This window comes from Nocardia sp. NPDC051030 (genome assembly GCF_040683015.1).
GTDB lineage: Bacteria > Actinomycetota > Actinomycetes > Mycobacteriales > Mycobacteriaceae > Nocardia.
In genome coordinates, this window is sequence record NZ_JBFBCD010000003.1 from 505,427 (window position 1) to 560,185 (window position 54,759).

60 protein-coding genes and 1 pseudogene (1 of these 61 running past the window's edge) are annotated in these 54,759 nt (G+C 65.6%); 31 read left to right on the forward strand and 30 right to left on the reverse strand.

Annotated features, from left to right (window positions below):
• Positions 1–90: 90 nt before the first annotated feature.
• The 3 genes from AB0N05_RS11590 (at position 91) to AB0N05_RS11600 (ending at position 3,618) form a co-directional block, all read left to right on the forward strand.
• On the forward strand, positions 91–1,368 hold the full coding sequence (locus tag AB0N05_RS11590) for an MFS transporter (protein ID WP_364691072.1): 1,278 nt from the start codon (positions 91–93) through the stop codon (positions 1,366–1,368).
• A gap of 88 nt (positions 1,369–1,456) precedes the next feature.
• A complete protein-coding gene (locus tag AB0N05_RS11595; RefSeq protein ID WP_364691075.1) occupies positions 1,457–2,131 on the forward strand; it encodes a hypothetical protein in 675 nt (224 codons plus the stop codon).
• A 257-nt stretch (positions 2,132–2,388) separates the two neighbouring features.
• Positions 2,389–3,618 (forward strand): Fic family protein, encoded by a 1,230-nt coding sequence (locus AB0N05_RS11600; protein WP_364691078.1) that lies wholly within the window; start codon positions 2,389–2,391, stop codon positions 3,616–3,618.
• Positions 3,619–3,733: 115 nt separating this feature from the next.
• Here AB0N05_RS11600 and AB0N05_RS11605 read toward each other — a convergent pair whose 3' ends face one another.
• Both AB0N05_RS11605 and AB0N05_RS11610 read right to left on the reverse strand, forming a co-directional pair.
• On the reverse strand, positions 3,734–4,954 hold the full coding sequence (locus tag AB0N05_RS11605) for an alpha-hydroxy acid oxidase (RefSeq protein ID WP_364691081.1): 1,221 nt from the start codon (positions 4,952–4,954) through the stop codon (positions 3,734–3,736).
• Positions 4,951–5,712 (reverse strand): SDR family oxidoreductase, encoded by a 762-nt coding sequence (locus AB0N05_RS11610; RefSeq protein WP_364691084.1) that lies wholly within the window; start codon positions 5,710–5,712, stop codon positions 4,951–4,953. Before AB0N05_RS11610 ends, AB0N05_RS11605 begins: the two co-directional genes overlap by 4 nt.
• 185 nt (positions 5,713–5,897) lie before the next feature.
• Here AB0N05_RS11610 and AB0N05_RS11615 point away from each other — a divergent pair, with 185 nt between their 5' ends.
• The 6 genes from AB0N05_RS11615 to AB0N05_RS11640 are packed head-to-tail and all read left to right on the forward strand — an operon-like array spanning position 5,898 to position 12,137.
• On the forward strand, positions 5,898–7,238 hold the full coding sequence (locus AB0N05_RS11615; RefSeq protein WP_364691087.1) for an enolase C-terminal domain-like protein: 1,341 nt from the start codon (positions 5,898–5,900) through the stop codon (positions 7,236–7,238).
• Positions 7,235–8,344 (forward strand): sugar ABC transporter substrate-binding protein, encoded by a 1,110-nt coding sequence (locus AB0N05_RS11620; RefSeq protein WP_364691090.1) that lies wholly within the window; start codon positions 7,235–7,237, stop codon positions 8,342–8,344. Before AB0N05_RS11615 ends, AB0N05_RS11620 begins: the two co-directional genes overlap by 4 nt.
• A complete protein-coding gene (locus tag AB0N05_RS11625) occupies positions 8,344–9,864 on the forward strand; it encodes a sugar ABC transporter ATP-binding protein (protein WP_364691093.1) in 1,521 nt (506 codons plus the stop codon). The genes AB0N05_RS11620 and AB0N05_RS11625 overlap by 1 nt, the downstream gene beginning before the upstream one ends.
• The gene (locus tag AB0N05_RS11630; protein WP_364691096.1) at positions 9,861–10,910 is read left to right on the forward strand and encodes an ABC transporter permease; all 1,050 of its coding nucleotides are present in this window, start codon (positions 9,861–9,863) and stop codon (positions 10,908–10,910) included. Before AB0N05_RS11625 ends, AB0N05_RS11630 begins: the two co-directional genes overlap by 4 nt.
• Before the next feature lie 4 nt (positions 10,911–10,914).
• Complete coding sequence (locus tag AB0N05_RS11635; RefSeq protein WP_364691099.1) at positions 10,915–11,226, forward strand: L-rhamnose mutarotase; 312 nt, start codon at positions 10,915–10,917, stop codon at positions 11,224–11,226.
• Positions 11,223–12,137, forward strand: a complete 915-nt coding sequence (locus AB0N05_RS11640) for an aldo/keto reductase (protein WP_364691102.1) — start codon at positions 11,223–11,225, stop codon at positions 12,135–12,137. Before AB0N05_RS11635 ends, AB0N05_RS11640 begins: the two co-directional genes overlap by 4 nt.
• 20 nt (positions 12,138–12,157) lie before the next feature.
• Here the strand turns inward: AB0N05_RS11640 and AB0N05_RS11645 are convergent, their stop codons facing one another.
• On the reverse strand, positions 12,158–12,829 hold the full coding sequence (locus AB0N05_RS11645) for a FadR/GntR family transcriptional regulator (protein WP_364691105.1): 672 nt from the start codon (positions 12,827–12,829) through the stop codon (positions 12,158–12,160).
• A gap of 38 nt (positions 12,830–12,867) precedes the next feature.
• Here AB0N05_RS11645 and AB0N05_RS11650 point away from each other — a divergent pair, with 38 nt between their 5' ends.
• The 3 genes from AB0N05_RS11650 (at position 12,868) to AB0N05_RS11660 (ending at position 15,017) form a co-directional block, all read left to right on the forward strand.
• Positions 12,868–13,746 (forward strand): amidohydrolase family protein, encoded by an 879-nt coding sequence (locus AB0N05_RS11650; protein WP_364691108.1) that lies wholly within the window; start codon positions 12,868–12,870, stop codon positions 13,744–13,746.
• Positions 13,743–14,588, forward strand: coding sequence for a fumarylacetoacetate hydrolase family protein (locus AB0N05_RS11655; RefSeq protein WP_364691111.1), 846 nt, complete (start codon positions 13,743–13,745; stop codon positions 14,586–14,588). Before AB0N05_RS11650 ends, AB0N05_RS11655 begins: the two co-directional genes overlap by 4 nt.
• Before the next feature lie 72 nt (positions 14,589–14,660).
• On the forward strand, positions 14,661–15,017 hold the full coding sequence (locus AB0N05_RS11660; protein ID WP_364691114.1) for a hypothetical protein: 357 nt from the start codon (positions 14,661–14,663) through the stop codon (positions 15,015–15,017).
• Between the two features lie 36 nt (positions 15,018–15,053).
• On the opposite strand, the gene AB0N05_RS11665 is transcribed toward AB0N05_RS11660, so the two are convergent.
• The 5 genes from AB0N05_RS11665 to AB0N05_RS11685 all read right to left on the reverse strand — a co-directional run bounded on the left by AB0N05_RS11665 (position 15,054) and on the right by AB0N05_RS11685 (position 18,104).
• Entirely contained in the window at positions 15,054–15,863 is an 810-nt protein-coding gene (locus AB0N05_RS11665; protein WP_364691117.1) for a response regulator transcription factor, read from the reverse strand.
• A 14-nt stretch (positions 15,864–15,877) separates the two neighbouring features.
• Positions 15,878–17,197: a preprotein translocase subunit SecY gene (secY, locus tag AB0N05_RS11670; RefSeq protein ID WP_364691120.1), complete on the reverse strand. Its 1,320-nt coding sequence runs from the start codon at positions 17,195–17,197 to the stop codon at positions 15,878–15,880.
• A 131-nt stretch (positions 17,198–17,328) separates the two neighbouring features.
• A complete protein-coding gene (locus tag AB0N05_RS11675; RefSeq protein ID WP_364691123.1) occupies positions 17,329–17,670 on the reverse strand; it encodes a hypothetical protein in 342 nt (113 codons plus the stop codon).
• A gap of 2 nt (positions 17,671–17,672) precedes the next feature.
• Entirely contained in the window at positions 17,673–17,924 is a 252-nt protein-coding gene (locus AB0N05_RS11680) for a helix-turn-helix domain-containing protein (RefSeq protein ID WP_364691126.1), read from the reverse strand.
• A gap of 3 nt (positions 17,925–17,927) precedes the next feature.
• Positions 17,928–18,104, reverse strand: a complete 177-nt coding sequence (locus AB0N05_RS11685; protein WP_364691129.1) for a hypothetical protein — start codon at positions 18,102–18,104, stop codon at positions 17,928–17,930.
• 214 nt (positions 18,105–18,318) lie between these two features.
• On the opposite strand from AB0N05_RS11685, the gene AB0N05_RS11690 reads away from it, so the two are divergent.
• Positions 18,319–19,686, forward strand: coding sequence for a hypothetical protein (locus tag AB0N05_RS11690; protein WP_364691132.1), 1,368 nt, complete (start codon positions 18,319–18,321; stop codon positions 19,684–19,686).
• On the opposite strand, the gene AB0N05_RS11695 is transcribed toward AB0N05_RS11690, so the two are convergent.
• Complete coding sequence (locus AB0N05_RS11695) at positions 19,670–20,209, reverse strand: NUDIX hydrolase (protein ID WP_364691135.1); 540 nt, start codon at positions 20,207–20,209, stop codon at positions 19,670–19,672. The genes AB0N05_RS11690 and AB0N05_RS11695 overlap by 17 nt on opposite strands.
• Positions 20,210–20,298: 89 nt before the next feature.
• Between AB0N05_RS11695 and AB0N05_RS11700 the strand changes: the two genes are divergently transcribed.
• From AB0N05_RS11700 to mdlC, 4 genes are all read left to right on the forward strand, one after another.
• Positions 20,299–20,526, forward strand: a complete 228-nt coding sequence (locus tag AB0N05_RS11700) for a hypothetical protein (protein WP_364691138.1) — start codon at positions 20,299–20,301, stop codon at positions 20,524–20,526.
• 18 nt (positions 20,527–20,544) lie between these two features.
• On the forward strand, positions 20,545–21,174 hold the full coding sequence (locus AB0N05_RS11705; RefSeq protein ID WP_364691141.1) for a TetR/AcrR family transcriptional regulator: 630 nt from the start codon (positions 20,545–20,547) through the stop codon (positions 21,172–21,174).
• A gap of 177 nt (positions 21,175–21,351) precedes the next feature.
• Positions 21,352–21,819, forward strand: a complete 468-nt coding sequence (locus AB0N05_RS11710) for an ester cyclase (protein WP_364691144.1) — start codon at positions 21,352–21,354, stop codon at positions 21,817–21,819.
• Positions 21,816–23,411, forward strand: coding sequence for a benzoylformate decarboxylase (gene mdlC, locus AB0N05_RS11715; protein WP_364691147.1), 1,596 nt, complete (start codon positions 21,816–21,818; stop codon positions 23,409–23,411). The genes AB0N05_RS11710 and mdlC overlap by 4 nt, the downstream gene beginning before the upstream one ends.
• Here mdlC and AB0N05_RS11720 read toward each other — a convergent pair.
• Entirely contained in the window at positions 23,408–24,844 is a 1,437-nt protein-coding gene (locus AB0N05_RS11720; protein ID WP_364691150.1) for a carotenoid oxygenase family protein, read from the reverse strand. The two genes, mdlC and AB0N05_RS11720, sit on opposite strands and share 4 nt — an antisense overlap.
• A 256-nt stretch (positions 24,845–25,100) precedes the next feature.
• Here AB0N05_RS11720 and AB0N05_RS11725 point away from each other — a divergent pair, with 256 nt between their 5' ends.
• From AB0N05_RS11725 to AB0N05_RS11735, 3 genes are all read left to right on the forward strand, one after another.
• A complete protein-coding gene (locus AB0N05_RS11725; RefSeq protein WP_364691153.1) occupies positions 25,101–25,769 on the forward strand; it encodes an arsenate reductase ArsC in 669 nt (222 codons plus the stop codon).
• A gap of 38 nt (positions 25,770–25,807) precedes the next feature.
• Complete coding sequence (locus AB0N05_RS11730) at positions 25,808–25,975, forward strand: hypothetical protein (protein ID WP_364691156.1); 168 nt, start codon at positions 25,808–25,810, stop codon at positions 25,973–25,975.
• A gap of 192 nt (positions 25,976–26,167) precedes the next feature.
• The gene (locus AB0N05_RS11735) at positions 26,168–27,448 is read left to right on the forward strand and encodes a glycosyltransferase 87 family protein (protein ID WP_364691159.1); all 1,281 of its coding nucleotides are present in this window, start codon (positions 26,168–26,170) and stop codon (positions 27,446–27,448) included.
• A 99-nt stretch (positions 27,449–27,547) separates the two neighbouring features.
• On the opposite strand, the gene AB0N05_RS11740 is transcribed toward AB0N05_RS11735, so the two are convergent.
• Together AB0N05_RS11740 and AB0N05_RS11745 are read right to left on the reverse strand one after the other, a co-directional pair.
• Positions 27,548–28,402 carry an NAD(P)H-binding protein gene (locus AB0N05_RS11740; RefSeq protein WP_364691162.1) on the reverse strand — a complete coding sequence of 285 codons (855 nt, stop codon included), beginning with the start codon at positions 28,400–28,402 and terminating at the stop codon, positions 27,548–27,550.
• Entirely contained in the window at positions 28,399–28,920 is a 522-nt protein-coding gene (locus tag AB0N05_RS11745; protein WP_364691165.1) for a hypothetical protein, read from the reverse strand. The genes AB0N05_RS11740 and AB0N05_RS11745 overlap by 4 nt, the downstream gene beginning before the upstream one ends.
• Positions 28,921–28,978: 58 nt before the next feature.
• Between AB0N05_RS11745 and AB0N05_RS11750 the strand changes: the two genes are divergently transcribed.
• Positions 28,979–29,884: a LysR family transcriptional regulator gene (locus AB0N05_RS11750; protein WP_364691168.1), complete on the forward strand. Its 906-nt coding sequence runs from the start codon at positions 28,979–28,981 to the stop codon at positions 29,882–29,884.
• Between the two features lie 69 nt (positions 29,885–29,953).
• On the opposite strand, the gene AB0N05_RS11755 is transcribed toward AB0N05_RS11750, so the two are convergent.
• Positions 29,954–30,745: an SAM-dependent methyltransferase gene (locus AB0N05_RS11755; RefSeq protein ID WP_364691171.1), complete on the reverse strand. Its 792-nt coding sequence runs from the start codon at positions 30,743–30,745 to the stop codon at positions 29,954–29,956.
• Between the two features lie 283 nt (positions 30,746–31,028).
• On the opposite strand from AB0N05_RS11755, the gene AB0N05_RS11760 reads away from it, so the two are divergent.
• Positions 31,029–31,532, forward strand: coding sequence for a hypothetical protein (locus tag AB0N05_RS11760; RefSeq protein WP_364691174.1), 504 nt, complete (start codon positions 31,029–31,031; stop codon positions 31,530–31,532).
• Between the two features lie 2 nt (positions 31,533–31,534).
• On the opposite strand, the gene ilvD is transcribed toward AB0N05_RS11760, so the two are convergent.
• The gene (gene ilvD / locus AB0N05_RS11765) at positions 31,535–33,385 is read right to left on the reverse strand and encodes a dihydroxy-acid dehydratase (RefSeq protein ID WP_364691177.1); all 1,851 of its coding nucleotides are present in this window, start codon (positions 33,383–33,385) and stop codon (positions 31,535–31,537) included.
• 114 nt (positions 33,386–33,499) lie between these two features.
• Here ilvD and AB0N05_RS11770 point away from each other — a divergent pair, with 114 nt between their 5' ends.
• A complete protein-coding gene (locus tag AB0N05_RS11770; protein ID WP_364691180.1) occupies positions 33,500–34,093 on the forward strand; it encodes a TetR family transcriptional regulator in 594 nt (197 codons plus the stop codon).
• An 11-nt stretch (positions 34,094–34,104) separates the two neighbouring features.
• Here AB0N05_RS11770 and AB0N05_RS11775 read toward each other — a convergent pair whose 3' ends face one another.
• The 11 genes from AB0N05_RS11775 to AB0N05_RS11825 are packed head-to-tail and all read right to left on the reverse strand — an operon-like array spanning position 34,105 to position 44,754.
• A complete protein-coding gene (locus AB0N05_RS11775; RefSeq protein ID WP_364691183.1) occupies positions 34,105–35,199 on the reverse strand; it encodes an alcohol dehydrogenase catalytic domain-containing protein in 1,095 nt (364 codons plus the stop codon).
• An 11-nt stretch (positions 35,200–35,210) separates the two neighbouring features.
• Positions 35,211–36,224, reverse strand: coding sequence for an ROK family protein (locus tag AB0N05_RS11780; protein WP_364691186.1), 1,014 nt, complete (start codon positions 36,222–36,224; stop codon positions 35,211–35,213).
• A complete protein-coding gene (locus AB0N05_RS11785) occupies positions 36,221–36,880 on the reverse strand; it encodes an HAD-IA family hydrolase (protein ID WP_364691189.1) in 660 nt (219 codons plus the stop codon). The genes AB0N05_RS11780 and AB0N05_RS11785 overlap by 4 nt, the downstream gene beginning before the upstream one ends.
• The gene (locus AB0N05_RS11790; RefSeq protein ID WP_364691192.1) at positions 36,877–37,749 is read right to left on the reverse strand and encodes a TIGR03619 family F420-dependent LLM class oxidoreductase; all 873 of its coding nucleotides are present in this window, start codon (positions 37,747–37,749) and stop codon (positions 36,877–36,879) included. The genes AB0N05_RS11785 and AB0N05_RS11790 overlap by 4 nt, the downstream gene beginning before the upstream one ends.
• Entirely contained in the window at positions 37,746–38,561 is an 816-nt protein-coding gene (locus AB0N05_RS11795; protein ID WP_364691195.1) for a VOC family protein, read from the reverse strand. Before AB0N05_RS11795 ends, AB0N05_RS11790 begins: the two co-directional genes overlap by 4 nt.
• Positions 38,558–39,457, reverse strand: a complete 900-nt coding sequence (locus AB0N05_RS11800) for an NADP-dependent oxidoreductase (RefSeq protein WP_364691198.1) — start codon at positions 39,455–39,457, stop codon at positions 38,558–38,560. Before AB0N05_RS11800 ends, AB0N05_RS11795 begins: the two co-directional genes overlap by 4 nt.
• Complete coding sequence (locus AB0N05_RS11805; RefSeq protein ID WP_364691201.1) at positions 39,454–40,287, reverse strand: SDR family oxidoreductase; 834 nt, start codon at positions 40,285–40,287, stop codon at positions 39,454–39,456. Before AB0N05_RS11805 ends, AB0N05_RS11800 begins: the two co-directional genes overlap by 4 nt.
• Positions 40,280–41,284 carry an alcohol dehydrogenase catalytic domain-containing protein gene (locus tag AB0N05_RS11810; RefSeq protein ID WP_364691204.1) on the reverse strand — a complete coding sequence of 335 codons (1,005 nt, stop codon included), beginning with the start codon at positions 41,282–41,284 and terminating at the stop codon, positions 40,280–40,282. The genes AB0N05_RS11805 and AB0N05_RS11810 overlap by 8 nt, the downstream gene beginning before the upstream one ends.
• Positions 41,281–42,513, reverse strand: coding sequence for an MFS transporter (locus AB0N05_RS11815; protein ID WP_364691207.1), 1,233 nt, complete (start codon positions 42,511–42,513; stop codon positions 41,281–41,283). Before AB0N05_RS11815 ends, AB0N05_RS11810 begins: the two co-directional genes overlap by 4 nt.
• Positions 42,503–43,552, reverse strand: coding sequence for a ketoacyl-ACP synthase III family protein (locus AB0N05_RS11820; RefSeq protein WP_364691210.1), 1,050 nt, complete (start codon positions 43,550–43,552; stop codon positions 42,503–42,505). Before AB0N05_RS11820 ends, AB0N05_RS11815 begins: the two co-directional genes overlap by 11 nt.
• On the reverse strand, positions 43,549–44,754 hold the full coding sequence (locus AB0N05_RS11825; protein ID WP_364691213.1) for a sedoheptulose 7-phosphate cyclase: 1,206 nt from the start codon (positions 44,752–44,754) through the stop codon (positions 43,549–43,551). Before AB0N05_RS11825 ends, AB0N05_RS11820 begins: the two co-directional genes overlap by 4 nt.
• Positions 44,755–44,984: 230 nt before the next feature.
• Here AB0N05_RS11825 and AB0N05_RS11830 point away from each other — a divergent pair, with 230 nt between their 5' ends.
• Entirely contained in the window at positions 44,985–45,638 is a 654-nt protein-coding gene (locus tag AB0N05_RS11830; protein ID WP_364691215.1) for a TetR/AcrR family transcriptional regulator, read from the forward strand.
• 11 nt (positions 45,639–45,649) lie between these two features.
• Here AB0N05_RS11830 and AB0N05_RS11835 read toward each other — a convergent pair whose 3' ends face one another.
• Positions 45,650–46,969 carry a family 1 glycosylhydrolase gene (locus AB0N05_RS11835; protein ID WP_364691217.1) on the reverse strand — a complete coding sequence of 440 codons (1,320 nt, stop codon included), beginning with the start codon at positions 46,967–46,969 and terminating at the stop codon, positions 45,650–45,652.
• 153 nt (positions 46,970–47,122) lie between these two features.
• On the opposite strand from AB0N05_RS11835, the gene AB0N05_RS11840 reads away from it, so the two are divergent.
• On the forward strand, positions 47,123–47,770 hold the full coding sequence (locus AB0N05_RS11840; RefSeq protein WP_364691220.1) for a CoA pyrophosphatase: 648 nt from the start codon (positions 47,123–47,125) through the stop codon (positions 47,768–47,770).
• Positions 47,771–47,817: 47 nt separating this feature from the next.
• Here AB0N05_RS11840 and AB0N05_RS11845 read toward each other — a convergent pair whose 3' ends face one another.
• Together AB0N05_RS11845 and AB0N05_RS11850 are read right to left on the reverse strand one after the other, a co-directional pair.
• The gene (locus tag AB0N05_RS11845) at positions 47,818–48,783 is read right to left on the reverse strand and encodes a DUF1152 domain-containing protein (protein WP_364691222.1); all 966 of its coding nucleotides are present in this window, start codon (positions 48,781–48,783) and stop codon (positions 47,818–47,820) included.
• 74 nt (positions 48,784–48,857) lie between these two features.
• Positions 48,858–49,580, reverse strand: coding sequence for a carboxymuconolactone decarboxylase family protein (locus AB0N05_RS11850; RefSeq protein ID WP_364691225.1), 723 nt, complete (start codon positions 49,578–49,580; stop codon positions 48,858–48,860).
• Between the two features lie 91 nt (positions 49,581–49,671).
• Between AB0N05_RS11850 and AB0N05_RS11855 the strand changes: the two genes are divergently transcribed.
• The 5 genes and pseudogenes from AB0N05_RS11855 (at position 49,672) to AB0N05_RS11875 (ending at position 53,265) form a co-directional block, all read left to right on the forward strand.
• Positions 49,672–50,295 (forward strand): TetR/AcrR family transcriptional regulator, encoded by a 624-nt coding sequence (locus AB0N05_RS11855; protein WP_364691228.1) that lies wholly within the window; start codon positions 49,672–49,674, stop codon positions 50,293–50,295.
• Positions 50,296–50,356: 61 nt separating this feature from the next.
• Complete coding sequence (locus AB0N05_RS11860) at positions 50,357–50,893, forward strand: hypothetical protein (protein ID WP_364691231.1); 537 nt, start codon at positions 50,357–50,359, stop codon at positions 50,891–50,893.
• A 232-nt stretch (positions 50,894–51,125) separates the two neighbouring features.
• On the forward strand, positions 51,126–52,187 hold the full coding sequence (locus tag AB0N05_RS11865) for a hypothetical protein (protein WP_364691234.1): 1,062 nt from the start codon (positions 51,126–51,128) through the stop codon (positions 52,185–52,187).
• 85 nt (positions 52,188–52,272) lie between these two features.
• Positions 52,273–52,446 (forward strand): annotated as a pseudogene (locus AB0N05_RS11870) (DUF4383 domain-containing protein); the annotation flags it as partial.
• 273 nt (positions 52,447–52,719) lie between these two features.
• Complete coding sequence (locus AB0N05_RS11875) at positions 52,720–53,265, forward strand: hemerythrin domain-containing protein (RefSeq protein ID WP_364692305.1); 546 nt, start codon at positions 52,720–52,722, stop codon at positions 53,263–53,265.
• A gap of 61 nt (positions 53,266–53,326) precedes the next feature.
• Here AB0N05_RS11875 and AB0N05_RS11880 read toward each other — a convergent pair whose 3' ends face one another.
• The gene (locus AB0N05_RS11880; RefSeq protein WP_364691236.1) at positions 53,327–53,803 is read right to left on the reverse strand and encodes a DNA starvation/stationary phase protection protein; all 477 of its coding nucleotides are present in this window, start codon (positions 53,801–53,803) and stop codon (positions 53,327–53,329) included.
• A 142-nt stretch (positions 53,804–53,945) separates the two neighbouring features.
• On the opposite strand from AB0N05_RS11880, the gene AB0N05_RS11885 reads away from it, so the two are divergent.
• Positions 53,946–54,407, forward strand: coding sequence for an SRPBCC family protein (locus tag AB0N05_RS11885; protein ID WP_364691239.1), 462 nt, complete (start codon positions 53,946–53,948; stop codon positions 54,405–54,407).
• 338 nt (positions 54,408–54,745) lie between these two features.
• On the opposite strand, the gene AB0N05_RS11890 is transcribed toward AB0N05_RS11885, so the two are convergent.
• A protein-coding gene (locus tag AB0N05_RS11890; protein WP_364691242.1) for a nicotinamide-nucleotide amidohydrolase family protein crosses the window boundary here: on the reverse strand, positions 54,746–54,759 show its final stretch. The gene runs 490 nt beyond the window's last position; 14 of the gene's 504 nt are visible here — the last part of the coding sequence; the start codon falls outside the window, past its right edge; its stop codon occupies positions 54,746–54,748.

A 54,759-nucleotide genomic window follows, 5' to 3' on the forward strand; every position in this document is an offset into this window, starting at 1 on the left:
GGTTGGTAGGAGCGCCGCTCAGCGGCTGGTCAAAATCGTTGTGATTCAAAGCAGTTCGGGTCAATGGCTCGATCGCTAGTGTTCGGCCGCATGGGGACGGGAAATCTCGAAGGAACCGAATCGATTATTGCCGTGGAGTCGTTGACGACCAGCGCTCCCACCCGCCCCGCGATGACTCGAAGGTCCAACGCGTGGCTGTTCATTCTGTCCGATGTGATCACGCAATTCGGCGCGGGCATGGTGATTTCGGCCAGCGCGTGGTTCGTCTTCGATAAAACTCACAGCAGTAGTCTGGTTGCCGGAGTCGCGTCCGCGAACACTCTCGGTGGCGTGCTCGTCTCATTGGCGGCCGGAGCGCTCATAGACCGGTTTCGGCCGAAGAGTATCGCGCTCGCCTCGCACGCGATACGCGTGACGTTCATGACGGTCCCGCTGATTCTGTTTGCCACCTTCGGATTCCATCCGGCGTTCGCCTTCATCCTGGCTCTCGACAATGGCATCGGCTGGAACCTGTATTTTCCCGCATCGAAGGCCATCGTGCAGCGGCTGTCCGGCGACGGCGGAACGGCCGGAATGAATTCGCTGGCGGAAGTGTCGATGCAGGTCGGGCTTTTCTCCGCGGGAGCAATCGCGGGAGTCGTCTATCGCGGGGTCGGGTTCTATCCGATACTCGCGGCGAGCGCTGCGGCGATGTGTGTGGGAATCATAATCCTCAGCCGTGTGGATGTACCCGAACCGCCGGAAGAGCCTCAGGCGGACAACGAATCTCGTGCACGCTCATTCCGATCCGGCTTCACTTACCTCCGGCAGCGCCCGAGGGTTCTGGTCCTGTCCCTGGTGCTGTGCTCGCCGTTCATCGTCGCGACGATTGGCGCGACCGCCCTGCCCGGCTACGCGAATGTCGATCTCGGTGTCAGTTCGGTCGGCTATGGACTGATCGCGACGTCGTGGGGAGCCGGAGCCTGCATCGCGGGGCTCACGCTGGGCCGTATCGGCGAACACCTCCGGCGCACAGCCGTGGTCATCAGTGGACTGTGCCTGCTGGCGGCATATGGCGGCGTCATGGCCCTCAACACTCATCTCCCGCTCGCCGTCATCGCCACGGTGATCGCGGGCCTGGCTGCGGCGGCAACGCGCATAGCTCTCTACACGGAAATCATGGCAACGGTGCCGAGCCGCTTCCTCGGGCGCGTACTCGCCTTGGGGAACCTCGCGAGCCTGCTTCTACAAACCTTGCTGGCCCAGTCGGCCGGTGTGCTGATGGACAACACCGCGCCACGGTACGGCTATTTATTGGTCGTCCTCGTCGCCGGTACGTTCGCCATCGTTTTCGTCACGACCCGTGCCCCGGCCTCGTCGACCGATTGAACAAAATACCGGTCGACAACTGCATATTCGACTGGCCCAGTGGTCATTTCAATGCCCGTCCGACCGCGGGCTGGATAAGATCGACGCCATGCGTTTGGGAGGAATTGTCATCGGGGCGGTGGCCGCGGTGTCGTTGGTCGCGGGGTGTGGTGGGTCGGGAGGGAATCAGTCTGTGCCCCAACCAAAACCGAGCACGCCGCGCGCGGAGCTGCTGTTGACGGCATCGGATTTCCCGGCGGGGACCAAGACGGAAGTCATCCCGCCCGACAAGACAGATAAGACCGCTGAGACCGCTGAGCCATCGAACTCGGGTCAGATACCTGTGACCTCTATCGGGTGCAGTACAGGCACGGGGAGTGAGTCGGACAAGGACAGCTCGGCAATACTGGCCAGCAACGATGATCATGACCTGGTGTACATGGAGCGCGTGGCCGATGCTGCCATGAATATCGGGAAGATCAAGGATGCGATCCTCCGAGAGTGCGCCGACAAGACGTTTCATACCAGCGCGGGTGACGTCCACAGGAAGACGGCGGTGATATCCCTTCCAGACGGTCTGCATGCGGACGAGGCCATCGAATACCGCAGCGACATAACCGCGCCCCGAGACGAGATGAATATGGAAACCATCGCCGCCTTCGCTATCGTGCGTGGCATGACAGTGACGCTCGACGCCACATTGCTCGGCTCCGCCGTGCTCGACAAGGCAGTGTTCGACCGACTCTTCGTGGCTGCCGTCGAAAAGGTCGTTTCCGCAAAGTAGCCAGCCGCGTCGGGGTCACAGCGGCGCGGCTCTTGGCCGCTACCCGCTGACAGAGAACGGAAGATTCGGCAGCTTGGCCATTTGTTGTCCGGGTTGCAGAATTACGGACCTGCCATGGCAATCATCGGTCTCCCAGAATGTCTGTGGGCCGCTGCTGCTGTTCGCGGCAGATGCGGCCTTGCCGGCCGGGCTGTCACGGGAGAAGCAGCCCGCACGCTGATCCGTAAGGCGCTCGCCGGGACAAGGGAATACCCAGCATGAATCGCGGCCTGAGCCGCAACCGCCCGTTCAGTCCCGGCGGGCTGCGCAACATGGTTGACGTAATGATTATGTCACCCTATTGTTGTGTCATGCTGTTCCCGACGCCCGCGCTGACCACCGCTGATGCTCGCGTCCTCTCCGACGTGGACCGGATGCGCGGCGAACTGCGACTCGAGATTCAGGCCAAACCTGGCAAATGGGCAGGTGGCCTGCATAAGTTCCTCACCGCGGATGCTGTCGCCGCGTCCAACTCCATCGAAGGGTTCAAAGTCTCCACCGTCGACGTGGAAGATCTGATCGCGGGTGAACGGGACGTCGACGTTTCCGAAGAGAACAAGGCCGAGACCCTTGCCTACGAGCAGATGATGACCTACATACAAACACTGCACGCTGTAGACGATTTCGCCTACAGCAAGGGTTTCCTCAACGCGCTGCATTGGATGCTGCAAGGGCATCGGCACACCGAACGCCGCCCGGCCGGGCAGTGGCGACCCGGCCCCGTGTACGTGACCGACGCTCGGGATCCGAGCATCGCCGCCTACACCGCCCCCGACGCCGATCGCGTCCCGGCATTGATGGAGGAGCTCGTCGACTGGCTCAACGCCGACGACGACACGCATCCACTCGTGCGGGCGGCAATGGCACACCTGCACCTGGTATCCATCCACCCCTGGGCCGACGGCAATGGACGCCTGTCGCGGTCACTGCAGACACTGATGATCGCAAGGGAAGGTGTACTCGCACCGGAGTTTTCGTCGATCGAGGCGTGGCTCGGCAGACCCGGGAATACGTGGGAGTACTACCAGGTACTCGGCCGTCGGGGCAGTACCTTTCGGCCGGATCAGGATGTGTCCGAATGGATTCAGTTCAACCTGACTGCCTACCACCAGCAGGCACAAACGGTGCACGCCCGTTGGGTTCGGTCCGGCACCGTATGGGCGATGCTCGAGGAATACGTCGCGGGTATCCGCCTGGACGAACGAGTCATCAGCGCGTTGCATGATGTTGCTTTGTCCGGCAGGGTCCGCCGGACCCGCTATGAACAAGCCGAAGGTCTAAGTCTGCAACAAGCGCAACGCGATCTACGCGACCTCGTCGCATTAGGGGTCCTCGAGTCGGTCGGCCGTACCCGCGCGCGCTTCTACACTGCCGGAACAGGTTTCCCGGAAGATGTGTTGGAAGCCGCCAGCACTCCGACCACGCTCGACAACCCCTACGAGCGCTAGGCGCGACCTGACGGCTCCCCGGAACCGGTCAGCGACCACCTCACCGACTTCCTGGTCGAACATACGACCGGAACCTGGCAGCCGACCGTATCGAGATCGGCTAGGGGGCATGGGATCAGTGGTGGTTCAGGAGATGGACGTGGTGTGGGGTGAGTTCGGCGAGGGTGGTGACGCCGAGGAGCTTCATTGTGCGTTCGATTTGGGTTTGGAGGATGGTGATGGCGCGGTCTACGCCGGGTTCGCCGCCTGCCATCAGGCCGTAGAGGTAGGCGCGGCCGATTAGGGTGAAATGTGCGCCGAGGGCTAGGGCGGCGACGATGTCGGCGCCGTGCATGATGCCGGTGTCGAGGTGGATTTCGAGGTCGTTGCCGACTTCTCGGGCTACTTCGGGTAAGAGGTGTAGGGGGACGGGGGCGCGATCTAGTTGGCGTCCACCGTGATTGGACAGCACTATGCCGTTCACGCCGTGGTCGGCCAAGCGTTTGGCGTCTTCGACGGTTTGTACGCCCTTCACCAGGATGGAGCCGGGCCAGTGGGCGCGGATCCAGGTCAGGTCGTCGAAGGTGACGGTGGGGTCGAACATTGTGTCGAGTAGTTCTGCGACGGTGCCGGACCAGCGGTCCAGAGAGGCGAAGGCGAGGGGTTCGGTGGTGAGGAAGTCCCACCACCACCATGGTCGGCGTAGGGCATCGAGTGCGCCCGCCGCGGTGATCGAGGGTGGCACGGTCATGCCATTGCGCACGTCGCGCAGTCGTGCGCCTGCGGCGGGGACGTCGACGGTGACCACGAGTGTGTCGAAACCGGCGCGGGCGGCGCGGTCGACCAGGGCGAGGGATCGGTCGCGGTCGGTCCACATGTAGAGCTGGAACCAGTTGCGGGCGGTCGGGCCGGTAGCGGCGGCCACGTCCTCGATGGCGGTGGTGCCCATGGTGGACAGGGTGAATGGGATTCCGGCGCGTTCGGCGGCACGAGCTCCCGCGAGTTCACCCGCGGTGTGCATCATTCGGGTGAATCCGGTGGGCGCGATACCGAAGGGAAGCGCGGTCGTCTTGCCGAGAACTGTTGTACCGGTGTGTGTTTTGGAGACATCGCGCAGGATGGCGGGGCGGAACTCCAGATCGGTGAATGCCTGCCGGGCTCGGTTCAGGCTGATTTCGGCGTCGGCCGCGCCGTCGGTGTAGTCGAAGGCGACCTTGGGTGTGCGTTTGCGCGCCATCTCGCGCAGATCCCAGATAGTTTGGGCGCGTTGTAGTTTGCGGCCCACACCAAGGAACGGGCGTTCGAAGCGCAGGAGTGGTGCGAGTTCGCGCGGGCGGGGGATGCGGCGGGCGGTCATCGAGACACCTCCGCCGCGGCGCGCAGCCGGAGCGAATGCATTCCGGCATCCACTTCGAGCATGGTTCCGGTGGTGGAGGCGGCGGCAGGTGAGGCCAGATAGGTGACGGCGGCGGCCACTTCGGCGGCGGTGATCAATCTGCCGTGCGGTTGACGTGCCTGCAGCGCAGCGAGTTCCGCGTCCGGGTCGGGAGCAGAGGCGAGGAGCCGCTGGACCCACGGCGTATCGACGGTGCCCGGGTTCACGCAGTTCACGCGGATGCCCTCAGCGAGGTGGTCCGCGGCCATCGCGCGCGTGAGGGAGAGCACCGCCCCTTTGCTGGCGCTGTAGATGGCGCGATTGGGCAGGCCGGTGGTGGCGGCAATCGAGCAAATGTTCACGATGGACGCGGCGGGGGAGTGGCGCAGGCGGGGCAATGCGGCCCGGCTGACACGGACCAGGCCGAATACGTTGACCTCGAATACCTTTCGCCACTCGGCGTCGGTGTGGTCGGCAATGGTGCCCTGCGCGCCGATGCCCGCGCAATTGACCACGATGTCGAGTCCGCGCATGGCCTCGGCGGCCGCGGCGACGGCGGTCTGGACCTGGCTGTCGTCGGTGACATCGCACTGCCAGAACGGCCCGGAGGCCGGCTTTTCGAGATCGAGCACCGCGACTCGCGCACCTGCGGCGCTGAGGGATTCAGTGACTGCCTGCCCTATGCCGGACGCCCCGCCGGTCACGATCGCGGCCAGTCCGTCGAGTATCCATGGCGACATATCGACAGAGCCCTCTTCCTTCGATAGATCCGATGTCTGCGGACGTGACATTAGCAGTTGCGGCCCTTGCAGGCGGTGAAATGTGGCTATTGGACGGATATTTCGATGATCGCGAACCTCTTGCGTGCATAGACATCCGATGTATAGTCGTGATCCAGATCACTTCCTGCGATAGGGCGAACTAGATGCCAACCATCACCCAGCTGGACACGCTCGACGTCCGGTTCCCGACGTCGCGCGAACTGGACGGCTCGGATGCGATGAATCCAGATCCGGACTATTCGGCGGCCTATGTCGTCCTGCGCACCGATGACCCGGGCGGCCCCGAAGGGCACGGCTTCGCCTTCACCATCGGCAGGGGAAACGACGTGCAGCGCGCGGCCATTCAGTCGCTCGAGCACCTCGTGGTGGGGCGATCGGTCACCGAGATCATCGGAGCTCTCGGTGACTTCGCCCGCACACTGACCGATGACTCCCAGCTGCGCTGGCTGGGCCCGGAGAAGGGCGTGGTCCACATGGCCGCGGGCGCGGTCATCAACGCGGCCTGGGACTTGGCGGCCAAGTACGCCGGAAAGCCGGTGTGGCAGCTGGTTTCGGAGATGTCGCCGGAGCAGATCGTGGATCTGGTCGATTTCCGGTACCTGACCGACGCGCTCACTCGCGACGACGCGCTACGGATCCTGCGCGACGCGCTTCCGGGCCGGGCCGAGCGCACCGAAAGACTCCTTGCCGACGGATATCCCGCCTATACGACCTCCGCAGGCTGGCTCGGTTACTCCGACGAAAAGCTCGCGCGACTGGCACAACATGCCGTGGCCGAGGGATTCCGCACGATCAAGATCAAGGTCGGCCGGGATGTCGAGGAGGATGTCCGGCGGGTCAAGATAGCCAGGGACGCAATCGGTCCCGATATCGGGCTGGCCGTCGACGCCAATCAGCGCTGGGATGTGGACACTGCGGTCGACTGGATCCACCGGCTGGCCCTCGCGGGACTGGCCTGGGTCGAGGAACCGACCAGTCCGGACGACATTCTCGGCCACGCCGAGATTCGCCGTCGCGTGGCCCCGGTGCCCATATCCACCGGCGAGCATGGACAGAACCGAATCCTGTTCAAACAGCTCTTGCAGGCGGGTGCGGTGGACATCGTGCAGATCGACGCGGCACGCGTGGCCGGAGTCAATGAGAACCTGGCGATCCTCCTGCTGGCGGCCAAGTTCGGCGTCCCGGTGGTGCCGCACGCGGGTGGAGTCGGGCTCTGCGAACTGGTGCAGCATCTGGCGATGATCGACTACATCGCGGTGTCGGGCACATCGACCGGCCGCGCCATCGAGTACGTCGATCACCTACACGAACACTTCCGCGATCCGGTCGTGGTGTCGGGCGGTCGATACCGGGCCCCCCGCGCGCCGGGCTTCAGCGCCGAGATGTTGCCGCAGTCCCTGGCCACCTACACCTATCCGACCGGTGCCGCGTGGCGCACCCCCGCGACCGGCGAATCCTCGAAGAAGGAGTACGAGAACTCATGAAAACCGCTTCATCCCTGTTCAGTTATAGATTTCTCGCCGCGGCGTGCGGCGTCGCACTGGTCGTCGCGGGCGCGGGCTGCTCCCGGGAGTCGACCGGTACCGGTGGTGGGCCGGTCGCGAATGTCGGCTCGGGCGCGGAGAATGGCGTGCTGGTCGGAGCGGACCAGCCACGCTCGGACTCCGACTTCTGGAGCGCCTACGCCGGTTACCTCGGTCCGAAATCCGCCGCCGCCGGGGTGAAATTGGAGAACACCTCCTCCGACAATGACGCGAATCGGCTCAAGTCCAATGTGGACACACTGCTGTCGAAGGACGTCAAGGCCATCATCATGGCCCCGCAAGACACCGCCGCGGCCAAGCCCGCCATCTCGGCGGCGACCGCGAAGAAGGTGCCCGTCGTCAGCGTGGACACCCGGCCGGACAGCGGCGGTGCCTACATGGTGGTGCGCGCCGACAACCGCGCCTATGGCACCAACTCGTGCATCTACCTCGGCGAAACCCTCAAGGGCGCAGGCAAAGTCGTGGAATTCCAGGGCGATCTGAGCTCGATCAACGGCCGCGACCGCTCGCAGGCGTTCGCCGACTGCATGCGCACCCGTTACCCGGGAATCAAAGTGATCGAGATCCCCACCGACTGGAAGGGCGATCGCGCCGCCTCGGGCCTACAGGACAAGCTGCTCACCGACCCCGACATCAATGGCATCTACATGCAGGCGGGCGGCGTATTCCTGCAACCGACGCTGGCATTGCTCAAGCGCAGCGGCAAACTCGTGAAAGCCGGTGAGCAGGGCCATATTACGATCGTCTCCAACGACGGCATCAAGGCCGAACTCGACGCCATTACCTCCGGCGATATCGATGCGACCATCTCCCAGCCCGCCGACCTCTACGCCCAGTACGCCGCCGTGTACGCGAAGGCCGCCACCGAGGGCCGCACATTCACCGCCGGACCGACCGATCACGGGTCGATCATTATCGACACCGGTGTCGGCGGCATGCTCGAGGACCAACTGCCCGCCCCGGTCGTCACTCGCACCGGTGGCAAAGTAGGGGAGCTGGACACGCTGCCTCCGACCGCACCGGGACTGTGGGGGCACGGCAACTGATGGCGCCGCCCACCGAATCCGAACTCGCCGAACAGGTTCCGATCGCCGAGGCAGTCGGTGTCACCAAACGATTCGGCCGTAATACCGCTCTCGACCGAGTCGGCTTGCGGGTGACGCCGGGCCGCACGCATGCGCTGGTCGGCCGGAACGGTGCCGGGAAATCCACTCTGGTTTCGGTTCTCACCGGACTCGCACCTCCCGATGAGGGGGAGGTGCGCTTCCACGGTGAGCCATCGCCCGCACCCGCCGACCGCGATGGCTGGCGGGCGCGAGTGGCGTGCGTATATCAGCGGTCGACCATCATCCCGGATCTGTCCGTGGCCGAGAACCTCTTTCTGGGCAGACAGGGCTTCGGGAAGCGAATCGTGCACTGGCGCAAGCTCCGTGCGAGCGCGCGTGAACTGCTGGACACCTGGCAGGTACCCGTGGACGTGGACATGCTGGCCCGCGACCTGTCGGTCGAACATCGTCAGCTGGTGGAGATCGCGCGATCTCTGTCCTACGGGGCGCGATTCATCATCCTCGATGAACCGACCGCACAGCTGGACGGGCCCGCGATCAAGAGGCTCTTCGCCCGGATTCGCGATCTGCAGGCGCAGGGTGTCACCTTTCTCTTCATCTCCCACCACCTGGACGAAGCCTACGAAATCTGCCTGGACATCACGGTTTTCCGGGATGCCCGGCATGTACTCACCGCACCGGCCGCGGAACTCGGCAAGCCGGAGCTGATCGCGGCCATGACCGGTGACACCGTTGCGCAGGATTCCCAGGTGGTGCGGCACACGCCCACCCCCGCGACCCGACCGGCACTCGAGGTCGAAGGGCTCACGCGGCCAGGCGAATTCGAGGACCTCGGATTCGCCGTGCGACCCGGGGAAATCGTGGGACTTGCCGGTGGCGGCAGCAGCGGGCGCACCGAGGTGGCCGAAACCATCGTCGGATTACGCAAGGCCGCAGCCGGTTCGGTGAGCGTGGGCGGAGTCCCCTTGCGCCGCAGTGGTGTGGTGCCTGCCCTGCGTGCCGGAATCGGATTCGTGCCGCGCGACCGGCACGACGAGGGGCTGGTACCGGAGATGAGCATCGGAGACAATGCCACGCTGACCGTGCCGCACCAGCTGGGAAGGTTCGGTCTGCTATCGGGCAGAACCCGGAACATGCTAGCGGGCAAGGCTATTCGGGATCTCGATATCAAGGCCGAGGGGCCGGGCCAGAGCGTCTCCGAGCTGTCCGGCGGCAATCAGCAGAAGGTTGTCTACGCCCGCGCCTTGGCCACCGATCCGGCGGTGCTGGTGCTGATCAGCCCGACCGCCGGAGTCGACGTCCGCTCCAAGGACACCCTGCGTGGCGTGCTGCGAACCGCCGCCGCGGGCGGCACCGCCGTGCTGGTGGTGACCGATGAGCTCGACGATCTGCGTGACTGCGATCGAGTCCTGGTATTACGCCACGGCCGGTTCGCCGCGGAATACGAACAGGGCTGGGACGACCGGGAACTCGTCGCCGCCATGGAAGGACTGTCATGACCCAGACGACCGGGACATCGTCGGAGCAGACGACGTCGACCGCCGGTGCGCCCGCCGCGACCCGTCGTGGTGGCGGCCTGACCGCGGTGCGCTGGGGTGCGCTGCGGGACTTCCTTCTGGTGCCGCCCATTCTGCTGGTGCTGGTGGTCGGCTACTTCATCAACCACAACTTCGTCTCACTGACCAATCTCACCAATGTCCTCACCACGATGAGCGGGATATCCCTGCTGGTGCTGGCCGAGGTGCTGGTATTGATCGTGGGCCGGATGGACCTCTCGCTCGAATCCACCTTCGGACTGGCGCCCGGCCTTGCCATTTGGGCGACCATGGGCACCGCGAAGGTCGGCGCGTTCAGCGGAACTTCACCATGGATGGCCATTCCGCTCGCACTACTGGTCGGCCTGGCGGTAGGGGCGGTCAATGGACTGCTCATCGTGAAGTTCGGGCTCAACGGCTTCATCGTCACCCTTGCCATGCTCATCGCTCTGCGCGGACTACTGACCTTCCTCACCGAGGGATTCACGCTGACCAAGATTCCGGATTCCATCGACTGGCTGGGCAATGCCCGAGTGCTCGGAATACCGGCGAATGTCATTGTGTGCCTGGGACTCTTCGCGCTCGGATATCTTGTGCTCACCTATACAACCGCCGGGCGTGCGCTCTACGCCGTCGGCGGAAATGAAGCCGCGGCGCGGGCGGCGGGCATCCGCACGGACACCGTGGTCTGGAGTGTGCTCATCGTCGCGGGCGGACTGGCCGCGATCGGCGGGCTCATCTACAGCGGACAGTTCGCCAGCGTGCAGGTCAGCCAGGGCGACGGGATGATCTTCCAGGTCTTCGCGGCCTGTGTGATCGGCGGCGTGGCATTGAACGGTGGCCGCGGTTCGGTACTCGGCGCGTTCTTCGGAATCCTGATTCTGACGCTCATCCAGAAGCTGCTCTCCTATGGCGGGGTCAGCGCCGACTCGCTCAAGTTCATCAATGGCGCGCTGATCCTGGTCGCGCTGGTGATCACCCGCATCGCCAGCGGGCGCAGGCAGGAGTGACTCGATGCGAATCGCTTTGCACACCAAGCTGAAGCCGGGAGCCGAGGAAGACTACGAGGCGGCACATCGACAGGTGCCCGAGGAATTGGTGGACGCCATCCGCGCGGCCGGTGCGACCTCGTGGACGATCTGGCGCAGCGGGACCGACCTATTCCATGTGATCGACTGTGCGGATTACGATGCGCTGCTCGCGCGGCTGGTCTCTCTGCCGGTGAATATCGCCTGGCAGGAGCGGATGGACGGTTATCTGGAAGCGGCACACGACTATTCGGCCGACGGTGCGGCCGCGGTCCTCCCCGTGATGTGGCAGTTATGACCGACTTATCGCAGCTCGTGCTGGGCGGAGCCGGATACGCGGGATTGTTCCGGGCGGTTGACCCGTTCTCGGCGCAGGCGACGCTGGATGCCGCGTGGACGGCCGGAATTCGATCCTTCGACACGGCACCGCATTACGGGGCGGGCTCGAGTGAGGAACGACTGGGCCGGTTCTTGCGCGGCCGGTCCGGTTTCACGGTCTCGACCAAGGTGGGGCGGTTGCTGTTCGACGATCCCACCGCCGCCGAGGGAGCGGAGGGGTTCTACGGGACGCCGAAACGGTCTCGGCGACGCGACTACTCGGCCGCCGGGACACGAATGTCGGTGGCCGACTCGCTGGCTCGATCGGGGCTGGACCGCTTCGACACCCTGCTCGTGCACGACCCGGACGATCACATGGAGCAGGCACTCGCCGAGACCGTGCCGGAACTCGCGCGTCTGCGGTCCGAGGGGCGGTGTGTCCGCATCGGTATCGGGGTCAACCGCGTCGATGTGGCGCTGCGGTTCGTGCGAGAAGCACCGATCGACGTGGTACTGATCGCCGGGCGCTTCACACTGCTGGATCGGCAGGCGGAGACAGAACTGCTGCCGGAATGCGCACGACGCGGTATTCGGGTACTGGCGGCCGGGGTGTTGAACAGCGGCATCCTGGCGGATCCGGACCGGTTGTCTACCTTCGATTACCGCCTTGCCGCCGACGAGGTCATCATGCGGGCGCAAGCGATGGCGAAGGTGTGCGCGAAGTACGAGGTGCCATTGCGAGCCGCGGCACTACAGTTCCCGGGTCGCCATCCGATGATCGGCGGAACCGTTATCGGTGCGAGCAGCGCCGCCGAGGTCGCCGACACTATCGCGATGCTGAAAGTGGCCGTGCCGGAAGAGCTCTGGGAGGAATTGGACCGGTGCCTCTGACCCACGACACCGGGCAACGCTCAGCCCGCGGCCTTGCGCAGCCACTCCATGACCCCGCCGACATGGGCAAGAGCACGCGCATGCGCGAGCTCCGGATCATGTGCCGCGATGGCATCGCAGATTCCGCGGTGCTCGGCGACGGTGCGCTCGAAGGCACCCTCCTCGGTGACGCCGCGCCAGATGCGGGCCCGGGTGGTCGGCATGGAGAGCGAATCCAGCAGCGAGGCAAGGACTTTATTGCCGGAGGCCGCGGCGATCGCGGCGTGGAAGCTCAGATCCAAGGCCACCAGGTCGGTGATCGCGCCGCTCTGCGGGGGTTCGACCAGGGTGTGCAGGTGCGCGATCTGCTCGTCCGTCATCTGCTGGGCGGCCAGCGCAGTGGCCGCCGGTTCCAGGATGCGACGCACCCCGAGAATGTCGAGCACCGAATCGTCCTGGTGGAAGTCGAGCAGGAAGCTCATGGCGTCCAGCAGCGAATTCGGTTCCAGGCTGGCCACATACGTGCCGTCACCCTGCCGCACGTCCAGGATCTGCACCAGCGACAGCGCGCGCACCGCCTCCCGCAGCGAATTGCGCGACACTCCGAGTTCGGCCGCCAGATCCGCCTCGCGCGGCAGCCGCGAACCCGGCTTCAGATCGCCCGAGACGATCATCGCCTTGATCTTCGCTATCGCATCATCGGTGACCGACACGTGGTTCCTTCTCTCCAGGATGTGACGCAATGCCTCCGATGACTGTAGACGCTCATGTCCATGTGTGGACGATAGGCGGTGGTGAGTACCGGGTCGAATACGATTGGCTCACCGAAACATCGGATGTTTTGTACCGAACATACACCCTGAACGATGCCGAAACGGAGTTCGCCGAACACGGTATCGACGCCGCAGTGCTGGTGCAGGCGTCGGATTCGCTCGCCGAGAATCAGGCACTGCTGGCCGCCGCCGCTGCGGCGAAACGGCCCACCGCGGTGGTCGGCTGGCTGCCCTTGCACCGGCCCGCGCTGACCACGGCCGCGCTACCGGAACTGTTGGCTCGTCCCGAGTTCGTGGGAGTGCGTCACATGATCCACCGCGATCCCGATCCCGAATGGCTGATGCGGACCGAGGTTTCGGAATCGCTGAGCCAATTGGCCAGTGCTGGACTGGTATTCGAGGCCGTCGCGGAACGCCCCGACCTGCTGGCGCAAGTTCCGGTCATCGCCCGTGCCCATCCCGAGCTGACCGTGGTTCTCGATCATCTCGGCAAGCCTCCCATCGCGAGCGCGCACTGGCAGCCCTGGGCGGATCTGCTCGCCGCGGCAGCCGCCGAACCCAATATCGTCGCCAAGATCTCCGGACTGGCCACCGTGTCCGGCGAGGAGATCAGCGCATCGTCCTGGCAGCCCTATGTGGACCATGCGCTGGCGGTATTCGGCCCGAATCGACTCATGCTCGGCGGAGACTGGCCATTCACCCTCACCGCGGCGTCCTACGACACGGTGTGGCGCACCACCCTCGAAACGCTCGCCGCGCTCACCGCCGGTGAGCGCGCCTTGATCCTGGGCGAGGTAGCCGACCGAACCTACAACCTGCGTCGCCTGGGAGCGATGCCGGAAGGAGTCTCCGAATGATGTTGCAACGCATAGGCGAAGCGGGCAGCGAGCGTCCGATCCTGGTGAACGGGGGACGGGCCTACGACTTGAGCCCGCTCACCCGCGATATCGACGGCGAGTTCCTCGCAGCGGGTGGAATCGCCGATGCGACAGCCGCATTCGCTGCCGGTCGACTGGACGAGGTCGATATCTCCGGTCAACGCATAGGCGCGCCGGTGGCACGGCCGCAAGCGATCTGGTGCGTAGGCCTCAACTACGCCGCGCACGCCGAGGAATCCGGCGCACCGGTCCCCGAGTTCCCGGTGATCTTCTTCAAGACCCCCAACACCGTGATCGGCCCATACGACGATGTCCTCATCCCACGCGGTTCCGAGAAGACCGACTGGGAGGTGGAACTCGCGGTGATCATCGGAGCCCGCGCCCGCTACCTCGAATCGCCGGACGAGGCAGTGAAATACATAGCCGGGTACACCATCTCCAATGATGTCTCCGAGCGCCGATTCCAGCTCGAGGAATCCGGCGGCCAATGGTCCAAGGGCAAATGCTGCGAAACCTTCAACCCCCTCGGCCCCGCCCTCATCCCCGCCGCCGAGCTCGACCCGAAAGACCTGCGCCTGCGCTCGTTCGTCAATGGTGAACCCCGCCAGGATTCCTCCACCGCCGACCTGATCTTCGACATCCCCTACCTGATCTGGCATCTGTCCCAGTACGCCGTCCTGGAACCCGGCGACATCATCAACACCGGAACCCCTGAAGGTGTAGCCCTCTCCGGCCGCTACCCGTACCTCCGTCCCGGCGACGTGGTCGACCTCGAGATCGAAGGCATCGGCAGCATGCGTCAGCACCTCCGCTCCGCGTAACTCCGATCCAGCCCAAATCAGTTGATGCGCAGAGGGGTTCATCAGAGGGTATTGGTTCGATAGGTTGTCCGCATGGGGACCAAACGCCTGATGCTGGAACTGTCCGATGTCGTCGAGGCACCCGCGGCGCGCGTGATCGATGTAGCCGCGCGCCGCTTCGCCGCCATTCCGGGAGCGGAGCAACATGGTGTCGAGATCGACCGTGACCGCGGCTATGTGGCCTACCAGGGCGGATGGTGGTTTCGCGGAGAGTATGAAGTCGCCGAGGAAGCGGGACGGACCACTGTCGTCCATCGCATCTACAACGTCGCCGGACCGGCGAGCAGATGGGGTGTGTCACTGGCCAATCGGTTCTTCATCGGGTTCGAACAACGCGCCGCCGCTGAGTTCGCCGACCTCCTGCGGGAGGCATCCGAGAACGCCGGATGACCAGGATGCCCTGCGTGAACTCTGCTGGTGCGGGTCCTACAGAACGAGGCGGCGGGTATGGGCGTAGACCGCGGCGTGCACGCGGTCGCGGACGCCGAGTTTGGCGAGCACATTGGACACATGCGTCTTGACGGTCTGTTCACCGACGCCGAGCGCGTCAGCGATCTCGGGATTGGTGTAGGCCTTCGCTATCAGTTGTAGGACCTGATGCTCACGGGCGGTGAGGGATTCGACTTCGGGCGCGGCGGGAAAAGGATCGATCCCGATGGTCAAGCGGGTGACCAGGCGCTGGGTCAGGCGCGGATCGATCAGGGCATCACCGTACGCGGCGGTCCGGATGGCGGAGATGAGGCCTTGAGATGGAAGAGTATTCGTGAGGAAGCCACTGGTGCCGAGACGCATTGCGCGGTAGAGGGTTTCGTCCGTGGTGTCGGTGGCGAGGGTGAGTATTCGAGTGGTGCCCGCCAGTCCGGCGACCGTCTCTATGGTGGCCGAGTCGTCGAGGCCGGGCATATCGAGGTCCACCACCGCGATATCCGGTCGTAGCCGCCGCATCTCCCGGATGGCGGCCGCACCGTCACCGACCTCGGCGACGCATCGCAGGTCGGGTTGCGTCTCGATCACAGCGCGCAGGCCCGAACGGAATACGGGCTGACTATTGGCGAGCAATACGGAGATCGTCGAATCCCGCGCGGCGGCTACGCCGAGACCCATCGCGTCGCTACGCCCGGTGGCCGGGGCGGCCGCGTGCGCGGCTCCGGCCGAGAGCATGGTGGCGCTGATCGCGAGGACGAGCGTGGACACCAGCCGAAGTAGCAGCGGGCGTGTCGATGTGGTCGAGGCCATTCGCACAGTCTGCTTCAGCGCAGGAACCCTGTGTAGTTCTTGTTCATGAGTTGGCTCTCGAGTTGTTTGATCGTGTCGAGGCCGACGCTCACCACGATCAGCACAGAAGTCCCGCCGAACGCGAGATTCTGTGCCGGGGAGCCGGATCCGAAGCGCAGCATCAGGTTCGGCAGCACAGCGACAGCACCGAGGTAGATGGAGCCGGGCAGGGTGATCCGGCTCAGGACGTAGTTCAAGTAGTCCGCGGTCGGCTTACCGGGGCGATAGCCCGGAATGAAGCCACCGAACTTCTTCATCTCGTCCGCGCGTTCCTCCGGATTGAAGGTGATCGCGACATAGAAGTAAGTGAAGAACACGATCAACGCGAAGTAGATCCCGACGTACACCGGGTTGCTCGGGTTGACCAGGTACTTCTGAATCAGCTCCTGCCACTTGGCCGGCTCACCCGCGGTCTTCTGGGTCAGCTGGGCCAGCAGGTTCGGCAGATACAGCAGCGAGGACGCGAAGATCACCGGGATGACACCGGCCTGATTGACCTTCAACGGCAGATACGTCGAGGAACCGCCGTACATCTTGCGGCCGACCACACGCTTGGCGTACTGCACCGGAATCCGGCGCTGGCCCTGCTCGACGAAGATCACGCCGAGGACCGTCAAGAGCGTCGCGAGGCATATTCCCGCGAAGATCAGCCCGCCGCTGCTGTCCAGCATCGCCGTGTACTGGCTGGGCATGCGCGCCGCGATGCCCGCGAAGATCAGCAGCGACATGCCATTGCCTATACCGCGCTCGGTGATCTGCTCGCCGAACCACATGACCAGGGCCGCACCGGCGGTCATGACCAGCACGATGATGATCATGCCGAAGAGGGAGGTGTCGACCAGAATGTCCTTGCTGCATCCACGCAGCAGCTGCTTTCGTGCGGCCAGCGCCACCAATGTGGATGCCTCCAGAACCGCCAGCGCCATGGCGAGATAGCGGGTGTACTGGGTGATCTTGGCTTGACCGGACTGGCCTTCCTTTCGCAGGTCCTCGAACCGCGGGATCACCACGGTCAGCATCTGCGTGATAATGCTCGCCGTGATGTAAGGCATGATGCCGATCGCGAACACGGACAACTGCAACATCGCGCCGCCGGAGAACAGATTTATCAGGTCGTAGATGCCGACCGATTCACCACCGGACACGAGTTCGATGCATTCGCGCACCGACTTGTAATCGACCCCGGGCGAGGGAATTACAGCGCCCAGCCGATACAACGCGAGCAAGCCCAGCGTAAACAGAATCTTCCGCCGCAGATCCGGGGTTCGCAATGCCGGTGCAATAGCGGACAGCACAAATCCTCCAGGCCGAACAATGTTGTCGGACAGGGGTTATAGGACCTGCCCAGGGCCTCCGACCCTACGGAGGCCCGCACCCAGTCCACGTCGCCCGCGAGTCGTAATTCGATCTCCCCCGATAGAGGGAATCAGCGATCCGCGAAGTCGGCCTGAAACCCGTCGTCGTCTACGGGGATGGTGTGCCGGGTGCCGGTGTCCGCGCAGATTACATCGGCGATCTTGACCAGGGCAGGGATGTCGCCGGGCTCGAAATGGTCGGCGTTCGGGGCGATCACCTCGTTCACGCCTTCGGTGTAGGCAAGATTCATCAGCCGGTTGATCACAGCGCCAGGGCGCTTCGGGTCGCCGAAGTAGACCAGGACCACCGACCATCCGCGTTGCTCGGCCAGCGCGTGGATGCGCGCCTGGTCTTGTTGCCACCGCTCGCCGGACACGTCGGGGCGGAGGAATCCGATCACATAGTTGGTCATGGTCATGTCCCGGCGTAGTCGCGGTACACGGGTCGGGTGATCGCGAGTCGGCCCCGCTCGGTGCAACGCCAGCGTGCGGGCCCTTGCGGGGTGCCCATCGCCAACCCGGTGCGTGACAGCCGCAGCAATACCCGGTGGATCGAGGTCTCGGGAAGTCCGGTCGCGCGGCAGAGCTGTCGCACGGTCAGCGCTTGGGCTGGATCCAGGATCGACAGTGCACCAAGCACTTTTGCCTCTTGTTCGGTGAATGCCATCGCTCACCGCCCTCGACTGACCGGAGCGTAGGTGCGTGGTGGTTCGGCCGCTAGGCGCGCCTGGATGTCAGCGACGGTCAGGCGAGTCGCGGGATGGTCGGCGTAGGGGAGCATGCGGCCGGTCACGGCGGCGGCGAAGGTCACTAACGAGACGAGCGTGATGGCAAGAAGGATGTCCATGTCCGGCAGCTCCCGGTACTCGGCGGTCGTTGCAGCGCACCCGATACCGCGAGTTCGTGGGTCGATGTGCCCACCCGGTGTTGGGGCTGACTGCCAGTCCACTGCACATCGGGGGTCGGCGGTAGACGCGCAGGATGGGCGGGTGTGTGCACTGGGGGCGTGCACAATCGGTGATTGATAGCGATTTGGTGTTGCCGATGCCAGACTTCGGTTTATGGGACGCCGTGCGAAACAACCGAATCGGCAGTTCGAGGAGCTGGTCGAAGAGGCCGGTGGGGTGCGCAAGGCGCTTGCCCGGCGCGTCGTGGATCGGGGCCGAGGTCTAGGGCTCACGCTCAGCTACGACCACACTTCGATCGGGCGCTGGCTATCGGGGGAACAGCCCCAGCCTCCGGTGCCGCAGCTGATCGCGGACACACTGACCGAATTGCTCGGGCGCACAATCACACCGGCCATGTGCGGCATGTCCAACCTTCGGGATGCGGCAGCGGATCTCGGCCTGGAGTTCTCGCTCAGTCTCTCCGATGCGGTCGACGCGTCGACCGCGCTGTGGCGCAGCGACATCGAGCATCGACGATTTCTGCAGGACACCTCCTACGCGGTCGCGGTGTATCCGGCGGCATCGATGAGGTGGCTGACTCTGCCTGGCCCCGAACATCCTGTGTCGATGGGTACTTCGCGACGAGTGGGTCAGATCGACGTCGATGCGGTTCAATCCATGGCGGCTGCGTTTCGGGATCTCGACAATAAGGTCGGTGGTGGCAAGGTCCGTTCGACGATCGTGCAGTACTTGCACAGCTCGGTCGCGCCGCTGCTGCGCGGCAGCTTCAACGAGCACATCGGCCGCCAATTATTCGGCTCCACAGCCGAACTCGTACGCCTGGCCGGTTGGGCCGCGTACGACCAGGAGGACCACGGCCTCGCCCAGCGGTACCTGATCCAGGCCCTTCGGCTCGCCCGCGCCGCCAGCGACGGCGCACTCAGTGCCGAAATCATGGCTGCCATGAGCCATCAGGCCACCTACGTCGGCCGCCCCGGCGACGCGATCGACCTCGCCCGTGCCGCACAGATCGCGGCCCGCACCGCGGGTCTGGCCGCACTCGAATCCGAATGCCACATGGTCGAAGCTCACGGACACGCCGCCCGTCAAGACGAAACATCCTGCACTACGGCGCTCAACGCCGCCGAACGCACCTTCGACCGCGCCAGGCCCGGTGAACAGCCGGTGTGGCTGGCGTACTTCGACCAGTCCTACATGGCCGCGAAAACCGCCCATTGCTTCCGTGCACTCGGGGACAACACCCGCACTGCGTATTTCGCGGAGCGGTCGTTGACGATGTCGGTGGGATACCAGCGGGGACGCGCATTCAACCTGAGCCTGCTGGCCTCTGCCCTGGCCGTCACTGACCCGCGTGAGGCCGTGCGGGTCGGGCTCGGTGCGCTCGATATCGCCGTCGATCTCGCATCCCGCCGCAGCCTGTCCTACCTGCGGGACCTGCGCTACCGGTTGCGGCCTTTCAACGACTTGACCGAAGTCGCCGACTTCCGGCAGCAGGTTCTCGAGCTCACTCGGCGAGGCTGAGTGCCCGATAGATCGCGACCACCGTTGCCGCACCAACGATCTCACCCCGGTCGATCATCGCCGCCGCCTCGGCCAGCGGGATCCACCGCACGTCCTCAGCCTCGTTGATGTCGGGTGGGGTATCGGTCAGATCCGCACCCCGGGCGAGGTAGATCTCCTGCGGTTGATCCAGGGTGCCGATCGAGGGCTGATACGTCACGAGTCGCTCCATCGTGCGCGGACGCCACCCGGTTTCCTCTTCCACTTCCCGCGCCGCCGCCACCGCGACGTCCTCGGCGTGATCGACATAGCCGCCCGGCAACTCCCACACCCACTGATCGATGATGAACCGATGCCGGAACATCAACAGCACCTGACGATTCTCGTTGAGTACCAACGTCATCGCGCATCGCGGCATCCGCGCCACGTACTGTGTGAACCGGACTCCATCGGGTAGTTCGACGTCGACCGTCGACAGCCGAATATGCCGATTCTCGTCGACCACACGCTCCTCGAGGATGTTCCACTGCGTCGCACGCTCCACAACCCTGACCCTACGCGGTCGACGTCGCCGATCTCGATCATGGCAGCCGGTCGGACCTGGTCGCCTCGCGGACAGCGGGCGGAATCTCGGTGCGGCTCACCCGCACCGTGTCGGGGCTCGATGGCGTCGAGTTCGGCGTGGGCAGCGCGGAAACGTGTCGATATGCGGGTGTGATCCCGGGCTACTCGTACGTCGACATCACGAGCGCGACGACGCGCCCGGACGGCACCCCGGAACCGGACAGCGACCACCTCACCGACTGCCTCATCGAACACACCACCGGAACCTGGCAGCCGACCCCGGGCGAGATCGGCTAGCTCCTAGACTTGGCGGTCATGGGATCGAAGCTCGGGGGTCGGCGCGACCTGGACTCATACGGGGGCGAAGCCGATGAGCTGACACCGAGGATTCTCGACGCCGCGCTCGAGCGTTTTGCCGAGGATGGCGTCCGGCGCGCCACCATGAACACCATCGCCGATCGCGCGGGCGTTGGCGTGGCGACCGTCTATCGGCGCTTCCCGCAAAAGGAGCTGCTGGTCAATGCGGTGATCATGCGTGAGGCCGCCTACGCGTTCGCGGCGGTGAACGGTGCTATCGACGCGGCCGAGACCGCCGAGGATCAGCTCGTGGCCGGGTTTGTTGCCTTCACTACCGAGCTGTCACAGCGAAAGCTTTGGCGCGAGCTGGTCGATTCCGATCATGGTTATGGTGGTTTGTTCGTCTCCAAGAATGGTTCGCCCATATTGGATCTCGGTCGTAGCTTCCTGGCGGGCATTATTGCCCGCTGGCAGGCCGATAATGAGGTGGCCGCCTTCGATGCCGAGCTGGTTGCGGAGATCTTCGCGCGCCTGGCCCACTCGCTCGCTCTCACTCCCGACGGCCTGATTCCGGTCTCCGACCCCGAGCGTGCCCGGTGGTTCGCCCGTACCCACCTGATCCCGTTGCTGTCACCATCGCTGCCCTGAATGACGCTGGTCACGATGGCGTGCGAAGGCTGGCGATAGAAGATATTGTCTTTTCTATCGCCAGACACCGCCGCTGACAGGCGGTAATTTCCAGAAGGCGAACCGTTCGCTGCGTCAATGTTTATGATCTTGATTGCGGCAAGTCGCCGGGATCATGCGCCTCGACAGGGGAAAAACATGAGCTCAGAGCAGGTTGTCAAGCAGAACATGGTTACCTTCGGCCACGGTGACCGTTCCTGGAACGCCCGGACCCAAGAATTCATCGAATCCCACACCGAGGACGTGGTCGTCTATCAGCCGGGTTCGCACGAACCGCGGGTCGGTCGCCACGACCACTGGGGTGATATGGAGGGCTTCTGGTCGGCCTTCTCCGACATCACGATCGGACCCGTTGGCCCCGAAGGCATTCCGATGTACAAGGAACAATTCGGCTCCGGCGACAAGATGTGCGGCGTGAGTGTCATGACCGGAACCCACACCGGCACACTGAATCTATTCGGCCTCGAAGTGCCCCCGACCGGCAAGAAGGTCGATATCGAACTGTGTACCGTCGCCACCTTCAAGGACGGCAAGATCGCCGAGGAGCGGCTGTACTACGACATGCTGCTGCTGGCAATGGATCTGGGTGTCTGGCCGCCGAAGTGACCACCGTCCACGAGGCCTTCTACGAACTACTGCGCGCTGCCGGAATGACCACGGTGTTCGGCAATCCGGGTTCGACGGAACTGCCACTGCTGGACGGCTTTCCGGAGGATTTCCGCTACATCCTGGGTCTGCAGGAAGCCGCGGCCGTGGCCATGGCCGACGGGTACGCGCAGGCGACCGGCCGTCCCGCGCTGGTCGTGCTGCACACTGCGGCCGGAACCGGCAATGGCATGGGCAGCATTATCAATGCGGGCGCGGCCAATTCGCCCCTGGTGATCATCGCGGGCCAGCAGGCCCGCGAGATGATCAAGACCGAGGCCGTGCTCACCAATGTCGGCGGGGCGGAACTGCCCAAACCCGCGGTCAAGGGCAGCTACGAGGCGGCCCGGCCCGAGGATGTCCCCGCCGCGGTCGCCCGGGCCATCCAGTTCGCCCAATTACCGCCTCGAGGACCGGTTTTCGTCTCGATCCCGCAGGATGACTGGACGGCCACGGTCGACGGCGACGCCATGCGACAACTCCGCGTGCGCGCCGTTGTCGGGCGGACCGCCCCCGATCCGATGGCACTGGAAACCCTCGCGACTCGACTGCGCACGGCGCGAAATCCGGTGCTGGTCATCGGTTCCGACGTCGATGCCGCCGATGCGCACCGCGAGGCCGTCGCCCTGGCCGAGCGTGCCCGGATGCCGGTATGGCTCGCTCCGATGCCGTCACGGTGGGGCTTCCCGTCGGACCATCCGTATTTTCGAGGGGTGCTGCCGTCCGGAATACGCACTCTCGCAGAGAAATTGGCTGGCCACGATCTCGTGTTGTCGGTCGGCACGCCGGTATTCCGATATATGGAATACCTGCCCGGCCCGCAATTACCGCCCGGTGCGGACCTGGTGGCGATCACCTCCAGCCCGGACGAAGCCGCACGCGCGACCATGGGCGACGCCATCATCGCCGACCCCAAACTCGCACTGGCCGCCCTGCTTCGGCTCGTTCCCGCCTCGGACCGAGCCGAGCCGACAGGCCGTGAGAAGCCGCAAGCCGTCACCGACGAGACCGATCAACTCAGCCCCGAGGGTGTCTTCGAAACACTCAATTCCTCGGTGCCGCCGGACACGGTCATGGTCAATGAATCCACCTCGAATGTCTGGCCCTTCTGGGAGCGAGTGAGCCTGACCCCGCCCGGCGGCTATTACTTCCCCGGTGCGGGCGGCCTCGGATTCGGACTGGCGGGCGCGGTCGGCGTTCAGCTCGCCGACCCATCCCGTCCGGTGATCGGCGTAATGGGCGACGGCGCAGTACATTACGGCGCCACCGCCTTCTGGTCGGCCCGCCACCACGGCATCCCGGTCACCTGGCTGGTGCTCCGCAATGGCGAGTACGGCGCGCTCAAGAACCTGACCGGCCTCATGGGCGTCCACGACATTCCCGGCCTCGAACTGTCCGGCCTCGACACCACCGCCGTCGCCACGGCCTACGGCGTCGAATCCGTCCTCGTCCACGGCCGCGACGAACTCGCCGCGGCCCTGAAACGCGCAGTCGCCGCGGACACCCCGCAGGTGGTGGAGGTCCCCGTCTTCACCCGCAGCCCCTACGCCTAGCCGACAGCGGACACCCGTGTGGTGAAACTGCCGTGGAAGCCGGGGAAGAAGTGCGTGTCGAGGTGTGCCACGGCCACGGGAGGCTTTTCGATATCGCGGGCGTCGAGAATGATCAGCGCAGTGCGGTGTTCGGCCGCGAGATAGGTGACGGTCAGGATCCAGCCGTTGTCCTCCTCGGCCTTGGTGGATCGGGGTACGAAGACCGGTTCGCCCGCGAATTCGCCACCGGTGAAGGTGTGCCGGTGTTCGGTTCCGGTGCGGTGGTCGTACTTCACGATGGCCCCGTCGCGGTCGGGGTGGTAGGAGGCGAAGTAGCTGTAGCGATGGGCGCGTCCGGTCCGTCGTTCGTCGTGCATCGGGAACTCCAGCGCATCGAGTTCTCCGATGTCGGCGCGTTCGACCCGGCCCGACTTGGTGATGCGCATCCGTGCGGGTTTGCCCATCTCGGGCAACCGGTTTCGGAAGTCCTTCAGCGTGGTGGTCAAGAAGTCGAAGGAGTCGTAGCGCACCAGATCGAGGATGACATCGTCGCCGTCGTCGTAGGCATTGTCGATGTGCACGTACACGAACGGATCGCATTCGATGACGCGATGTTGTCCGCCGTCGCGGGGCACCAGCACGATTCGCATCCCCTGTTGTGGCCGGTAATCGGCTGCGTCACCGTAGGTTCCGCGCCCCAGCATGGCGAGTGCGGCGCGTGCCGGGTCGACGGTGATCGGGGCGAGCGCGAACACGAGATACCGTGAGGTTATGGCGAAGTCGTGCTGCACGATCACCTGGTCGAGCCGGACCAGTCCGGCATTGTGCAGCCGACCGTGCGGATCGACGCGGTAGCACCGCAGCCCGGCCGGAACCTTGTGCCCCACAGCGAGATCCAGCCCGAAGTTGAACAGCTCGCCGGTGACCGGATCGATCTTAGGGTGCGGGGAGAACCGGGTCAGCCGCGGCAATCCGCCGTCGAAATCGCAGGGGCCGAGGGTGCTCAGATCGTCGAGGTCGACCTCCCAGGGCCGTCCCACATCGCTGAGCGCGAGCAGACGTTCGGCGTGCACGACCGCATGGGTGTTCGCCGAATCGGCCGGAATCCGCCCGATATTGGCGGCCGATCCCGACGCCTGGGTGTACAGCCCCCGCACGCGCGCACCGCGGCCCGCCTCCTCGGCCAGGTATTTGGGCGTACGCACGTAGCGGGAACGGAACCGCACCTCGCCCGCGTCGATGACGAACTTCGACACCAGCCCATCGCCGTCGAAGGGATGTCCGGCGTGGAAGCCGCCCGCTTCCCACCGTCCCGGACCATTGCGATACAGCGTCCCCCGCAACTCCTGCGGTATCGCACCGGTGACTCGCAGCCGGATTTCCTCCGGTGCTTCCAGTGCCGGTTCGAATGCCCGTGCCGTTGCGGCCCTTCGGGCGTCGGTGACCGAAGACATGAGTGACTCCTCCGCAGTCCGGCGGCGACCCGAATGAGCGGCCCAGCCGAACGGTGAGATGGTGAGATAATTATCAACAAATCATCTCAGCACCGTTCGGGGGTGTCAACGGCGATGACTATCTGTACTTCGTCCTGGATCGGCCAGATCATGAGCCCGCGGCGCTCGCGGCTGTCGGGCCGTGGACGCGGGTGATCCGTAGAGTTGATCTCGAAGGCGTAGGACGGGAAAGAGCACGTCGACAGGGAAGTGGATGATGACCGAGGACCGCTTCGGCGAATCAGTACGCGATACGGTGTCGGCCGAGCATCGCGCGGCCCTGGACTCGGCTGCGGCACGGCTCGAGGAGGAGTTCGGCGGGCTGTCGGCTCCCTCGGATATCGAGAGCGCGCTGGTCTCTTCCTACGAGCGGCTTGCCGCCACCGGGACGGTATCGGATCAGCTGCCGCTCTCGGCCGAGCGGTTCGCTCGGGAACGGTTGATCGCCTCCGCGAAAGCCGAAGGGCGGCCCGTGGCAAGCGGGCCTGCGGTGTTGTTCGTGTGCACCCACAATGCGGGCCGGTCGCAGATGGCGTTGGGTTTCTTCACCCGCCTGGTGGGTGATCAGGCTTCGGGCTGGTCAGGCGGTTCGAACCCGGACCCGGTGGTCAATCCGCTGGTCGTGGCGGCCATGGCGGAGCGCGGTGTCGACATTGCCGCCGAATTCCCGAAACCCTGGACCGACGAATTCCTCCGGGCCGCCGACGTCGTGATCGACATGGGTTGCGGCGACACCGATCCGATCGTCTCCGGCCACCGCTTCGAACAATGGCCGCTACGCGACCCGGCAGGCCAGGGCATCGAGGAGGTCCGCGAAATCCGAGACGACATCGAAGCCCGCGTCCGCCGCCTCATCGCCAATCTCGGCCTCCCCGTGCGAGATTGACGGGTCGGCGTCGGGCCAGGGGAATTCCGCAGCGGTCCATGGCGACGACCTTCGCGAATACGATCCAGGACGCAGGTCTACGCTGGGAAACCATGGGCCCCAACTTCTTGTCGGTCTACACCGACCTCATGGTCGGATTGCTGGTGGACACCTTCCAGGGCATCCGCAGTGCGCTCACCGCCTCCGGGTCGAGTTCGGGATCCTGAGCGCTCGCGAGTCGTGGTCTCGCATGCTGGCCGTCCGTGAATTTCGCCGCTGCGGGGGTATCCCCATCGCGGCAGGTCCATGCGACTTCCGTACCCCGGACGCCGTCCGCCGGGGCTGACGCGGACTGGCGGGGCCGTGACGTCGTCACTACGGTGGGGCGGGCAGTCGGAAGCCGAATAGCTGGGGTGAGAATGGCGTTGTCGACGGTCGAGCAGGTTGCGGGCGCGAAACAGGGTGCGTCGCAACGGCGGGTAATTCCGTTGAGTGTGGTGTGGGCCGTGTCGGTGCTGGGTGCGCTGGCGGGGTGGTATTACCTCGGTCAGGTCGTGGCGGCGGGGCAGACGATGCTGCATATGGTTGATCTGGGCACCTATCAGATCGCGGCCGATCGTGTGGTGCACGGGGTTTCGGTGTATGACAGCCCGCTGCGGGGAAATACGCGCGGGGTGTGGGAGTTCGTGTATTCGCCGTTCGCGGCATTGTTGTTCGTGCCATTGGCCGGATTGCACGGGTCGGCGTTCACCTGGGTGGGTGCACTGGGCAATTTCGCCATGCTGACGGGGGCGGTGTGGGCGGCGCTGTCGATGCTCGGGTATCGGCGGGATCGGCGGTTGCTGGTACTCGGGCTGTCTATCGCCGGATTGTTGCTGCTGTGCGAGCCTATTCGGGAGACCGTGGCCTTCGGACAGGTCAATATTCTGTTGTTGCTGCTGGTCCTGGTGGATATGGCACTGCCTGATTCCTCGCGCTGGAAGGGTGTGTTGACCGGGATCGCGGCCGGAATCAAGCTGACTCCGGTGTTTTTCGTGCTGTATCTGCTGGTGACGCGCCGATTCCGGGCCGCTGCCAATGCGATCGGTGCGCTGGTGGTCACCCTGGTGGTGGGTTTGGCCGTGCTGCCCAAGGATTCGTGGACGTTCTGGAGCGGCGCGTTCGCCGATCCGGCGCGCGTGGGTGTTCCCGAGAACCCGCAGAACGAGTCCTTGCGCGGCATGATCGCGCGCTCGCTGGGCGCGGGCGATGTCGCCCAATTGCTGTGGCTGGCAGGCGCTCTCGCATTCACCGGAGCGTGCCTGTTCCTGGCGCGGCGGCTGTCGGCAACCGAGCGGGAATTGCCTGCCGTCGCCTTGTGTGGGCTGACCACCACGGTGGTCTCGCCTTACAGCTGGGTGCACCATTGGGTGTGGCTCGCTCCCTTGCTGATCTGCCTGGGTGATCTGGCGATTCGACGGCGTGGCGTGGTCACGGCGGCGGGTCTGGTCGTCGCGTTCGCGGTGGCGTCGGGCGGAGTGTTCGACCTGCTCGGCATCCATTACGGCAGTGTCTTCGATCTGCCCAACCGTGGTCCGTTCGCCGTGCTCGACCACAATGCCTACATCTGGCTCACACTCGCGCTTTTCGTGTCGGCGGCCTGGTGGCTTCGTCGGTCCGCCGAGCAGTCCGCGCGGACAGCGTTCGAGCTCAGCCATTGACGGGCGGCCGTTGCTCGACTTCGGGGAGGGCGGATACGTCGGCCCCTGGGCGGTCACGCTGTCGGACCTGACTCCGATACCGGAGAAGCCCGACTGAGATCAGCGGACTTGAGCGCCATCTCGCGTCGCGAAGGCGAGCCGGTGTTCAGTTAGGAAATCGACCAGCCGCAGGGGCTCATGGCCGGTCACGGTGCGGACGGTGGGAGTCGGTGTCTCCCGGTGTGTTCGGGTGAGAGCCTGGATCTCCAGCAGGTGGTCGACCAGCCAGCTCGGCTGTTCCGTCCGGTCGAGGTCGCGGCGCATCTGATCCGGGGAGAGGTTCAGGTATCGGGTGGGTCGGCCGAGCGCGGTGAGTAGGCGGGCCACCTCGGGATAGCTGATGGGTTCCGGTCCGGTCAGGACGAGGGCTTGTCCTCGGGTATGCCGGGTCGTGAGCGCGACGGCGGCGACATCGGCGACGTCGCGGGCGTCGACCATATTGAGCGGGTGGTCGCCGGTCGTGCCGGTGAACATTCCGGTATACGCGATCATCGGCGCGAGGCGCAGCAGGTTCTGATGAAATGCGTAGGGGCGCAAGAACGTATGGTCGAGTCCGGCGGCGACGATGGCGTGCTCGACCTCTCGATGAAGCCGCGCCACGGCCACCATGTCGGTCGCCGGGGCCGAGAGCTTCACGAGATGCTCGACTCCCGCTCGGGCAGCGGCCTCGACGACACTCAGCTCCAGATCACGTTGCCGGGGACCGTTGCTCATGGCGAGGAACACCTGGTCCACGCCGGTGAGGGCGGCGCGTAGGGCAACGGGGTCGCCCGCATCGCCGACGACGTACCGCACACCGGCGACGGGTTCGGCCGGTCCGATCCGGACCAGCGCCGTCACGGGCGCGCGGCAGGCGGCGAGGTGGGGGAGCAGTGCGGAACCGACGGTCCCGGTGCCGCCGATGACGAGGATCATGACGAAGTCCTTCCGGTGCGGGAGTTCACGAGAACGGGGAGCGGAGTGCCTCGGCCGCGGGACCGCACCCATGCCCGGGCGGCGAGTCCTCCGCCGAGAACCGCTGAGCCGAGCGTGAATTGGAGAATCGAGAGGTCCAGGAGTCCATTGCCGATCAGCACTGCGCTCACGAACCCGGCCAACGCCGCGCACACGAGAGCGGCCGTCGCAATGGTGCGGGCGACCCGTCCTCGGCTCGGAGCCTCGGGCGGGATGCGACCGTACAGCCACAACGTGACCAGCGCGGCCGCCACGGCGGACGGGATGGCAATGGTGGTGTACGAGGCCACCTCGAGCCGGGCCGCGAAGTCAGGGGCGGGAATGATCTGGGCATTGAGATAGGCACTGACGGCCGGGAAGGCGTAGGCGGGCACCGCGCTGCGGAGGACCGCCAACAGCCGCCCGGGCCCAGACCTGTTGTGGTTCAAGGGTTCCTCCGATGTCGGATCGGACATGAGGAACACTACGAATGTTGCCACCAGAGCACTAGACCTCGACTGGCGAACGCATTGTTGCCGTTCATGCAACGATGCCATCATGCCCGTACCCGACCTACAGCTCGACGATGTCGCCGTATTCGTCCGCGTCGTCGACACCGGCGGATTCACCGCGGCCGCCGACACCCTGCGCCTGCCGAAGTCGACGGTGAGCCGTCGCGTCGCCCGCCTGGAGCGCCGCCTCGGCACTCGCCTCCTGAACCGCACCACCCGCGCGGTGACGCCCACCGAGGCGGGCCGCACGTTCTACGCCCGCTCCGCAGCGGCCTTGGCCGAGCTACACGACGCGGCAAGCGCGGCATTCGACGAGCGTGAGATCCCGAGGGGCACAGTATGTCTCGGCGCACCCCCGGATGTGGGCGCCGAGGTCCTCCCCGCGCTGCTCGCGCAATTCGTCGCAGAGCACCCCCAGGTCCGCGTCGACGTGACAATCTTCGTAGATCCACCCGACCCGGTAGAGCAGGGTCTCGACGTGAGCCTGCAAGCGGGCCCCCCACGCCACCCCGCCCTAACGTCAGTCCAATTGCAGGACATGGGTTTCGGACTGTTCGCAGCCCCGTCCTACCTGGAAACGGCGGGCACCCCCACATCGATCGCGGACCTGGCAAACCACGCATGCCTGGTATTCCGGCCAGACCGCGACCGCGCCCGATGGCGGCTGTACCGCGCCGACGCCCCGGCCGTCGCCGCCGACGTGCTGGTCCGCGGCCCACTGACCGCCAACGACATCACCTTCGTCCGCCGCGCCGCAATCGCCGGAGCCGGAGTAGCCCTACTCCCTCGCCTGGTCGGCGAGATCGCCGTCCAAGAGGGCCTACTATCCCCGCTACTCCCGGAATACCGCACCGACGGCCACCCCCTCTACCTCGTCTCGCCCGCATCCCCGCACGTACCACTGAAGGTCAGGGCGCTGCGCGACTTTCTACTGGAACACTTCCCGCGATAAGGGGTGCCGGAGCGGCTTCGTGAACCTGGACTTATCCATTCCCCGCGAACCAAGGGATGTCGGACGCGATCAGGGTTTGCGGGCTACACCGCACCAGCAGGAGATTTTGGCGTCGTAGGCCGGTGAAGGCTCGAAGGTCTCCACGAGCCGCCACCTATGCGGGGGTACGACGCCCGGGTCGACCAGTTCGAGTCCGGCGAACCATGAGGTCACTTCATCGCGGGTGCGGACTTGCGCGGGGAGCTTGCGCACGCGGTAGACATCCTGCGCGGCGGCCACCTGCTCGGGTGCGAAATCCGCTGTGATGGTGCAGATTACGAGGTATGAGCCGGGTGCGAGGGCATCGAGGAAGGTCGACAGGATCTTATTGATATCGGCCTCGACGAAATGCAGCAGTGCGATCATGCTCAATCCGACCGGCTCGTTCAGGTCGAGGATCTGGGATAACTCCGGGGCCTGCAAGATGGCCGTCGGATCGGTGACGTCGCCGAGGATATAGGCCGTCGCCCCCTGCTCGCCGCCCTCCATGAGCGCCCGGGCATACGCCAGGACCAGCGGATCGTTGTCGACGTAGACCACCCGGGAGTTCGGTGCGGCCTCCTGCGCGATCTGGTGCAGGTTGGGTTCGGTGGGAATCCCGGTGCCGATATCGAGGAACTGCCGGATCCCGGCTTCGGCCAGGAATCGGGTGCTGCGGTGCATGAAATGCCGATTGACCCGGGCCGCGGTGCGAATATCCGGCCACACCCGCAGGATTTCCTCCGCGGCCTGGCGATCGATCTCGTAGTTGTCTTTGCCGCCGAGAAAGTAGTCGTATATGCGGGAGGTGTGCGGCTGCTCCAGGGGTGAATCTCCGTCCATTCAATCACCGCCTCAATTGCCCGATCGACGACAAACCCGCTAGCACAGGCTAGTCCGGCACGCTGCCGGACCGAGGGGTTTCACGGGCGTCGGTGAGTCCGGCCGACAGCACCGCCGCCATGGCAATCAGGCCCCATCGCGCTGGGGTTGTTAAGGCATTCGCAAGCGCCCCTCGGTACCGTCGCCCATCGTGGAGGGGGATTCCTTGGGGCGTAGAGCAACTGACAGCGATGGCATTCCGGGGTTTCTCGGCACCGATAGTGCTCGGGCGGTCGGCAGGATCGTGTCCCTTGCGACCGTGGTGATGATGTTGGTCGGATCGGCGCTGATCGCCGCGAGTTTCGTGGATCGAACGCTGAGCAGAACGGTGGTGACAGCCCTCGCGATTCCGGTGGTGCTGATCATGGCCTGGAACGTTTTCGTCCTCTGGCAGATCGGCGAACCCAGAGGGCATCGGTGGCGTCCGCCGTCGCGATTGGCCGTCGTGGTGCCGCGCCGGATTCGATTGCCGCTCTACCTGTTGATGGCGGCCTGCGCGGCGATATCGGTCACGGCCTGGTGGTTCGGGCGGAGCGGGATCCCGGGCTATGACTCCGCCCGGATGGCGTACGTCTTACGGTTGGGGCAGCGGACAACCGTGGTGACATATCAGGAGTACCGGCACGCGCTGGCCGTGCAACAGCGGTGGATCCTCGGAGCCGTCGAGGCCGGGCTCGCGCAATGCCTGCTCGTATCGCTGTGTCACCTGTGGTGGCGGCGACCGGAGCAGGCGCGCGACACCTCCTGAAGTCAGCCGAGTTTGGCCGGATCGCGGACTGCGCCCTTGTCCGCTGAAGTGGTCAGCAGGGCATAGGTTTTCAGGGCGAGGGAGATCTGGCGTTCGCGGGATCGGGGGCGGTAGCCGGTGGTGGATTCCACCTCGGCACGGCGGTGGGCCAATTCGGCATCATCGACGTGCAGGGTGAGTGTGCGAGTGGGGATGTCGAGGGTGATGGAGTCGCCGTCGCGGACCAGTGCCAGGGTGCCGCCCGCGGCGGCTTCGGGGGAGATATGCCCGATGGAGCAGCCGGAGGAGCCTCCGGAGAAGCGTCCGTCGGTGATGACGGCGCACTTGTCCGCCAGGCCGAGACCCTTGAGATAGGAAGTGGGGTACAACATTTCCTGCATGCCGGGGCCGCCGCGCGGGCCTTCGTACCGGATCACCAGGACCTCACCGGCGTGGAGGCGGCCCGACAGGATTGTCTCGACCGCGTCCTCCTGGGATTCCACCACCACGGCGGGACCGGTGAACGTGTGCAGGTGCGCGGGAACACCGGCGGACTTCACGACCGCGCCGTCGGGTGCGAGATTGCCGCGCAGCACGGCCAGCCCGCCATCACGCGAATGGGCATGGGCCGCATCGCGAATGCAGCCGTCGGCGGCATCGAGGTCGAGGGTGTGCCAGCGTTCGGACTGGGAGAAGGCGGTGGCCGAGCGCTTTCCGCCCGGTGCGGCGTGGAACAGCTCGGTCGCGGCCGGGGAGGGGTTCGCGGCGCGCACATCCCATTCCCTCAGCCACTCGTCGAGCGAATTCGCGTGCACGGCATGGACATCGCGGTGCAGCAGCCCCGCGCGATCCAGTTCGCCGAGCAGGGCCGGGATGCCGCCCGCGCGGTGCACGTCCTCGATCAGGTAGGTGCCGTTCGGTGCGACCTTGCACAGGCAGGGGATCTGCGGCGACATTTTCTCGATATCGGTGAGGGTGTAGTCGAGCCCGGCCTCCTGTGCGGCGGCGAGCAGGTGCAGCACGGTGTTGGTGGAACCGCCCATGGCCAGATCGAGTGCGATGGCATTGTCGAATGCCTGGTGGGAGGCGATGTTCCGAGGCAAGACGGAGTCGTCGTCGTCCTCGTAATAGCGGCGGGTCACGTCCATGACCGTGCGTCCGGCGGCCTGGTACAGCTCCGCCCGCGCGGTGTGGGTGGCGAGCGTGGTGCCATTGCCCGGCAGTGACAGCCCGAGCGCCTCGGTGAGGCAGTTCATCGAGTTGGCGGTGAACATGCCCGCACAGGAACCGCAAGTGGGACAGGCGTTTTCCTCGATGCGCGTCATATCCTCGTCGGACACGTCGGGGGAGACCGCCTCGGCCATGGTGACAATGAGGTCCAGGCGCGTGCGCACCGTGCCGTCGACCAGCACCGCGGTGCCGCCCTCCATCGGCCCGCCGGAGACGAAGACGGTGGGGATGTTCAACCGCATGGCGGCCATGAGCATGCCGGGAGTGATCTTGTCGCAGTTGGAGATGCACACCAGGGCGTCGGCGCAATGCGCGTTCACCATGTATTCGATCGAGTCCGCGATCAGGTCCCGCGAGGGCAGTGAATACAGCATTCCACTGTGCCCCATGGCGATTCCGTCGTCGACGGCAATGGTATTGAATTCGCGTGCGATGCCGCCCGCGGCCCGCACCGCCTCGGAGACCATCCGGCCGACCGGCTGCAGATGCGTATGTCCGGGCACGAACTCCGTGAAGCTGTTCGCGATCGCGACGACCGGCTTGCGGCCGATATCCGCCGAGGGCACGCCACTGGCCCGCATGAGCGCGCGGGCTCCCGCCATATTCCGCCCGTGCGTGACGGTGCGTGAGCGCAATTCGGGCACGATGCCCACCTCCTCAGGAAATTCCAACCCCACGGTTGCAACCGCAGGGTTGGAGTTTTGCACAGTCGTGGGTCAATCTGCAACCGCAGGGTTGGAAATGGTTGGATAGGCCACATGGCATGGGATACCGAGGGCACCAAGCGGCGACTGCTGGAAGCGGCGGTGCACGAATTCGCCGAACGCGGCCCTGACGCGGGTCGCGTCGCGGCCATTGCCGCCCGTGCAGGTATCAATAAGGAGCGCATCTACCAGTACTTCGGCGATAAACGCGGCCTGTTCGAAGCGGTCCTGACCGATCAGCTCGAACAGCTCGCGGCAGCCAGCCCACTCACCGCGGAGAAGGCCGGTGACCTGGCCGAATACGCCGGTCACGTCTTCGACTTCCATCACACCCACCCGCAATTCCTGCGGCTCATGTACTGGGAGGGGCTACAGCCCCGCGACGGCGAGCTGCTCGCCGAATCCGCCCGCGCCTCCCACTACGCCGAGAAGGTCGCCGCCCTGGCCGCAGCCCAGAAGGCCGGTGCACTCCCGGACGATGTCGCCCCGGGCTATCTCCTCTACGCGGTCGCGGCCCTGGCCGCCTGGTGGTTCGCGGTCCCGCAGGTGGTGCGGATGATCCTTGGTGCCGACACCGACAATCCGGAGGCATTGCGCGCGGCGCTGGTCGCGCTCGTCCGGCGGCTCGAAGTCCGTCCGCTCAACTGATTCGGTCCGGGTCAGCGGTCGAGGGCGACGACCAGGCGGAGCACCAGCTCGCCGTCCACGATGCGGGTTCGCGTCGCGATGATGGTGTTGAAGTAATGGATGCTTTCCTCGATTCCCACGGTGTGGGTGAGGAGCAGGTCGATGGAGTCGTCCCAGGTGCGTAGTGCGGTGGCGGAGGCAATCAGTTGGTCGCTGGTGACGCCGCGGTTTCCCGTGAGTGCGACGCGGCGGCCGGGCGCGGCGAAGGTAATGGTCGCCGGTGGCCAGGGACCGCCGGTATTGGCTTGGCGGACGCCGGAGATGTCGATGCCGGGCAGCAGCTCCGAGGTGGCCTTCGCGGGGACGCCGCCGATCGGGTGCGCGGCCACGACCCGGGCACCGAGAGTGGTGAGGGCCGATTCGATGGCGCGCACGGTTCCCCCGCGATGGGTGGCGACCAGTAGGGCGGCGGAGTCGCCCACGTGGTCGGCAAGGGCGCTGTCACCCTCGAGGAGGTTGATGGTTCCGGGCAGATGCCGCTGGGTCCAGCGCAGGCCCACCTCGCTGCGATGGATCACGATGACGCGCACCGTCGGGAACAGCAGGTGCGGGGCCGTGAGTGCGGCGAGATTGCCGATCAACCCGTCACCGTGGATGACCAGGGTATCCGGCGCGGCAATTGCCAAGCAGCTCAACGCATATCGTACGACGGCGAACGGTTCGACCAGGGTCGCGCGTCCGGACGGCAGATCCTCCGGCAAGGGCGAGACCAGGCCGCCGTCGACGGCCGATGCGCCGATGATCACCCGCTCCTGGAACAGGCCTTCGACATTGTGCCCCAGCAGGAATGACGGATCCGACGGGTGCGTCGGATTGACGACGACCCGATCCCCGACGGCGAACCCGTCGATGCCGGACCCCACCGCGGCCACCCGGGCCGCGCCCTCGTGCCCGACGATCTCGGAGGGATCATCGCGATCCCTGCGGAGTATCTGAATATCGGTGCCGCACAGGCTGACCCGTTCCGGAGCGAGCAGGAGCTCGCCCGCGCTGGGCGAGCGGGTCGAGCGTTCCTCGACCCGGACCGCAGGCCCGTGCCGGACGATCGCACGATGCGTGCCTGTCATGGATTTTTCCCTCACTTCTTCGTCACGGTGAGCAGGCCGCGGGCCATGGCGCCCGCACCCGCAAGGGTGTCGAGCTCACCTGGATCGCACACGCGCACATGATGTTCGGCCCATTCGCGCCCCAGCCACCGATCGGCGTAGGAGCGTTTCTCGCCGAGTTGGCGGATGAGTTCCGCACGGTAGATGTCGGACAGTCCTTCGACATACCCGCCACCGAGACCGATCAGGTCGATGCGTGGATCGAGGCACCGGATGACCCGCAGGAGTTCGGCCACGGGTTCCACGATCACGCTCAGAAGCCGTTGCGCCGCACCATCTCCCGTGCGCACACGCTCCGGCAGCTCGCCGCGGAGAGCTGCCGGACGCTCCACCCCGAGTGCGGCGGCCACCGCGGGCAGGGCAGGCCCGGCGGCGATCGATGACACATGCCCGAGTCCTCCGCAGGCACACGGCAGGCGCCGGACCGCCTCCGGTGCGGTGCTGAGGGCGGCGAGGTGACCGACCTCCCCCTGCATGCCGTGGGCATCGACGGGAACCGAGCGTTCGGTCATGTCCGCGACCCGCAGCGCGATGCCGCTGCTGATGGTCAGGTACCCGATCCGCCGGTCCGCGGGCCTGCCGAATCGCTCTGCGAAGCAGCCCAATCCGGCGGTGACATCATTGACCAGCCGCCACGACACATCCGGTCTGCGTTCGCGCAGCAGATCGGCGAGCGGTACCGGTTCCTCGGTGCCGCCGCCCCACAGCGGTCCGGACCCGTGGATCACGCCGGTCTCCTCGTCCATGGCCGCGCCCACCGACATCGCCACCCGGGCATCGGGCGGCACTGCGGCGCAGAGGGTATCGACGAGTTCCCGAATCAAGTGCGGCGCGGCCACACCGGGCCGGTTGAGCACGCTCGGCGACGGTACCCGGCTGTCCCTGCCGCCGCTCCGGATCCGCAACCAGGTGCCCCCGAGATCGATTGCCACCTCCGTTCTTTCGCCGTCACGCGCGGCGAGCCCGGGATATCCACCGGCGGTCACGCGCGGATTTCCACAATGATCCGGTCGCCCTGCGACCGCGCGGTCACGGCGGTCAGGTCGGCGGCCGAATACCCGCCCAGACTCCGATTCCCGCCGATGGCGACCGGCGTCGCACCGGATCGCCGAATGGCGAGCAGCCCCGCGTCGGAATCCTCGAAGGCCAGACAGGCTCCGATATCCGCGCCGACCAGCCGCGCGGCGGTGCGGAATCCCTCCGGATCGGGTTTGCCCGCAAGCACATCCTCGGCGCAGATCATGACGCCGGGCACGGGCAGTCCGGCCGCCGCGAGCCGCCGTGTGGCCATGGTCCGGGAGGCGGAGGTGACCAGCGCCCAGCGTTGCGCCGGTATCGACGCGAGTAGTGCTTGCGCACCGGGGATTTCGGTCACGCCGTCGACGGTTGACTCCTCCCGTGCGCGGATCCACGACAGTTCCGTCTCGAGGTCCGGATGCCCGGGCAGCACGCTCGTGACAATGTCGCGCGCGGTCCGACCCGGGAGCGTTGCTCGGATCGTCCCCGGTGAGATCCCGTGGCGTTCAGCGAAACTCAGCCAGGTGGCGTCGATCGAGGCGGCCGAATCCACCAGGGTTCCGTCCATATCGAAAAGCAGTGCCTGCGTGATCACGGTGGCCGGGTGGCGCGCGACCCGGGTCATCGGAGCTCCAGGATTTCCGCAGCCAGCCGCACCAGCGCCACATCCTCGGCCCATGGCCGCCGCAGCTGCTGGTCGCCGGGGTCGGTGTCCAGCACGACGGTGTCGGCCCCCAGCTCGCGCAGGAACTCGATATCGCCGCGGATCTGTTCGATGGAGCCGTAGCCCAGCGGGCGGCGGTCCTCGGCGGCGATCGGCGAGGCGGTCGGGAGGAAGAAGATGCGCGGGGCGAATGTCTTTCCCTCCTTCAGGCGTTCGACGCCGTGAGCGCATAACGCGCGGGTGGGGTGCAGCGGATGCCAGGTGGTGCCGATTCGATTGACCCGGGCCAGGGCGGGCGGGCCATTACCGCCGATCCACAGCGGTGGATGCGGGGTCTGCACCGGCCGCGGTTCGGTATGCACGTGGTGATTGCCTTGCGTGCCGGGATATTCGAGCACCGAGTTGGTCCACGCGGCCACCAGGGTATCGAGCGTCTGATCGGTGAGCCGTCCGCGTCGATGGTAAGGAACCCCGAGCACATCGAATGCCTGTGCCGCCCAGCCGACTCCGACCCCGACGATCAAGCGGCCATTGCTGAGCTGATCGATCGTCGCGGTGGCGTGCGCGAGATCGATGGGGTGCCGGTGACTGCCGATCAGCACCCCGATGCCGAGCCGCACGGTGCTGGTCTGCCCGGCCAGCCACGCCAGCGTGGACAGACTTTCGAAGAAGGGTGCGGGCGAACGACGGTGCGCGTCGGCGGTGAGCGCGACATGATCGGAGACCAGGACCGCGTCGAAACCGACCCGTTCGGCCTCCCGCGTCCAGGTCAGCATTCCCTCGGGGGTCATCTGCGGCCCGAAATTGGGCAGGTTGACACCGAATTTCACCGCACCGCCACCCCGTCGACGAGCAGCCCGAACGGCGTCCGCACCACGTCCGGTGCGGACCGTGCGGCCCCGCCGAGCGCGAGGTAGTTGCCGCCCAGCCGGTCCAGCGGACGCGGTGGCTCCTGCGCGCCGACCCGGTGTTCGAAGAGCTCGATATTGAGGCCATCGCCGACCACGACCATGGCCATGGCGGAGGTGCCCTCGACGTCGATCCCGAATTGCGCTCGCATGAAGGCCCGATCCGCCGAGATCTCGGTGCGCAGGACCACTGTCGCGGCGTGCTCGCGCTTCAGGAACTCCAGTGCCGCTTCGAGATCGCTGACGCTGTAGCCCGAATGGTCGAGCCCGAGCACGGACGGCAACGGCGCGTCCTCGGGTGCGCGGTGACCGTGGAAGAGCCGCGCGGTGGTGTCGGCGATGTAGCCCGGAACCTCCGGCCATTGCTGAAGTTCGAACAGCGTGCCCCACGGTGACCGGAAGTAGATCCACCGGTTGCCCGCGATCGGCCCCGCGGGCACGGTCATGATGTCGCCGAGAACAGTTGTCCCCGACAGTGTTTCGAGGTGGGCGACGGCCTGTTCGATATCGGCGACTCGGAAGCACAGGTGGTTGGCGCCGATATCGACGATGCGCGGCGGATCCTCGGATACTGCCGCGCGGCTCAACGCCACTTCTATGCCTGGCTCGAAACGCACTGTCGCACCGGCGGTGTCGACCGAGGAGGGGCCGATCAGCGAGCCGAAGTAGCGCAGCGCCTGATCGATATCGGGAACCGTCACGCCGATGCGGTGAACGAGTGTGGAGTCGGTCATGGGAGCAGCAGCACCTTTCCGCGTAGTCCGCCCGCACCGAAGTCGGCGTGCGCGGTGGCGGCGTCGTCGAAGGAATAGCGTCGGCCGACGGGAATATCGAGCCGCCCGGCGGAGATCTCGGCGCCGATTTCCGCCAGTTGCGCACCGCTTTCATTCACGTAGCTCTTGCGCGGCGTGATCCCGCGCTCGGGTGCGGGCTGCTCGTTATCGTCGATCGCGACGAACTGCCCGTCGTTGCACACCGCGCGGATCGAGCCCGCCACGCCCGCGGTGTCGACCACGGCGAGATAGGACGCGTCGGGGAGATCGTCAACGGTGGTGAACACTCGGCCGACGCCGAGTGCGCGCAGCCCTTCCACATCACCGGCTCGGGCCAGCCCATCGACCGCATGCCCGCGAGCGAGCAGCAGTTGCACCGCGATCCGGCCGACCGCGCCCGCCGCGCCGGTGACCAGGACGGCCGCGCCTTGCGGCAAGGTCAGCTTCTCCAGCGTCTGTGCCGCGGTGAGCCCACCGAGCGGAATTGCCGCGGCACTGTCGAGGGGGATTCCCTTCGGTGCTGGGGCGAACAGCGCGGCATCGGCGGTGACGCGCTCGGAGTAGGTGCCACGCCCGTGTGCCGGCTGCGCGATCATGGCGATGACCGCGTCGCCCACCGCGAATCCGGTGACCGTGGAGCCGATTTCGACGACCGTGCCCGAGACGTCCCAGCCGAGCACGGACGGATAGCTCAGTTCGATCGACAGGAAGCCGGAGCGGGTCTTGAGATCCACCGGGTTGACCGCGGCGGCCGCGACGGTGACGCGAAGATCGTTCGGTCCCAATTCGAATTCGTCGACCTCGCCGACCTTCAGTACCTGCGGGTCACCTTTGTGCTCGATCGTGACTGCTCTCATGCGGTCCTCCCATTCGCTAGGCGAGTGTCTGAATTGACTTGTGCACCGGCGTATCTCGCATTCGCCTCGGCTGCGGTCAACGCGAGTCCGCCATCGATGAGAACCGAGGTCCCGGTGATATAGCCGGACTCCGGCCCCGCGAGATATGCGATGACCGAGGCGATTTCCGCGACGCCGCCGGGTCGTCCGAGTGGAATGTCCGGGCGGGCGATCTCGCGATACCGGTGCTCGTCGTGCACGCCGTTCATGGCGGTGGCCGTCTCACCCGGGGCGACCGAGTTGACTCGTATTCCGTGCCTGGCGAATTCGAGTGCGAGCACCTTCGTCGCCATGCCGAGCGCGGCCTTGCTGGCGCAGTAGAGCGTGCCGCCGGAGATCGGGACCGTCTCGTGGATGGAGGTGACGTTCACGATGCTGCCGCGCACACCGGCGTCGATCATCTGCTTGCCGACCGCCGAGGCCAGGGCGATCGGTGCCAGGGCGTTCACCGCGAGTACCTCGTTCATGCGGGCGAAATCGATGGCGGTGCCGTCGGATCGGTCATTGACTCCGGCATTGTTGACCAGGCAGGTCAGCGGGTGCGATGCCGCGGCGGCCAGGCACGTATCGACGGCGGATTCGGGATCGCGCAGATCGATCCGGATGGGCACGCAGTCCACGCCGAACCGATCGCCGAGGTCGGCCGCTACCCGGCCGATCCGATCGACGCCGGAGGCGTAGCCGAGCAGCAGTCGATATCCGCGCTCGGCGAGGGCCGCCGCGGCGGCCCGTCCGATACCGCTGCTCGCCCCGGTGATCAGGGCGGTTCCCGGGTGCGGGGGTTCAGCCAAGTCCGATCACCACCTTGGGGCGCGAACCACGGTGTGCCAGCGAATGGAACGCCCGCTTGACCTCGGTCAGCGGAATCACCTCATCGATGAACCCGCCGAGGGTTCCGGCGAGATCGGCGAACATGGCGACGGCCTGCGGGTAGTGGTCGACCCCGTGCCGGACGCCGGTGATCCGGATTCCGTCGAGTGCGATCAGGCCGGGATCGACTTGTTCGGGGTATGCGGAGACGCCGACGAGCAGGCATTGACCGCCGGGGCGCAGGTGCGTGATGGCCGCTCCGAGAGCGCCGGGCGCGCCCGAACATTCGAAGACGACGTCATACCGGCCGGTGGCATCGTCGGCGGTGGGGAAGTGGTGCCGGAACGATCCCGGCGCGAGATGCGCGATCGAACCCGGTTCCACGACATCCACGGTCACCGGATAGCCGGACAGGACCGCGACGGCCAACCCGCCGATGGTTCCCGCGCCGATGACAAGCACGCGATCCCGCGGCGACAGCTCCGCGTGCCGTACCGCTTCCAGCACGGTCACGAGCGGCTCGATCAGCACGTGCGCCGGTTGTGCACCACCCGGTGGTCGCCCGAGCGAGACGAGCGTGTGCCGCGGCATGGTCAGCAATTCCGAGGCGGCGCCCGGCCAGCCGTAGAGGCCGACCTCCTTGAGTGAGGTGCACAGATTGCGCCGCCCGGAGGCACAGGATCGGCAGGATTGACAGTGGATCATGGTGCTACCGGTCACCACCTCGCCCTCCTGGAGGTCGGGCACGCTGGGGCAGCACGAGCGCACGGTCCCGACCCACTCGTGCCCGAACCGGTGCGGATAGGTCACCCGGCCGTCCGCGATATACGGTGAAGTCCCGTGCAGCAGTTCGAGATCCGTCCCGCACAGGCCGACATAGTCGACCGCGATGAGTACTTCGCCGGGCCCGCGTTCGGGTCGCGCCAAGGACACGACCGAGGCCGAATGCGGACCATCGATGACGGCGGCTCGCATCATGGCGTGCCCGCTTCCGCACCGGTCACGGCCCGCGACCCGGCACCCTCGCGCACGCTGACCGCGAGCAGGCCCACCGCGGCGAGCCCGAGCACCGCACCGACGACCGGCAGCACCGACAGTGAACCACCGAGCGACAGTGTCGCCGAACCGATCCAGGCCCCGGCGGCATTGGCCAGCTGGAAGCCTGCGATATTGACCGTCGCCGCCAGGTGTGGAGCCTCGCTCGCGGCGGTGATCAACTTCGAGGCCAACGGGGGGATAATGGAGAACCCCGCCGCGCCGAGCACGAACATCCAAGGCGCGGTGAACCATTGGTGCCCGCCGAAGACCGCTAGCCCGGCCAGGGCGAGCACCAGAGCGGCCAGTGCGACATACAGCGTCTGATTGATCGACTTGTCGGCGAAGTAGCCGCCGAGCTGATTGCCCAGCACCGAGCCGACGCCGAAGACGAACAGCAGCACCGTGACGGTGCCGGAGGAGAATCCGGTGTAGTCGTTCAAATACGGTGCGATATAGGTGAATACGACGAACAGCGCGGCCTGCCCGAGCGCCGTGAGCCCGAGCGCCCACAGGACCGGTGCCTTGGTGAACACCGACAGTTCGGAGGTGATGCTGCCGCCCTGATGGTTCGGAGCCTTGCGGGTGGCGGCGATCAGGCCGATGGTGACCACCACCTGGAATACGGCCACCACGACGAACGACCAGCGCCATCCGAGCTGATTGCCGATCAGCGTGCCCAGTGGAACGCCCAGCACGGTGGCCAGATTCAGCCCGAGCGCGACCCGTGCGATGACCCTGCCCTGGAATTCCGGCTCCACCAGCGAGGTGGCCAGCACCAGGCACAGCGCGAAGAAGGTGGCGTGCGGGAGCGCGGTGATGATCCGGAACACCACCAGCGTCGCGAAGTTCGGTGCCAGCGCGGTGCCGATATTGCCGAGGATGAAGACGGCCATCGAGCCGATGATCAATGGCGTGCGGCGCACGCGGGTGGTCGCGATGGTGAGCAGCGGCCCGCCGATCATGACGGTGACCGCGTAGATGGTGATCAGCAGTCCGGAGGTCGAGTCGCTGACGCCGATATCGCTCGAAATATCCTGCAGGACACCGGCTACCAGGTATTCGACGGTGCCGACGCCGAATACCGCCAGCAGCATCCACAGGATGGCGGCATTGGCATTGACCGGTGATCGTGTTTCGGGCCCGAGAGTGCCGGGTGTTTCAGTGACCATCGAGCGTGTGCTCCTCTTCCTCGACGCCGGTGTACTCCACGACGGCGCATCCCCAGGTGAATCCGACACCGATCCCGGTGAGCAGCAGGCGATCTCCGGTTTTCAGCGTGCCGGAGCGGCGCACGATATCGAGACCGATGAACGGGTCCGCGGCTCCGGTGTGGCCGATCGTGTGTCCCTTGTCGATCAGCGTTTGCTCGGGATGGATTTTCAGTGGTTCGAGAACTTGTTTGCGCAGTAGGACATTGCCGAAATTGGGCACGATCCAGGTCTTGATGTCGTCGTGCTCGCTGTCGGCGTCGGCCAGGGCGACCTCGGCGCATCGGGTCAGCGCCGCGCTATTGCGCGACCAGAATTCGGCGATATCGTGCGTCTGAGTGAAACCGGCGACCCGGGCGATCAGATCGATCGGTGCGGCCGTGGCGTAGTACGGCATTGACAGCGAATCCTGCCCCCGGTGCATCTGTTCCAACTTCGGATCGCTCACGACCGAGGTGGACAACAGCCGGAAAGGGCCGCCGTCGTAGCCGAGCACCGCGGCTCCGGCCCCGTCGCCGTACACGAGTCCGCTGTCGGAGGCCCAGCGATCGAACAGCGGCAATTGCCAAGCGTCCGAGGCGGTGACAAGTCCTTTGCCCGAGCCCGCGCACCACCGGGCGATCAGCTCCATGCCGACAATCCCACCGGCACAGGCGGTTCGGATCTCGATGGGAATGCAGTCCTCGATATCGAGCCGGTTCTGGATGTAGGACCCGCAGTTCCAGGCTTCGAGGCCATTGTGCAGCACTACCGCGTGCACCAGGACGTCGATATCCGACGGCCGCGCACCGGCATCCGCGAGTGCGGCCCGCCCGGCGGTGACGGCCATCTCGGGTGCGGATTCACCGGCCTCGGGCCGCGCGATCACCGCCGAGACCTGCCCGGTCTTCTCGTGTTCGAGCTCGGGAAATCGCCCCTGCGCCACCATATCCGCCGCGATTTCCCGCCGGTCGGGCAGGAATGAGCCGAATCCCTCGATATAGAGGTCGTTCCATCTCATGAGCGAACCGCGGTTCGTGCCGAACTCAGTTCGGCCGCCGCCTCGGCGAGCTCACCGGGTGTCACATTATTGACGAAGCGATGCCTGCCTATGCCTACCGGCAGCGGTAGTCGCTGCTCGCCATCGCGATGGCGCACGGTATCGGCCAGCGCGGCGTCGAGGACTCCGGGCCGGGCCAGTACCTCGTTCCAGGTCGGCAGTTCCAGACGCTTCATCAAGAGCAGGATTCGGTCCCGTTCTGCGCCGGTGATCTCGCCGCGCCGGTGTGCCAGCACGGTGGTGAGCGCCATGTCGATGGTGACGGCCTCACCGTGCAGCAGGGCGGGCAGGGCCGCCATTTCCAGTGTGGGACTGAAGGTATGGCCGTAGTCGACACAGCGCTCCAGACATAGCTCCCAAAGATTGGGCTGGAGTTCTTCGAGCATGAGGTGGATCGACTCCGCGACAATGCGGCGCGCGGCGGAGTCGAGTTGTTCTGTGCTGCCTTGGAATCGGTCCGCGATGAGGGCCGGGCCGAAGTCCTCCAGTAGTTCGAACAGCTCACTCGACCTGACCAGCGCCATCTTCAGGATCTCGGCGAAACCGTTGGAGAGCTGGCGGGTTTCGAGCGTCCGCAGGAAGGTGCGGTCCACGAAGGTCGCGATGGCCGGGGCGTAGGTGCCGAGCCGGTTCTTCCCCTCGCCGTAGTTGACGCCGGTCTTGACTCCGACCCCGGCATCGACGAGGCCGATGAGCGTGGTCGGAATGCGCACGTACGGTGTGCCGCGGCGATACAAGCTGGCCGCGAATCCGACGACATCGAGGAGGACACCGCCGCCGATGGCGATGACCGGTTCGCGTCGCCGGTCCAGGCCGAAGTCGTTCATGGCGTCGACGACGCTGGTCACCGACGCCCAGTTCTTGACGCTTTCATCGGCGCGCACCACGAGAAAGGTCGCGGCGATCCCGTGCACGGTGAACCAGTGTTCGATCCGATCGCGGTAGAGCCGGGCGATATTCGAATCGAGGACGACCAGCCGGCGGTCCCCGGATCGGACGACCGCGTCGCGACAGCCGTCGAGCAATTGGGTGTTGTGCGGATCGAACAGGTCCGTCGCGGCGATGACGTGGTACCTGATCTGCTTGACGGACTCGACGGTCCAGGCGGGTTGGGCCGAATAACTATGGCTGAGGCCATGTTTGAGTGACGCACTGCTGCGCATGTCGTATCCCATCGGCGAGAAGTTCGGGCTGCTTCCTCCAAAGACCCACAGACGACGTCACTGTCGCCACCGGACACGGCACCGCCTGGAATTCCGGGTGCCGTCGCGGCGGAAGATGTTCCCCCTTCGTTAGCGACGGTATCATTCGTGTATCGAGCGATACAGGAGTAAAATTCTCGTTGATTGAGTGATCTCTCTCACTCGGCAATGGCGCAGCAAAGGAGCAGTTCGTGGCGGGAGTACCCGGCCAGGGTCGAAAGTTCGATGCCGACAAGGCACTCGAACAGGCGATGCTGGCCTTCTGGAACCACGGCTATGAGGGCACATCCATCGCGATGCTGACCAAGTCGATGGGCATCAACGCCCCCAGCCTCTACGCCGCTTTCGGCGGCAAAGAAGACGTCTTCTTCGCCGCGGTGGACCACTACAACGCCACCCACGGCAGCTTCATGAAACGGGCATTCGACGAAGAACTCCACGCGGCCCCCCTGATCCGCCGCCTGCTGTTCGATGCCGCCGAGGCCTACGCCCCCGAACGATGCCCCGGTGGCTGCCTCATCATCAGTTCCGCCGTCCGCGTCTCCGCAACCAACCAGCACATAGCCGACCGCCTGCACGCCATGCGAGACGCCAATATCGCCTCCCTCGCCCAGCGCCTGGCCGCAGACCGTTCGGCCGCCCTCATTCCCGCCGACATCGACCCCGCCGCAACGGCCGAATTCATCGGTGCGGTCATCCAGGGAATGTCACAGCGCGCCCGCGACGGAGTCCCCGGCTCAACCCTCCGCCAGGTAGCGGAAATGGCTTACCGCGCTGTCGAATTGCCCCCCGGCACACCAGCCTCAGGCAGCCTCGAACTCGTCGCGGCACCGGGCATCGCATGAGAGGGGCCGGGTCAGGGTGCTGTTACCGGGGTGTCGCAGCTGGCGGGCGGGTCGACCAGGCGGCAGTCGGTGGGTGGGCGAGCCGGTAGGTAGTTGGCGGGCGCGCTGTTGTGGGTGATGATGTCGCGGTAGGTGTCGACCGCGTCGGTGGGTATGCGCTTCAGGGACGGGTCGGTGCGGACGTTCACCGTGTAGAGGCCGAATCGTGGCGTGTAGGAGCCCCATTCGTAGTTGTCGGTCAGGCTCCAGTAGTTGTAGCCGATGACGTTCATGCCGTCGGCCTTCGCGCGCTGCATCCAGTAGACGGTGTCCCGTAAATGGTCGGAGCGGGTGTAGCCGTCCGTGCGGGGGTGGCCGTCATCGGTGGGCATGCCGTTCTCCACGATCCAGAGTGGCTTGCCGGGGAATCGTTGTGAATAGTGTTGCAGTGCAAAGTAGATGCCCTCGGGCCAGGTCGGAAGGTCCCACATGCCCGCCGGTGCGGGCGTCTCGTCGCCGGGGGTACTGGCGGCGAGTTCCGGTGGTTCATAACCGAAGTAGTAGTCGATGCCGATGAAATCGAGCTTGTCGCCGATGAGTTCGAGCAGCGGTCCGTTCACCTGTGACTCCGCCCCGGCGACGTAGCCGACATTGCTGGTCACGAGTGCATTGGGCTGTACCTGATGGATGTAGTCGTAGATGCTGTTGTGCGCCACCGCTACTTGGTTCAGCATGTGGTCGGCGTCGGTCCCGTTCTGGCGCACCTCGTGCATGATGTAGGCGACGGGCTCATTGATGGTCACCCAGATCGGGTTGCGGGCCGCATAGCGGTCGACCACCTTCCGCATATTGGTCAGCCAGTCCGCCACCATGCCGGGGTTGCGCCAGCCGCCGAGGTCGGCCTCCCATCCCGGATACACCCAGTGGTCCAGGGTCAGCATGGGTCGCATACCGGCTGCCACGATGGCGTCGACCACGTCGTCGTAGAAGGCGAAGGCCGCCGGATCCCACACTCCCGGTTGCGGTTCCACCCGAGCCCACTCCACGCCGATCCGAAAAACCTTGACACCGAGGTTCTTTGCCAGGGCGATATCGGACCGGAATCGGGAATGGAAATCGACGGAATCGCCGAGACGGTCCCAGCCCGGATTGACGTCGATGTAGCGGGCCCAATTGCTGTCGGGTGACTGGCCTTCGGATTGAAACCCGGAAGCGGCCACACCCCACAGAAAGTCGTCGCCGAGCACGGTGACGTGTGTTTCCGGCGCGGTGCGGGCTTCCCCCGGGACCAGGAGCAGGACGGCGGTCATGACCAGCCAGGCAGCCATAAGGCAGCGAAAACGAGTGCGCATCAGCACTTCCCCGGGACCAGTACTCGAAATGAGTGAATGCGGTTACTTACTCCTGGATAGCTGAGATTTATCTCGGGAATGTGCCAGCTCGATAGTGGTTTGGCATGATCTTGGGCGTTGACGGTGAGCGGCGGGGCGAATTAGGTTCGGTTGATGCCGGTCGACGAGGACAGAAGCGAATACCGCTGGAGTGATGTGCCCACCGATCACCTGCGGCGCGAGGTGGCCGAAGCGTTGGGCGCGTTCTCCCGACGTGCGATTGATCCCGACGGCCGCAAGTCCGCCGCAGTGCTGATCGCAATAGTCAAGAATGCTGAGGGACAAGGCATTTGGCTGACAGAACGGTCACCGGGTTTGCGATCCCATGCAGGCCAACTGGCCTTGCCCGGCGGCAAACTGGATCCGGGAGAGGACGCGGAAGCCGCGGCATTACGAGAGCTGCACGAGGAGTTGGGAATCGCCACACCCCGCTCCGCGGTGCTCGGACTGCTCGACGACTACCCAACCCGCTCCGGCTATGTGATGACCCCGGTGGTGGCCTGGCTCGGTCACTCACCCGACCCCACTCCCAATCCCGCAGAAGTGGCTGCGGTGCACTGGATTCCGCTCTCGGATCTGGACGTCGACCCACTCTTCGTCCCCGTCCCCGGTTCCGACCGCCCCGCCATCCAGCTCCCCTTGCTGGGCGGCCATCTGCACGCCCCGACGGCAGCGATCCTCTACCAATTCCGCGAGGTGGCCCTACATCACCGCCCCACCCGTGTCGACCACATGGACCAGCCCCGCTTCGCCTGGGAATGAGCCATATCCCGGCCGGAAGGATTTCGTGCAATGACAACCTGTGGCGGTCAGTGCGGGAAGCGCACCGGCGGACGAGGTTTGGGGCGCGATGTCAGATGCGCTTCGATCAGCTGGGCCACCTGGTAGGCATGTTCGGTCGGTTCCAGCGAGGGCAGGTATTCGACGGTGGCGGCCAGTGCGGGGAGGTTGACCGTCAGATAGGTCGCCATCAGTGGGTTGACGAACAGCTGCGAACCTCGGGTTCGGTCGGTAGCGTGTACGTCGCCGAATCGACCGCATAGCGCATCGGCGATCTGGGTGTGAACGATGCTGGGGCGCAAAGGATTCTCGGTCAGCGAGTAGGCGACCGCGTCACGGTAGGCCATCGATTCGAGGCTATCCGGCGGGATGGACAGCGCTCCGAGGAACGCGTGACTGCGTTGCAACGCGGCGAGATTCTCCAGCACATGGGCGTGACAGACACCGTGGTAGGCGTCGATGCCGAATCCTATTGAGACGACAAGGCGGAGAAGGTCGTCCAGCCCGGCGACGGCCGCGAGACTGGTCATGTCCTCGTGCGGTGTGCCCAGACCGGCTTCGTCTCCGCGCAACAGGATGTCGGTGCCGCCGTCGATCAGCACCAGGGCATCGATGTCGAGATGCTCGATCAGGGACCGGTACGCGGCACGGAGCGGCTGGACACCGGACTTGGGGAAGGCGAACACGATCGGCTCGCGCCCCGTGCTCGCCAACCACCGTGCCAATGTCCGCTCGGGAAAGTACTCGTCATTGCCGACCGTGTCCGGCTGCACCGCAGCCACACCTGGCGCGATCCAGTCATCGATAGCGATCCGGCGCAGATCGCTGAACGACAGGTTCGCCAGATACACCCGCTTGCCCATCGCTTCCAGCGCGACCGCGAGTGGCACGCCGCCGAAGACATCGAATCCGCCTCCGGCCCCCGCGATCAGCACCCGTGCCGCATCATGCAGCCGAGTGAATAACGGGGGCTCAGCCAATCGAAACAAGTTCACCCACCCATCATTACGGTCGAAAACGCCGCACCGCCAGGCGCGTGGGCCGTCGAATGCTCCCTCGCGGCGCGCCGTCAGTCGAGGGCCCAGCCTGCCTCGGCGGCGTGGACGTGAAATGCCTTCCAGGCCTGCCAGATCCGTGTGGCGCCGAATTGGGCGTTGAAGCGCAGTACGTCTCGGACGTCGTCTACGGATGCGCCGCCGCCGAGGGCTCGTTGGATGTGGACGCGGAAGGTGTCGTCGAGGGTTTGGTAGTGGATATCGATACTCATTGTGGCGAAGGCTCTTTCGCGAATGGTGAGGGTATCCGGGCCTGAAGGGGTGCGCATCCGGGACTGGAGATCGAAGTAGTCCAGGAAATACGGATCCAGCTGAGCCAGGATGGCGCGCGCCGATTCCGGCAGCGGCGACGGCGGGGCGTCGGGTCCGCTGGTCAGGAATTCGCCGGGTAGTTCCCCGACATTCGGATTCGGCAGTCCCAGAGCCGTTTCCAGCTCGGCGAGGCGGTCGAGGGCGGCCAGGGCCGTGTGATACCCGCTGTCGTAGGAGATCAGGCGCAGCAGTGCGCGCACGTCTGCGGTGGTCACTCCGAGTTGTAGTCCATCGCGGAGGTGGAGTTCGAAGGGGAGTCCGAGGGTCTGGGCGCAGACGTCGGCCGTCAGGCGCAGCAGCACCTTCTCCCGATCGCTCAGGCCGGATACCGCGTTGACGTGCCCGGAGGTAGCCGCGTCCATTTGCGCGAACATCGCGTCCAGTGCGGCGACTTCGGTGACGGAGGGCGGGGTGACTGCGGTCATGGTGACCACTCCTCGTTATATGAACATATGTCGCGCTACAGCTGTAGCGCTATAAAGGTAGCGCAATGGGTGTCCAGTTACAATGCGGGTTATGGACGAGATCGCGGCACCGCGCCGCCGCCCGAATGCCCGGGGACGCGGAGAGATGCTCCGCGAGGAAATCGTCACGACCGCGATGACGATGCTCGACGAACTCGCCGACGATGAGGCGATGTCCCTGCGCGCCGTGGCCCGCACGATCGGAATAGCCGCCACCTCGGTGTATCTGCACTTCCCCGACCGAGATTCGCTGGTGGTCGCCGTGGCCCAGCGCTGCCAAGAGGAACTGGTAGGCGTCGGCGACGCGGCCGATGCCGCCGAACAGGACCCCGGCCACGCCCTCCGCGCCCGCATGCTCGCTCAGGTCGCCTGGGCGCAGCAACACCCCGGCCTCTACAAAGTCCTGCACGAGAGTTCGGTACACCGCCGCCTAGGCATGCCCTTCAAAGAGGTGATGGTCCAACGCACCGTCGCCGCCGTCCAACGCTGCATGGACGCAAACCTCGCCCCCACCGACAACCCCACCACAGTCGCCATAGACCTACGCACCGCAGTGAACGGCATGCTCGCCCAACGCATCAACGAACCCGACCTCCCCTGGCCCCCCGCCGCCGAACAACTAGACCGCTTCCTGACCAAACTCGTCGGCCTCAGTTATCCGGGAGCACCCGGATAACCGCCCTTCCTCGAAGCCGCCATGCGCGCAGCTCGAGCGATATCGAACTAATCTCGACGCCATGACACCGGAAGCGCGGGTTCTCGCCGAGGCGTTCATGGACGATCCGTTGATGGCCTACTTCTGGCCGGAGCCGGAGCGTCGCCGACAGGCCTTGCCATTGTTCTGGCATTCACGAGTGGAAGCCAGGCGGCGCGGCGGGATCGTCGATACGGCTTCGGACAGCGAGGGCGTGACGACTGTCCTGCTATGGGAGCGGTCAGGTGTGCGCGTCCCGATGGCTAAGCCGCTCAGTCTGATTCGCGCTCTGGGTTCGGCCGCACCGCGCGCTCTCATCACCTCCCGCCGAATCGAGAGTCTGCGGCCCACGACCCCTCATCTGTACCTGGCAGTCGGGGCCGCTGTGCCGCGCGCACGAGGCAAAGGCCTGACCTCCGAAATGGTCAGGGCGAGAATCGACAACGCGGACACCGACGTATTCGTGGTGGCCACGAACCCGACCAGCGCCGCAATGGCAGAACATGCGGGATTCCGCGAAACACAGAACCTGGTCCTCGGCAATGGGACAACGCTCCGCGGAATGCTGCGGCCTGCCTGACTTGGCGATCAGTGGCCCGTGTTCGTATTCGATCTTGTATGGTGCCAACCGAGGTGCATATCGAGTCGGGGGAATTATCTTGGAACGCATGGGGTTACGACTGCGGGTTGTGGCCGTTGCCGCAGCATCGTTGGCTGCCGCGGCTGCCACTGGCATCGCGGAAGCGAGCCCCGGTGCACCTGCGGATTCGGCTGTCACGATCAGTTTGCCTGTTCCGACGGGGGGCGATTCGGTGGGCGTCACCGAATGGCATCTCATCGATGCCAATCGTGCCGATCCGTGGGAGGCCAGCCGCCGTCGCGAACTGATGGTGCAGATTTGGTATCCGGCTGACGACGCTGACACCTCGCCCCTGGCATCGTGGATGCCGCCGGGCGGGCAGGAAGAACAGCGTTACTTCCTAGCCCAGAGCGGTGTTCCTTCCGGCAGTTGGGCACTCGCGCCGAGCCATAGTCGCGGCGACGCGCAGGCTCGAACCGGCGGCGGGCGGTTTCCGATCCTGCTGAATTCTCCCGGAATGGACGACACCACCGGGCTGAGTACGGCTCAGGCCGAAGATCTTGCCAGTCATGGCTACGTCGTGGTGGCTATTAATCACACCCACGAGGCATTCGCGGTTCAATTCCCCGATGGGCGCACCGAACATAGTGCGGTGCCTTTGGATTCGCCGCCGAGCGTCCTGTCCGATGTGTTACTCCCGACCCGGGTGGCCGATACGCGATTCGTGCTCGATCAACTCGCCGCCGCGGCCGGACACTCCACCGAGGCGGGTTCTGAGCTACCGCAACACCTCGCCGATGATCTGGACCTGACGAAGGTCGGTATGTTCGGCCATTCTCTCGGCGGGTCGACCACCGCGCAAACCATGCACGACGACTCGAGGATCGCCGCCGGTGTCAATCTGGACGGGCCGATACTGGGCTCCGTTCTCTCCGAAGGTCTCGATCGGCCGCTGTTGATGCTTGCCAGCGACACCTCCCCATGGTTCGGAAACGCTGGCTGGGAATCGAATTGGGCAACCAATACCGGATTGAAGGTGCCGCTGCGCATTGCGGGCACTCGGCACATGTCCCTCACCGACGGACAGGTGATCGTGGCGGGACTGGCCACGGCGGGCCTGCTGAGCGCAGGTATGAGGAATGAGGCGATCGGCCCGATCGACGCAGGCCGCTCGGTTGACCTCCAACGCTCCTGCCTACTGGCCTACTTCGATGCTGTGTTCGGTCGCAGCGATACGAGCCCCGCGGGAACCATCAAGCGACTTGCGCAACCCGAACTGCTTCCACATCCGTGACCTCTGACCGGCTTGCTGACTATCCGACCTTCACCTCGAGCATGGTGACTAGGGCTGTGGCGCAGAGGGTTTCGGTGTCGTCTTTGACTGGGGTAGATGTCGGCTTGGGGGGGCGGCCGGGCCCTTCGTCCCGCTCAACACCGCCGACGACTGGCTGCACTTCGTGCTCGGCGTCGGCATGGTGCTTCTCGGCGCGGTCTTGCCGCGGGTGGTCGCCGGCGCGACGCACGGACCGGTCGGCGGCACCGGACTGCCCTGACCTTCGTGCATGAGACCTCCGAATCGGGGTACGGCGAACGGACCCGGCCCGGTGCCGGTGATCACTCGCGAACAGGAGGAACATCTCATGGCAGACACCGGCAATCCTGGACAGTTCGGCAATCGGCCGGACACCGCCGAACAAGCCCGCAAGGGCGGTAAGGCTAGCAGCGGCAGCTTCGGAGAGAAGAACGCCGCCGATCCGCGCGAGGCGGGAGCGCACAGCCACGACAACGACCCCGGCCGCACACAGCCCGGCGGCGAACCCGAAGGCATCGGCGACGCGCTCGAATTGCTGCTGCGCCAGCACCAACTGATCAAGACACTGTTCGCCCAGACCCTCGACGCCACCGCTACGGCGGAGCGAGAGGCCAACTTCCGGACCTTGCGGCGGCTGCTGGCGGTACACGAAACGGCCGAGGAGGAGATCATCCATCCGCGCGCCCGCACCGAGATCGAGGACGGGGCCAGTGTGGTCAGCGCGCGACTGCGCGAAGAACACGAGGCCAAACAGCAACTGGCCGAACTCGAATCGCTCGACATCGCCTCCCCCGAGTTCGAGAAGGGACTGGCGCAGTTGCGCGAGGACGTCATCGCGCATGCCGAACACGAAGAGCAGGAAGAGTTCTCGCTGTTGCGTCACGAGCTCGAGCCGCGCCAACTGCGGGCCATGCGGCGCGCGGTCGAGATCGCCGAATCGCTGGCCCCGACGCGCCCGCATCCGGGTGTCGAATCGGTCGAGGCCAATCTGCTGGTGGGGTCGTTCGCGGCCATGCTCGACCGCGCCCGCGACGCCATCACCAAACCGCAAAGCGCGTAAATCCGCGGTCCGGGTGGCGGCTCCGAGGCTGCCGCCCGGACCACCATCACGTCGACCGGGGTCAAGCCTGCTGTGCCTGCCACATCCAGTGCAGCTGTTCGAGGCGGGCGGCGACGCCGATGAGCAGATCCTGAGTGACCGGATCGGAAGTTTCGGTCACCTCGATATGCCGCCGGAGTCGGGTGATGACGTCCCGCAGGTTGGTCACCATCGCCGCGATGACGACGGAGTCGGATTGCCAGCCGGACTCGATTCCGCTGGTCGAGGACTCTTTGACCACGGTCGCGGCCTGCCCGTTGGGGCTGACGCCGATCGCGGTCGCTCGCTCCGCCGCGGCATCGGTGAATCCCCTTGTGGCGGCGACTACTTCGTCGAGCAGCAGATGCACGGATCGGAAATGCGGTCCGACGACGTTCCAATGCGCCTGCTTGGCGATCAGCGACAGGTCGATCAGATCGACGACCGTCTGCTGCAGCGCATCGCCGGTTTCCCGCAGTGCGTCACCGCTGAGCGGACTCTGAATGGGCTGCTGCGGCATGGGTGTCCTCCTGAAACGATGCGAGAAAGGGGTTTCGTTCACGCTCTACCCCGCCGAGTCCGGCTCAATCGGGTCGCTCGCCGTTTCCGTTCCGATCGACGGGGTAGGCGAGCTGAAGAAGCAACAGAAAAAGGAGATCCGAATGAGCACCGTCACCGCGTCCGCAAACGTCGACGTTCCGCTGCACACCGCCTACAACCAGTGGACCCAATTCGAATCGTTCCCGCAGTTCATGGAGGGCGTGCAGCAGGTCGAGCAGCTCGGCCCGACCCGTACGCACTGGAAGGTCAAGATCGGCCCGGTGGAACGTGAATTCGACGCCACCATCACCGAACAACACCCCGACGAGCGCGTCGCCTGGCACTCCGACAGCGGCCCCTGCCACGCCGGCGTCGTCACCTTCCACCGCATCGACGACGACACCACCCGCGTCATCACGCAGATGGACATCGATCCCGAGGGGTTCATCGAGAACGTCGCCGACAAGACCGGCCTACTCGACCACCGCGTCAAGGGTGACCTGACGCGATTCAAGGAATTCATCGAGAAGCAACCGCACGAGACCGGCGGGTGGCGCGGTGACGTGCCCCGGCCCGGACAGTGAATCCCAAACTAGGACTGTGTGATTCGGGACTTGCGCGGAGTGGGCCGACATGACCGAACTGAGCAGCCGAAAAGACAGAGTGCGGACCCACCCTGATCGGGACGGCCCGCACTCTGTGCAGGGTCAGTGCCCTGCAGCTTGTCCTTGACCGATTCGGCCGCGTCCTTGGCCTTCTCGGCGGCGTCGATATGGTGCCTCACCTTTCATGCTGCCTCACCCTCGACGACCGCATCTCGTCGCGGTTGGCCGCCTGCCAGCGGTCGGGCGGGGCGACCGCGACATCCCCGTCGTTCATGCCGCACGGTTGCCCGCATCGAGCTCCACAAACCAGGGGGCATTCAGCGTCCAAGGA

Bases quoted from the DNA above. Each gene is read 5' to 3' on its own strand.
- AB0N05_RS11590 (WP_364691072.1), top strand. From the start codon at position 91: ATGGGGACGGGAAATCTCGAAGGAACCGAATCGATTATTGCCGTGGAG.
- AB0N05_RS11595 (WP_364691075.1), top strand. From the start codon at position 1,457: ATGCGTTTGGGAGGAATTGTCATCGGGGCGGTGGCCGCGGTGTCGTTG.
- AB0N05_RS11600 (WP_364691078.1), top strand. From the start codon at position 2,389: ATGAATCGCGGCCTGAGCCGCAACCGCCCGTTCAGTCCCGGCGGGCTG.
- AB0N05_RS11605 (WP_364691081.1), bottom strand. From the start codon at position 4,954: ATGACCGCCCGCCGCATCCCCCGCCCGCGCGAACTCGCACCACTCCTG.
- AB0N05_RS11610 (WP_364691084.1), bottom strand. From the start codon at position 5,712: ATGTCGCCATGGATACTCGACGGACTGGCCGCGATCGTGACCGGCGGG.
- AB0N05_RS11615 (WP_364691087.1), top strand. From the start codon at position 5,898: ATGCCAACCATCACCCAGCTGGACACGCTCGACGTCCGGTTCCCGACG.
- AB0N05_RS11620 (WP_364691090.1), top strand. From the start codon at position 7,235: ATGAAAACCGCTTCATCCCTGTTCAGTTATAGATTTCTCGCCGCGGCG.
- AB0N05_RS11625 (WP_364691093.1), top strand. From the start codon at position 8,344: ATGGCGCCGCCCACCGAATCCGAACTCGCCGAACAGGTTCCGATCGCC.
- AB0N05_RS11630 (WP_364691096.1), top strand. From the start codon at position 9,861: ATGACCCAGACGACCGGGACATCGTCGGAGCAGACGACGTCGACCGCC.
- AB0N05_RS11635 (WP_364691099.1), top strand. From the start codon at position 10,915: ATGCGAATCGCTTTGCACACCAAGCTGAAGCCGGGAGCCGAGGAAGAC.
- AB0N05_RS11640 (WP_364691102.1), top strand. From the start codon at position 11,223: ATGACCGACTTATCGCAGCTCGTGCTGGGCGGAGCCGGATACGCGGGA.
- AB0N05_RS11650 (WP_364691108.1), top strand. From the start codon at position 12,868: ATGACTGTAGACGCTCATGTCCATGTGTGGACGATAGGCGGTGGTGAG.
- AB0N05_RS11655 (WP_364691111.1), top strand. From the start codon at position 13,743: ATGATGTTGCAACGCATAGGCGAAGCGGGCAGCGAGCGTCCGATCCTG.
- AB0N05_RS11660 (WP_364691114.1), top strand. From the start codon at position 14,661: ATGGGGACCAAACGCCTGATGCTGGAACTGTCCGATGTCGTCGAGGCA.
- AB0N05_RS11665 (WP_364691117.1), bottom strand. From the start codon at position 15,863: ATGGCCTCGACCACATCGACACGCCCGCTGCTACTTCGGCTGGTGTCC.
- AB0N05_RS11675 (WP_364691123.1), bottom strand. From the start codon at position 17,670: ATGACCAACTATGTGATCGGATTCCTCCGCCCCGACGTGTCCGGCGAG.
- AB0N05_RS11680 (WP_364691126.1), bottom strand. From the start codon at position 17,924: ATGGCATTCACCGAACAAGAGGCAAAAGTGCTTGGTGCACTGTCGATC.
- AB0N05_RS11685 (WP_364691129.1), bottom strand. From the start codon at position 18,104: ATGGACATCCTTCTTGCCATCACGCTCGTCTCGTTAGTGACCTTCGCC.
- AB0N05_RS11690 (WP_364691132.1), top strand. From the start codon at position 18,319: ATGGGACGCCGTGCGAAACAACCGAATCGGCAGTTCGAGGAGCTGGTC.
- AB0N05_RS11705 (WP_364691141.1), top strand. From the start codon at position 20,545: ATGGGATCGAAGCTCGGGGGTCGGCGCGACCTGGACTCATACGGGGGC.
- AB0N05_RS11710 (WP_364691144.1), top strand. From the start codon at position 21,352: ATGAGCTCAGAGCAGGTTGTCAAGCAGAACATGGTTACCTTCGGCCAC.
- AB0N05_RS11720 (WP_364691150.1), bottom strand. From the start codon at position 24,844: ATGTCTTCGGTCACCGACGCCCGAAGGGCCGCAACGGCACGGGCATTC.
- AB0N05_RS11725 (WP_364691153.1), top strand. From the start codon at position 25,101: ATGACCGAGGACCGCTTCGGCGAATCAGTACGCGATACGGTGTCGGCC.
- AB0N05_RS11730 (WP_364691156.1), top strand. From the start codon at position 25,808: ATGGCGACGACCTTCGCGAATACGATCCAGGACGCAGGTCTACGCTGG.
- AB0N05_RS11735 (WP_364691159.1), top strand. From the start codon at position 26,168: ATGGCGTTGTCGACGGTCGAGCAGGTTGCGGGCGCGAAACAGGGTGCG.
- AB0N05_RS11740 (WP_364691162.1), bottom strand. From the start codon at position 28,402: ATGATCCTCGTCATCGGCGGCACCGGGACCGTCGGTTCCGCACTGCTC.
- AB0N05_RS11750 (WP_364691168.1), top strand. From the start codon at position 28,979: ATGCCCGTACCCGACCTACAGCTCGACGATGTCGCCGTATTCGTCCGC.
- AB0N05_RS11755 (WP_364691171.1), bottom strand. From the start codon at position 30,745: ATGGACGGAGATTCACCCCTGGAGCAGCCGCACACCTCCCGCATATAC.
- AB0N05_RS11770 (WP_364691180.1), top strand. From the start codon at position 33,500: ATGGCATGGGATACCGAGGGCACCAAGCGGCGACTGCTGGAAGCGGCG.
- AB0N05_RS11775 (WP_364691183.1), bottom strand. From the start codon at position 35,199: ATGACAGGCACGCATCGTGCGATCGTCCGGCACGGGCCTGCGGTCCGG.
- AB0N05_RS11785 (WP_364691189.1), bottom strand. From the start codon at position 36,880: ATGACCCGGGTCGCGCGCCACCCGGCCACCGTGATCACGCAGGCACTG.
- AB0N05_RS11795 (WP_364691195.1), bottom strand. From the start codon at position 38,561: ATGACCGACTCCACACTCGTTCACCGCATCGGCGTGACGGTTCCCGAT.
- AB0N05_RS11800 (WP_364691198.1), bottom strand. From the start codon at position 39,457: ATGAGAGCAGTCACGATCGAGCACAAAGGTGACCCGCAGGTACTGAAG.
- AB0N05_RS11810 (WP_364691204.1), bottom strand. From the start codon at position 41,284: ATGATGCGAGCCGCCGTCATCGATGGTCCGCATTCGGCCTCGGTCGTG.
- AB0N05_RS11815 (WP_364691207.1), bottom strand. From the start codon at position 42,513: ATGGTCACTGAAACACCCGGCACTCTCGGGCCCGAAACACGATCACCG.
- AB0N05_RS11820 (WP_364691210.1), bottom strand. From the start codon at position 43,552: ATGAGATGGAACGACCTCTATATCGAGGGATTCGGCTCATTCCTGCCC.
- AB0N05_RS11825 (WP_364691213.1), bottom strand. From the start codon at position 44,754: ATGCGCAGCAGTGCGTCACTCAAACATGGCCTCAGCCATAGTTATTCG.
- AB0N05_RS11835 (WP_364691217.1), bottom strand. From the start codon at position 46,969: ATGCGCACTCGTTTTCGCTGCCTTATGGCTGCCTGGCTGGTCATGACC.
- AB0N05_RS11840 (WP_364691220.1), top strand. From the start codon at position 47,123: ATGCCGGTCGACGAGGACAGAAGCGAATACCGCTGGAGTGATGTGCCC.
- AB0N05_RS11850 (WP_364691225.1), bottom strand. From the start codon at position 49,580: ATGACCGCAGTCACCCCGCCCTCCGTCACCGAAGTCGCCGCACTGGAC.
- AB0N05_RS11855 (WP_364691228.1), top strand. From the start codon at position 49,672: ATGGACGAGATCGCGGCACCGCGCCGCCGCCCGAATGCCCGGGGACGC.
- AB0N05_RS11860 (WP_364691231.1), top strand. From the start codon at position 50,357: ATGACACCGGAAGCGCGGGTTCTCGCCGAGGCGTTCATGGACGATCCG.
- AB0N05_RS11880 (WP_364691236.1), bottom strand. From the start codon at position 53,803: ATGCCGCAGCAGCCCATTCAGAGTCCGCTCAGCGGTGACGCACTGCGG.
- AB0N05_RS11885 (WP_364691239.1), top strand. From the start codon at position 53,946: ATGAGCACCGTCACCGCGTCCGCAAACGTCGACGTTCCGCTGCACACC.